This is a genomic window from Mesorhizobium sp. CNPSo 4688 (assembly GCF_057784295.1).
Genome location: NZ_JBWLUY010000003.1, coordinates 224,191 through 280,333, shown reverse-complemented (window position 1 = coordinate 280,333; position 56,143 = coordinate 224,191). Strand labels below are relative to the sequence as shown.

The 56,143-nt window shown below is 63.7% G+C and carries 58 protein-coding genes (2 of these 58 running past the window's edge); 28 read left to right on the top strand and 30 right to left on the bottom strand.

What is annotated here, in order from left to right; genetic code table 11:
- The 11 genes from addA to AC04SH_RS06915 all read right to left on the bottom strand — a co-directional run.
- Positions 1-214, bottom strand: partial view of a double-strand break repair helicase AddA gene (gene addA, locus AC04SH_RS06965; protein WP_488574459.1) — the beginning only. 3,308 nt of this gene lie to the left of the window's left edge; 214 of the gene's 3,522 nt are visible here — the first part of the coding sequence; the start codon lies at positions 212-214; its stop codon lies beyond the left edge, outside the window.
- A complete protein-coding gene (gene addB / locus AC04SH_RS06960; protein WP_488574458.1) occupies positions 211-3,348 on the bottom strand; it encodes a double-strand break repair protein AddB in 3,138 nt (1,045 codons plus the stop codon). Before addB ends, addA begins: the two co-directional genes overlap by 4 nt.
- Complete coding sequence (locus AC04SH_RS06955) at positions 3,345-4,049, bottom strand: nucleotidyltransferase family protein (protein WP_488574632.1); 705 nt, start codon at positions 4,047-4,049, stop codon at positions 3,345-3,347. Before AC04SH_RS06955 ends, addB begins: the two co-directional genes overlap by 4 nt.
- 14 nt (positions 4,050-4,063) lie before the next feature.
- On the bottom strand, positions 4,064-5,575 hold the full coding sequence (gene tsaE / locus AC04SH_RS06950; protein WP_488574457.1) for a tRNA (adenosine(37)-N6)-threonylcarbamoyltransferase complex ATPase subunit type 1 TsaE: 1,512 nt from the start codon (positions 5,573-5,575) through the stop codon (positions 4,064-4,066).
- Between the two features lie 8 nt (positions 5,576-5,583).
- Positions 5,584-8,148, bottom strand: coding sequence for a sensor histidine kinase (locus tag AC04SH_RS06945; RefSeq protein ID WP_488574456.1), 2,565 nt, complete (start codon positions 8,146-8,148; stop codon positions 5,584-5,586).
- Positions 8,149-8,437: 289 nt separating this feature from the next.
- The gene (ahcY, locus tag AC04SH_RS06940) at positions 8,438-9,838 is read right to left on the bottom strand and encodes an adenosylhomocysteinase (RefSeq protein WP_192255409.1); all 1,401 of its coding nucleotides are present in this window, start codon (positions 9,836-9,838) and stop codon (positions 8,438-8,440) included.
- A 251-nt stretch (positions 9,839-10,089) separates the two neighbouring features.
- A complete protein-coding gene (locus AC04SH_RS06935) occupies positions 10,090-10,386 on the bottom strand; it encodes an HPr family phosphocarrier protein (RefSeq protein ID WP_477232156.1) in 297 nt (98 codons plus the stop codon).
- Complete coding sequence (locus tag AC04SH_RS06930; RefSeq protein WP_477232155.1) at positions 10,383-10,784, bottom strand: PTS sugar transporter subunit IIA; 402 nt, start codon at positions 10,782-10,784, stop codon at positions 10,383-10,385. The genes AC04SH_RS06935 and AC04SH_RS06930 overlap by 4 nt, the downstream gene beginning before the upstream one ends.
- 164 nt (positions 10,785-10,948) lie before the next feature.
- Positions 10,949-11,410 carry an HPr kinase/phosphorylase gene (locus AC04SH_RS06925; protein ID WP_488574455.1) on the bottom strand — a complete coding sequence of 154 codons (462 nt, stop codon included), beginning with the start codon at positions 11,408-11,410 and terminating at the stop codon, positions 10,949-10,951.
- Between the two features lie 13 nt (positions 11,411-11,423).
- On the bottom strand, positions 11,424-13,208 hold the full coding sequence (locus tag AC04SH_RS06920; RefSeq protein WP_488574454.1) for a stimulus-sensing domain-containing protein: 1,785 nt from the start codon (positions 13,206-13,208) through the stop codon (positions 11,424-11,426).
- 24 nt (positions 13,209-13,232) lie between these two features.
- Positions 13,233-13,934, bottom strand: a complete 702-nt coding sequence (locus AC04SH_RS06915) for a response regulator transcription factor (protein WP_010912942.1) — start codon at positions 13,932-13,934, stop codon at positions 13,233-13,235.
- Between the two features lie 345 nt (positions 13,935-14,279).
- On the opposite strand from AC04SH_RS06915, the gene AC04SH_RS06910 reads away from it, so the two are divergent.
- The 3 genes from AC04SH_RS06910 to AC04SH_RS06900 all read left to right on the top strand — a co-directional run bounded on the left by AC04SH_RS06910 (position 14,280) and on the right by AC04SH_RS06900 (position 17,109).
- The gene (locus tag AC04SH_RS06910; protein ID WP_488574453.1) at positions 14,280-15,890 is read left to right on the top strand and encodes a phosphoenolpyruvate carboxykinase; all 1,611 of its coding nucleotides are present in this window, start codon (positions 14,280-14,282) and stop codon (positions 15,888-15,890) included.
- An 86-nt stretch (positions 15,891-15,976) separates the two neighbouring features.
- Positions 15,977-16,411 carry an alternative ribosome rescue aminoacyl-tRNA hydrolase ArfB gene (gene arfB / locus AC04SH_RS06905; protein WP_352582760.1) on the top strand — a complete coding sequence of 145 codons (435 nt, stop codon included), beginning with the start codon at positions 15,977-15,979 and terminating at the stop codon, positions 16,409-16,411.
- An 80-nt stretch (positions 16,412-16,491) separates the two neighbouring features.
- The gene (locus AC04SH_RS06900; protein WP_488574452.1) at positions 16,492-17,109 is read left to right on the top strand and encodes an alpha-ketoglutarate-dependent dioxygenase AlkB family protein; all 618 of its coding nucleotides are present in this window, start codon (positions 16,492-16,494) and stop codon (positions 17,107-17,109) included.
- Here AC04SH_RS06900 and AC04SH_RS06895 read toward each other — a convergent pair.
- From AC04SH_RS06895 to hisB, 13 genes are all read right to left on the bottom strand, one after another.
- Positions 17,072-18,634 carry a hypothetical protein gene (locus AC04SH_RS06895; protein ID WP_488574451.1) on the bottom strand — a complete coding sequence of 521 codons (1,563 nt, stop codon included), beginning with the start codon at positions 18,632-18,634 and terminating at the stop codon, positions 17,072-17,074. The genes AC04SH_RS06900 and AC04SH_RS06895 overlap by 38 nt on opposite strands.
- Entirely contained in the window at positions 18,631-19,029 is a 399-nt protein-coding gene (locus AC04SH_RS06890) for a GtrA family protein (RefSeq protein WP_488574450.1), read from the bottom strand. The genes AC04SH_RS06895 and AC04SH_RS06890 overlap by 4 nt, the downstream gene beginning before the upstream one ends.
- A 19-nt stretch (positions 19,030-19,048) precedes the next feature.
- Positions 19,049-19,807: a class I SAM-dependent methyltransferase gene (locus tag AC04SH_RS06885; RefSeq protein WP_488574449.1), complete on the bottom strand. Its 759-nt coding sequence runs from the start codon at positions 19,805-19,807 to the stop codon at positions 19,049-19,051.
- The gene (locus tag AC04SH_RS06880; RefSeq protein WP_488574448.1) at positions 19,807-20,757 is read right to left on the bottom strand and encodes a glycosyltransferase family 2 protein; all 951 of its coding nucleotides are present in this window, start codon (positions 20,755-20,757) and stop codon (positions 19,807-19,809) included. The genes AC04SH_RS06885 and AC04SH_RS06880 overlap by 1 nt, the downstream gene beginning before the upstream one ends.
- Before the next feature lie 146 nt (positions 20,758-20,903).
- Complete coding sequence (gene coaA / locus AC04SH_RS06875; protein WP_488574447.1) at positions 20,904-21,863, bottom strand: type I pantothenate kinase; 960 nt, start codon at positions 21,861-21,863, stop codon at positions 20,904-20,906.
- 132 nt (positions 21,864-21,995) lie between these two features.
- Positions 21,996-22,319 carry a phosphoribosyl-ATP diphosphatase gene (locus AC04SH_RS06870; RefSeq protein ID WP_436257580.1) on the bottom strand — a complete coding sequence of 108 codons (324 nt, stop codon included), beginning with the start codon at positions 22,317-22,319 and terminating at the stop codon, positions 21,996-21,998.
- 35 nt (positions 22,320-22,354) lie between these two features.
- Entirely contained in the window at positions 22,355-23,149 is a 795-nt protein-coding gene (gene hisF / locus AC04SH_RS06865; protein ID WP_436261860.1) for an imidazole glycerol phosphate synthase subunit HisF, read from the bottom strand.
- Positions 23,146-23,982 (bottom strand): arginase family protein, encoded by an 837-nt coding sequence (locus AC04SH_RS06860; RefSeq protein ID WP_488574446.1) that lies wholly within the window; start codon positions 23,980-23,982, stop codon positions 23,146-23,148. Before AC04SH_RS06860 ends, hisF begins: the two co-directional genes overlap by 4 nt.
- Positions 23,979-24,725 carry a 1-(5-phosphoribosyl)-5-[(5-phosphoribosylamino)methylideneamino]imidazole-4-carboxamide isomerase gene (gene hisA, locus AC04SH_RS06855; protein ID WP_488574445.1) on the bottom strand — a complete coding sequence of 249 codons (747 nt, stop codon included), beginning with the start codon at positions 24,723-24,725 and terminating at the stop codon, positions 23,979-23,981. The genes AC04SH_RS06860 and hisA overlap by 4 nt, the downstream gene beginning before the upstream one ends.
- A 2-nt stretch (positions 24,726-24,727) precedes the next feature.
- Complete coding sequence (locus tag AC04SH_RS06850) at positions 24,728-25,018, bottom strand: DUF1330 domain-containing protein (protein ID WP_142868705.1); 291 nt, start codon at positions 25,016-25,018, stop codon at positions 24,728-24,730.
- A complete protein-coding gene (gene hisH / locus AC04SH_RS06845; RefSeq protein WP_488574444.1) occupies positions 25,018-25,668 on the bottom strand; it encodes an imidazole glycerol phosphate synthase subunit HisH in 651 nt (216 codons plus the stop codon). The genes AC04SH_RS06850 and hisH overlap by 1 nt, the downstream gene beginning before the upstream one ends.
- Before the next feature lies 1 nt (position 25,669).
- Positions 25,670-26,146: a DUF2628 domain-containing protein gene (locus AC04SH_RS06840; protein ID WP_488574443.1), complete on the bottom strand. Its 477-nt coding sequence runs from the start codon at positions 26,144-26,146 to the stop codon at positions 25,670-25,672.
- 4 nt (positions 26,147-26,150) lie between these two features.
- The gene (gene hisB, locus AC04SH_RS06835) at positions 26,151-26,750 is read right to left on the bottom strand and encodes an imidazoleglycerol-phosphate dehydratase HisB (protein ID WP_477232146.1); all 600 of its coding nucleotides are present in this window, start codon (positions 26,748-26,750) and stop codon (positions 26,151-26,153) included.
- A 248-nt stretch (positions 26,751-26,998) separates the two neighbouring features.
- On the opposite strand from hisB, the gene hslV reads away from it, so the two are divergent.
- The 5 genes from hslV (at position 26,999) to AC04SH_RS06810 (ending at position 31,200) form a co-directional block, all read left to right on the top strand.
- A complete protein-coding gene (gene hslV, locus AC04SH_RS06830; RefSeq protein WP_112559910.1) occupies positions 26,999-27,550 on the top strand; it encodes an ATP-dependent protease subunit HslV in 552 nt (183 codons plus the stop codon).
- Positions 27,540-28,064, top strand: a complete 525-nt coding sequence (locus tag AC04SH_RS06825; RefSeq protein WP_488574442.1) for a GNAT family N-acetyltransferase — start codon at positions 27,540-27,542, stop codon at positions 28,062-28,064. The genes hslV and AC04SH_RS06825 overlap by 11 nt, the downstream gene beginning before the upstream one ends.
- A gap of 4 nt (positions 28,065-28,068) precedes the next feature.
- Positions 28,069-28,668, top strand: a complete 600-nt coding sequence (locus AC04SH_RS06820; protein WP_488574441.1) for a DUF2585 domain-containing protein — start codon at positions 28,069-28,071, stop codon at positions 28,666-28,668.
- Between the two features lie 4 nt (positions 28,669-28,672).
- Positions 28,673-29,986 (top strand): ATP-dependent protease ATPase subunit HslU, encoded by a 1,314-nt coding sequence (gene hslU, locus AC04SH_RS06815; protein WP_142868711.1) that lies wholly within the window; start codon positions 28,673-28,675, stop codon positions 29,984-29,986.
- A 257-nt stretch (positions 29,987-30,243) separates the two neighbouring features.
- Entirely contained in the window at positions 30,244-31,200 is a 957-nt protein-coding gene (locus AC04SH_RS06810; protein ID WP_488574440.1) for a DUF1402 family protein, read from the top strand.
- A gap of 112 nt (positions 31,201-31,312) precedes the next feature.
- Here the strand turns inward: AC04SH_RS06810 and AC04SH_RS06805 are convergent, their stop codons facing one another.
- The 3 genes from AC04SH_RS06805 to AC04SH_RS06795 are packed head-to-tail and all read right to left on the bottom strand — an operon-like array spanning position 31,313 to position 33,984.
- On the bottom strand, positions 31,313-32,551 hold the full coding sequence (locus AC04SH_RS06805; protein ID WP_488574439.1) for an NAD(P)/FAD-dependent oxidoreductase: 1,239 nt from the start codon (positions 32,549-32,551) through the stop codon (positions 31,313-31,315).
- On the bottom strand, positions 32,548-32,862 hold the full coding sequence (locus AC04SH_RS06800) for a MocE family 2Fe-2S type ferredoxin (RefSeq protein WP_023744927.1): 315 nt from the start codon (positions 32,860-32,862) through the stop codon (positions 32,548-32,550). Before AC04SH_RS06800 ends, AC04SH_RS06805 begins: the two co-directional genes overlap by 4 nt.
- A gap of 30 nt (positions 32,863-32,892) precedes the next feature.
- Positions 32,893-33,984 carry a fatty acid desaturase family protein gene (locus AC04SH_RS06795; protein ID WP_488574631.1) on the bottom strand — a complete coding sequence of 364 codons (1,092 nt, stop codon included), beginning with the start codon at positions 33,982-33,984 and terminating at the stop codon, positions 32,893-32,895.
- Positions 33,985-34,164: 180 nt separating this feature from the next.
- On the opposite strand from AC04SH_RS06795, the gene AC04SH_RS06790 reads away from it, so the two are divergent.
- The 9 genes from AC04SH_RS06790 (at position 34,165) to AC04SH_RS06750 (ending at position 42,475) form a co-directional block, all read left to right on the top strand.
- Positions 34,165-35,196 carry a LacI family DNA-binding transcriptional regulator gene (locus tag AC04SH_RS06790; protein WP_488574438.1) on the top strand — a complete coding sequence of 344 codons (1,032 nt, stop codon included), beginning with the start codon at positions 34,165-34,167 and terminating at the stop codon, positions 35,194-35,196.
- A 297-nt stretch (positions 35,197-35,493) separates the two neighbouring features.
- Positions 35,494-36,435: a sugar ABC transporter substrate-binding protein gene (locus AC04SH_RS06785; protein ID WP_477232139.1), complete on the top strand. Its 942-nt coding sequence runs from the start codon at positions 35,494-35,496 to the stop codon at positions 36,433-36,435.
- 112 nt (positions 36,436-36,547) lie between these two features.
- A complete protein-coding gene (locus AC04SH_RS06780) occupies positions 36,548-37,624 on the top strand; it encodes an ABC transporter permease (protein ID WP_488574437.1) in 1,077 nt (358 codons plus the stop codon).
- Between the two features lie 2 nt (positions 37,625-37,626).
- Entirely contained in the window at positions 37,627-38,394 is a 768-nt protein-coding gene (locus AC04SH_RS06775; protein WP_477282827.1) for an ATP-binding cassette domain-containing protein, read from the top strand.
- Between the two features lie 121 nt (positions 38,395-38,515).
- Complete coding sequence (gene iolG, locus AC04SH_RS06770; RefSeq protein WP_488574436.1) at positions 38,516-39,511, top strand: inositol 2-dehydrogenase; 996 nt, start codon at positions 38,516-38,518, stop codon at positions 39,509-39,511.
- A gap of 35 nt (positions 39,512-39,546) precedes the next feature.
- The gene (locus AC04SH_RS06765; RefSeq protein WP_488574435.1) at positions 39,547-40,341 is read left to right on the top strand and encodes an SDR family oxidoreductase; all 795 of its coding nucleotides are present in this window, start codon (positions 39,547-39,549) and stop codon (positions 40,339-40,341) included.
- Between the two features lie 72 nt (positions 40,342-40,413).
- On the top strand, positions 40,414-40,677 hold the full coding sequence (locus AC04SH_RS06760) for a type II toxin-antitoxin system Phd/YefM family antitoxin (RefSeq protein WP_352561257.1): 264 nt from the start codon (positions 40,414-40,416) through the stop codon (positions 40,675-40,677).
- Positions 40,674-41,096 (top strand): PIN domain-containing protein, encoded by a 423-nt coding sequence (locus tag AC04SH_RS06755; protein WP_488574434.1) that lies wholly within the window; start codon positions 40,674-40,676, stop codon positions 41,094-41,096. The genes AC04SH_RS06760 and AC04SH_RS06755 overlap by 4 nt, the downstream gene beginning before the upstream one ends.
- Before the next feature lie 287 nt (positions 41,097-41,383).
- The gene (locus AC04SH_RS06750) at positions 41,384-42,475 is read left to right on the top strand and encodes a 3-deoxy-7-phosphoheptulonate synthase (RefSeq protein WP_488574433.1); all 1,092 of its coding nucleotides are present in this window, start codon (positions 41,384-41,386) and stop codon (positions 42,473-42,475) included.
- A 47-nt stretch (positions 42,476-42,522) separates the two neighbouring features.
- On the opposite strand, the gene AC04SH_RS06745 is transcribed toward AC04SH_RS06750, so the two are convergent.
- Positions 42,523-43,158: a LysE family translocator gene (locus AC04SH_RS06745; protein ID WP_488574432.1), complete on the bottom strand. Its 636-nt coding sequence runs from the start codon at positions 43,156-43,158 to the stop codon at positions 42,523-42,525.
- Positions 43,159-43,285: 127 nt separating this feature from the next.
- On the opposite strand from AC04SH_RS06745, the gene AC04SH_RS06740 reads away from it, so the two are divergent.
- Entirely contained in the window at positions 43,286-43,987 is a 702-nt protein-coding gene (locus AC04SH_RS06740) for a helix-turn-helix transcriptional regulator (RefSeq protein ID WP_488574431.1), read from the top strand.
- Positions 43,988-43,998: 11 nt separating this feature from the next.
- Here the strand turns inward: AC04SH_RS06740 and AC04SH_RS06735 are convergent, their stop codons facing one another.
- A complete protein-coding gene (locus tag AC04SH_RS06735) occupies positions 43,999-45,108 on the bottom strand; it encodes a Gfo/Idh/MocA family protein (protein WP_488574630.1) in 1,110 nt (369 codons plus the stop codon).
- Positions 45,109-45,261: 153 nt separating this feature from the next.
- On the opposite strand from AC04SH_RS06735, the gene AC04SH_RS06730 reads away from it, so the two are divergent.
- Positions 45,262-46,107, top strand: a complete 846-nt coding sequence (locus AC04SH_RS06730) for a MurR/RpiR family transcriptional regulator (RefSeq protein WP_488574629.1) — start codon at positions 45,262-45,264, stop codon at positions 46,105-46,107.
- On the opposite strand, the gene AC04SH_RS06725 is transcribed toward AC04SH_RS06730, so the two are convergent.
- A complete protein-coding gene (locus AC04SH_RS06725; RefSeq protein WP_488574430.1) occupies positions 46,104-46,994 on the bottom strand; it encodes an AraC family transcriptional regulator in 891 nt (296 codons plus the stop codon). The genes AC04SH_RS06730 and AC04SH_RS06725 overlap by 4 nt on opposite strands.
- A 139-nt stretch (positions 46,995-47,133) precedes the next feature.
- Here AC04SH_RS06725 and AC04SH_RS06720 point away from each other — a divergent pair, with 139 nt between their 5' ends.
- From AC04SH_RS06720 to phnN, 9 genes are all read left to right on the top strand, one after another.
- Positions 47,134-47,862, top strand: a complete 729-nt coding sequence (locus AC04SH_RS06720; RefSeq protein WP_488574628.1) for an SDR family oxidoreductase — start codon at positions 47,134-47,136, stop codon at positions 47,860-47,862.
- Between the two features lie 273 nt (positions 47,863-48,135).
- A complete protein-coding gene (locus AC04SH_RS06715) occupies positions 48,136-50,070 on the top strand; it encodes a bifunctional 5-dehydro-2-deoxygluconokinase/5-dehydro-2-deoxyphosphogluconate aldolase (protein WP_488574429.1) in 1,935 nt (644 codons plus the stop codon).
- Between the two features lie 34 nt (positions 50,071-50,104).
- The gene (iolD, locus tag AC04SH_RS06710; protein WP_488574428.1) at positions 50,105-51,955 is read left to right on the top strand and encodes a 3D-(3,5/4)-trihydroxycyclohexane-1,2-dione acylhydrolase (decyclizing); all 1,851 of its coding nucleotides are present in this window, start codon (positions 50,105-50,107) and stop codon (positions 51,953-51,955) included.
- Positions 51,956-52,098: 143 nt separating this feature from the next.
- Entirely contained in the window at positions 52,099-53,016 is a 918-nt protein-coding gene (iolE, locus tag AC04SH_RS06705) for a myo-inosose-2 dehydratase (protein WP_477232130.1), read from the top strand.
- A 43-nt stretch (positions 53,017-53,059) separates the two neighbouring features.
- Positions 53,060-53,290: a DUF3329 domain-containing protein gene (locus AC04SH_RS06700; protein ID WP_112559931.1), complete on the top strand. Its 231-nt coding sequence runs from the start codon at positions 53,060-53,062 to the stop codon at positions 53,288-53,290.
- Between the two features lie 5 nt (positions 53,291-53,295).
- A complete protein-coding gene (gene iolB / locus AC04SH_RS06695; protein ID WP_477232129.1) occupies positions 53,296-54,108 on the top strand; it encodes a 5-deoxy-glucuronate isomerase in 813 nt (270 codons plus the stop codon).
- Positions 54,109-54,258: 150 nt separating this feature from the next.
- The gene (locus tag AC04SH_RS06690) at positions 54,259-54,966 is read left to right on the top strand and encodes a DUF1045 domain-containing protein (RefSeq protein WP_488574427.1); all 708 of its coding nucleotides are present in this window, start codon (positions 54,259-54,261) and stop codon (positions 54,964-54,966) included.
- A 33-nt stretch (positions 54,967-54,999) separates the two neighbouring features.
- Positions 55,000-56,139, top strand: coding sequence for an alpha-D-ribose 1-methylphosphonate 5-triphosphate diphosphatase (locus AC04SH_RS06685; RefSeq protein ID WP_488574426.1), 1,140 nt, complete (start codon positions 55,000-55,002; stop codon positions 56,137-56,139).
- Positions 56,136-56,143: the beginning of a phosphonate metabolism protein/1,5-bisphosphokinase (PRPP-forming) PhnN gene (phnN, locus tag AC04SH_RS06680; protein WP_192255467.1), read on the top strand. Its footprint extends 622 nt past the window's final position; the window shows 8 of its 630 coding nt (coding positions 1-8); its start codon is at positions 56,136-56,138; the stop codon falls past the right edge of the window. The genes AC04SH_RS06685 and phnN overlap by 4 nt, the downstream gene beginning before the upstream one ends.

Here is a 56,143-nt window from a genome sequence, read left to right as displayed (position 1 = left end):
GGTTCGACATGTTGGCGGCGGCGGCCCGCGTATAGGTCAGGCACAGGATCTTCGACGGATCGGTGCCGTTGAGCAGCAGCCGGATGACGCGCTGCGCCAGCACATGCGTCTTGCCCGAGCCGGCATTGGCCGACACCCAGGCCGAGTTCTTCGGGTCGGAGGCGCGCGCTTGGCTCGCGGCGGTTTCTGAGGGGATGGGGTAGGCCTTCTTCATGCCTCCCCGCCCTCATCGTCGCTGTCACCGCCGGCCGACCATTCGAGCACGCGCGCCAGATGGTCGTAATCGCCATCGCTCTCGCCTTCGCGGAACGGCAGCGCCCGCGACAGATAGCCGGTCGTCGGATCGGCATAGTGGACCAGCAGCTTTTCCAGCCGCGCCCAGGCCTCTTCGGCAAGGTCTTCGGCGGTTCGGATTTTGCGACTGTATTCGAGGATGGATTCGGGTTCGACGTCCCCATTCGATTTCAGTCGAACGAAGGCGAGGTCTGACGGTTCACGTGCACCAAGGGTTCTGAAAGCGCCGCGTCGGAGCAGCGCGCCCTCAAGTGCCAGTTGTGGCGCCAGCAGCGTGTGTGCCTGCGCCTTGGATGGCGAGGAACCGGTTTTGTAGTCGAGAATGTCGGCCATGCCGCCGGCCAGCAGGTCGACGCGGTCTGCATAGCCGGACAGCGTCACGCCGGTGCGGCCGACAGCCGTCTTCTCGGCCCGCTCCTCGGCATGCCGCCGGATCACCGCGTCAGCACGCTTGCGTTCCCAGTCTATGATGTTGGCGGCAAGCTTTTCGAAGCGCGGCCACCATACCGCCTCGACATCGGCAGGAAGGGCTATCTCGGCAAAGCATGTCCGGCCGGCGGCGATAAGGCGTTCCAGGGCTTCCGGCGCGCGCGGATCGGCAACCTCTGTCGAGAACAGGTGCAGTATGTTGTGAAACAGCGTGCCACGCTCGGCCGCTCCGGGGTCGCGGATCACCGGTTCGAGCGGCAACAGGCCAAGAATGCGCCTTGCATAGACCGCATAGGGGTCGCGGCGCAGCGTTTCGATCTCGGTGACAGAGAAATGCTGCGGCCGCACGCCCAGCGGCGGCTTCGGCTGCGGCCGTGGCGCGAAACGCTTGCGCTCGCCGGCATCGAGGGTTCGCGCCCAGACCAGCAATTCATCTCCGCGACCGCGCAGTGCGGTGGCAGGATCCTTGCCGATGAAGGTCAGGATGCGCTGCAGCCAGCGCGACGGCACGGCCGGCGCGTCGCCGGCGCGGGCGGAGCGCGTCAGCACCACCTTGTTCGCTCCCATCGCCATCTGGAAATCGTGGGCGGCAAGGCCGATGCGGCGTTCGGGCGGCTCAAGGTCGATGCCGGTCTTCATCAGCCGCGACATGAAGCGGTCGCTCTCAGGCTTGCGCGGCCACACGCCCTCGTTCAACCCGCCGATGACCAGCGTGTCGACATTCTGCAGCCGCGCTTCCAGTGCGCCCCAGATGGCGATGTTGCGGTCTGTGCCTTGTCCCGGCTTCACCGTCTCGGGCGCGATCAGCGCGTCCATGACATCGGGCCATTCGTCGGCCGGGAAGTCGAAGGAGGCCGAGGCCGCGACCACGCCCCGCAGCAGCTCGGCGAGCTTCTCGCCGGCATCGCCGGCATAAAGTTCGGCGAGACTGCCATCCGCCGTGCGGCCGAGATTTTCCAGCGCGGCGACGCTCGCCTCGGCCAGCGCGACGAGATCGGCATTCTCTTCGCCGCGAAAAGTGGTCAGCGGCGCCAGCGCCGTCGCAAGCCGGCCCAGCAGGTCGCGAGCCTCCTCGATACCGCGCATGCTCAGGCGCGAAAACCAGAAGGGCTGGCGCCTGTCGCTGCTCAGGCCGGCAAGCCGCTCCTCGAACAGCGTCGCCAGTGAGGCGATATCGGGACGCCCGGTGCCGCCGCGCAGCGCCACCAGTTCGATGAGCTCAGCGGCATGGCGCACGCCGGCCCGCTCCAGTCCGAGCCCGAGCAGCGGATGCTTGAGCAGTGACAGCAGGCCGACCGGGTCGCCGGGCCGGAACACGGCCTGCAGCGTCAACCGGAGCAAGCTGGCCGCAGGTGTGTTGGCTAGCGGCGTCCCACCGGAATCGTCGGCGACGACGCCGAAGCGCAGAAGTTCGGCCGAGACGCGTCGCGCCAGCGCCCGGTCGCCGGTGACGAGCGCCGCCCGCTGTCCCGGCTGCTCGACGGCTGTCTTCAGTGCAATGGCGATTGCCACCGCCTCGTCGCGTTCGCTGGCGGCTTCGACCAGCGTCACACCGGCGAAGGCCTCGGCGATGTCGCCGGCATTGAAGGCAATGCGCGTCTCGGCCCACAATTCGGTGGTTTCTGCGGGCCGCAGCGCCTCGCCGACAAGCGCGGCACGAAGGGCCTGCGCCGGCTCGGCGGATACGACCTCCTCGACGTCGCCGCGCAGCACGCCGATCTTGCCGATCAGCTTGGCCATGCCGTATTGCGGATGACCGAGCAGAGCCGGCCGAGCGCCGGGTGCTGCAATCGCGGCAAAGGACGGCTCGTCCAGCATCCGGTCGAGACCGGGCAGCACGACGGCGCCGTTGGGCAGACCGGCGACCGCGGCAAGCAGTTCGGCCGTGGCCGGGATCGAGCCGGTGGAGCCGGCGGCGATCACCGGGCCTTTCGGCGGATTGCGTTCCAGCCGCTTCGCCTCACGCCGGATCAGCGCATTGCGGTGCGCGGCCGGGTTGGAGCGGTCGCGCTCCTCCAGCAACTTCGGCCAGGCGTCGGTGACGATGCGGAGGAAGTCGAGCGTCACCAGCCACCAGCCGGCAAGATTGCCGGTCACCAGATCGGCAAGCCTGGTCCAGTCCGTGCCTTCGGTTTCGATCTCGTCCATCAGCCGGGCAAGGTCGCGCGCCAGCCAGATCGCATCGGCGGCTGAGGCCGGCACGACGATCTCTTCGTCGAACATGGCCAGGACATGCGCCGGCAAGGTGCGCTTCCAAGCCCGCACCAGCGGCGCCAAAAGGAGCAGGCGTTCGATCGCGGCGATCGGCGGCGCCATTTCAAGCTCGGTCGACGCGCCTGCGTCGAAGGCGGCCTCGTCCTCGTCGAACTCGCCGAGCGGGCGGATGACCGGCAGGATCGCCGAACGGCGGCTCGCTCCCGGTCCGGAAAGCGCGTCGACAAAGGCACCGCGCAACGCCCGGGCCGCGCGGCGTGTCGGCACATAGATGGTGACGTCGGCCAGCGCCAGCGGATCGCCGTCGAAACGAAAGCCAGGCACCAGCCGTCCGGCCAGCAAGGCCTCGGCCAGAGTCGGCAGGAATGGCGCTCCGGGCGGGATCGAGAGAACGCGGCGCGAGCCGCTCATACCGCTCCTGCGAGGGCGGCGGCGACCGCCGCTTCCGCTTGCGGAATAGCATCGGGCGTACCGACGGTGATCCAGCGGCCGCGCATCTGCATGCCGAACAGGCGGCCAGAGGCGATCGCCTTGTCGAAATAAGCATTGAGCGAATGCGCGCCGGCTGGCGCGTCCTTGAAGATGGCGGGATCAACGATCGCCGCCCCCGCATAGATCAGCCCGGCCGGATCGCCTTTCGAGCGCCGCAGGCCGCCATCCGGCGCCATCAGGAAATCCGTGCCGACGCAATGTCCGGTCGCCGAGTCGAGATCGGTAAGCATCAGCAGAATATCCATTTTCGCGCCGTCCCATGCAAGGGAAAGGCGCTCCAGGCTGGGCTGGCCGCTGTCGATCCAGAACGTGTCGGCATTGATGATGTAGAAGGGTTCGGCACCCAGCTGCGGCAATGCCTTGACGATGCCTCCGGCCGAATTCAGCAGCGCATCGCGCTCGTCGGAAATGACAATTTTCGGCACCTGCCTGTGGGCGACATGAGCAACGATCTGGTCCGGCAGATAGTGCACGTTGACGACGGCTTTCTCGACGCCAGCCGCCGCCAGGCTGTCCAGCCCCCAGTCGAGCAAGGTCTTGCCGGCGATCCTCACCAGCGGCTTAGGCATGGTGTCGGTGATCGGCCGCATGCGTTTGCCGAGACCAGCTGCCAGCACCATCGCGGTGGTCAGGGTCACGGTGCGCGTTCCTCCAGCAGGCCATGCGCCATATAGAACTCCTTCAGCCCGGCCAGCGCCGGGTGCGCCAGCGCCCGCCTGAGATAGTCGCGGATGCGCGGCAGGTGTTTCAGATAATAGGGCTTGCCGTCGCGCTTTTCGAGCCGCACGAAAATGCCGAGGATTTTCGAATTGCGCTGCGCCGCCATGATTGCATAGGCCTCGCGGAAAGCGGACTCGTCGAAGCCGCCGGCGGCTTGACGCGCCGCGACATAGGCATCGACGGTGTGTTGCTCGATGTCGGGCGAGACGGTGACGCGGGCATCCATGGCCAGCGATGCCACGTCATAGGCCGCCGGACCGATCAGCGCGTCCTGGACGTCCACGATGCCGAGACGATCGTGGCCGGTGCGCTCGCCGCGCCAGATGATGTTGGGCGAATGGAAGTCGCGCAGCATCAGCGTGTAGTCGCGTTCGTTCAACCGGTCGAGAACCGCGTTCCATTCCTTGTGATAGCCGGCGCGCAAGGCCTCGCTTGCCGGACCGCCGGTCACCATCGGCACATACCAGTCGACCAGAAGGTCAGCTTCGATCAGCATGGCGTCGCGATCGAAGGGCGGCACCTCGTGGAAAACGCCGGGCACTGCCTCCATGCGCTGCGGCCAGGTCTTGCCATGCATCATCGCCAGCAATTCGGCCGCGGCCGAATAGCGCTCCGCCACCGGCTCGCCTTGGCCGTCGAGAAAGCCTTCCGAGCCCAGATGCTCCAGCAGCAGAAACCCTTGCTCGAGATCCTCGGCATGGATTTTTGGAACGCTGACGCCTCGCGCCAGCAGCGCCTTGTCGATGGCGACGAAGGCCGTCACCGACTGCGCGGTGTGGGCGATTACCGCATAGGGTTTGCCGTCGCGCACCGGCGGTCCGAGCACCAGCCGCGGCGAGTTCATCAGCACGCGCGGCTCGAGGCCCGTGAGCGAGACGATCTCGTAAGAGCGCGCCGAGGCGTCGCCGACGAAATGGCGCCGCGCGGCCTCGCCCCAGCCGGCCGTTTCGAGGAAGTCGCGCATCGCCAGCGATCGCGTCACGCGTTCGAAGGCTGCACCTTCGCCCGACAAGTTCGCTAATCGGCCTTCGCCATGATGGACGAGTTCGATCCAGATCGACGTCTTGGGTAAGGCGGCCTCGGCCCGCTCCGGCCATTCAACCAGGGCAGCGCCTTGCAGCAGCGCTTCGTCGAAACCCAGCTCGTCGATCTCGCCGGCTGAGGACAGCCGATAGAGGTCGAAATGATGGACGGGAATGCGCGTCTCGTAGCTTTGCACCAAAGTGAAGGTCGGGCTCGGCACGTCGAGGCCGGCATCGTCGGCCAGCGCCCGGATCAGAGCACGCGCCAGCGTCGACTTGCCGGCACCGAGATCGCCCTTGAGCGCCAGCACATCGCCCGGTCGCAGCGCCATGGCCAGGTCCTCGCCGAGCCTTGCGGTCGCAGCCTCGTCGGCGAGAAAACGCTCCAGCACAGCAACAGTCATCGAGCGCGCTACTCGGCCGCGGCGCGGACGCCCGACGGTGCATCGGGGAAGGTGCAGATGACGGTGGTGCCCTGGTCCTTGCCGGTCTCGATGCGCACGCTGCCGCCATGCAGCTCGACAAAGCTCTTGACGATCGACAGGCCGAGCCCGGCGCCGCGCCTGCGTCCGCCATTGGTACGCGGCTCGAAGCGGCGGAACACCGAATCGAGCAGGTCCGGCGGCATGCCGGGACCGTCATCGTGGACGGAGAATTCGACACCTTGTTCCAAATGGCGGCAGGCCAGCGTGATCGTGCTCGCTTCCGGCGCGTAATTGGCCGCGTTGCTCAACAGATTGTAGAGGATCTGGCGGACCCGGGTCTCGTCGCCATGGAAACTCTTCGGCGCGGCCGCGGCGTCTATCCTAAGCTTGATTGCATGCTCTTCCAGCCGGTCGGCGACCAGTTCGGCGGCGGCCTGGATGGTGCGATCGACGCTCACCTCCGAAATGTCGAGCTGCATGATGCCGGCGTCGACGGTGGCGAGGTCGAGTATGTCGTTGACGATGGTGAGCAGCACCGAAGACGACGAGCCGACATGCTCGACATATTCGCGTTGCTTGGGGCTAAGCGGCCCGGTCGTTGGCAGCGACAACAACTCGGTGAAGCCGATGATGTTGGTCAGCGGCGAGCGCAGCTCGTAGGAAACGTGCTGCACGAACTCGTTCTTCAGCTGGTCGGATTTCTGCAGCGCCTCGTTCTTGTCCTTCAGGGCGCGCTCGACATTGACGCTGTCGGTGACGTCAACGAAGGTCATCATCACCTGGCCGTTGGGCAGCGGGATGACGGCGTAGCTTAGCACGGTGCCGTTCCTTAGCTCGGTCTGGCCGTGGCGCTCGCGGCGCTCGTCGTCGAAACCGGTGATGGCGGCGACGAACCCGCCCCACGGGCTGTCAACGGCGCGCTGGTCGCTGAGGTCTCGGATGGCCGAGACATGGACGTTGGGCTTGACCACATCCTGGCTCAGCCCCCACAGCGCGACAAAGGCCGGGTTGGACAGACGCAGCCGCCCATCGGGGCCGAACACCGCGACGCCCTCGGCCAGATTGTCGAGCGTCTCCCCCTGGACCCGCACGGCGGTCTGGTAACGGCTTTCCAGGTCCATCTTCTCGGTCAGGTTCTCGAACACCCAGGTCACGCCGCCCTTGGGCTGCGGGTTGGCGACCACGCGGATGGTCTTGCCGTCGGGCAGATGCCACCAGTGCTCCTGCGATTCGACCGCGCGGTAGGCGCCAAGCAGGCCTTCCTTCCAGCGCCGCCATTCCGGCTGCTCGGCGATCTTGCCTTCGCTGCGCAGCCGATCGAGCAAAAGCGCATTATCCGGCGCGCTGTGCAGGAAGCCAGAGTCCAGCCCCCACAGCTTCTGGAAAGCCTGGTTGAAAAAGCGCAGCTTCTCATCGGTATCGAAGATCGCCACCGCCGTGTTGAGCTGGTCGAGCGTGTCGGCATGGCTGCGCACCGTTCGCTCATATTCGCCGCGGATGGTTTCTGTGGCGCTTGTGTCGCAGGCAAGGCCCGCCGAGCCGTCGCTGCCGGCGAAATCGGTGACGGCGAAGACGCGGCGGTCACCCTCGATCACCGTCGACAGCGTCTGTTCGAACACCGGCCGTGACTTGTGTTGTTCGGCGATCTGTTCGCGCGCCTGGCCGCCGAGGAATTCCTTGGCTTCGCGCACGGCAGTTTCGGCGTTCGGGGCCTCGACCGCGCCAGCATAGGCGCGGTTGACCCATTTCAGCCGCCCATCGGTGGCGCGCAGCCATGCCGGCATCGGCAAGGCGTCAAGCAGGCCGATCATGGTGTCGTAGTCGGCGGCCAGCCGCTGGTTCTCGATCTTCAGCCTGGCCTGGCTTCGCTGTGTTTCCGACAGCGAGACGAAGCGCACCAGCACATGGGCGGCACTCTTGCGGCCATGCACTTCGAGCGGCGCCCCGGCCTGCGATTCGATGACCAGATCGAACGGCTTGGCTTTCTCGCGCAGGCCCGCGACGGCATTTTCGAGCGCCGCCGCAGAGCGCGGCATCAGCCAGCGGCCGAAGGCCAGGAACGCCGCGCGGTCTTCCGGTGCGCCGCTTTCGAGCGGCAAAGTTCCGATCAGCTCGGGCTTCTTGTTCTCCGAAGCCCAGACGATGATGCGCTGGTCGCGCAGATTGAGCAGCGCTTCCGAACGCTGCAGCGCCGCGTTGACGTCGGCGATGCGGGCCCTGAGCTCGACATTCTGCGCCGAGGTGCGGGCTCTTTCGCGGATCAGGAAGATGGCCGAGACCAGAGCGGCGCCCATGACGCCAACGAACATGGCGAGCTGGATGACCTCCACCGCGCTGACCGACAGCCCGGCCTTCTGCGCCATGGACGGCTCGGCATGCGCGGCAAACGAAGTGAGCGGACCGGCAAGCGCGGACGTGGCGAGAAAGCCCGCGACGCGGGCGCCGACGCGCTTCTTTCGGCCGCCGCCTGTCTTGGCGGAGCCAGTGATATCGGAATCGTCATGGCCGCCGGAAACGGCCCATCCCGCGCGAGGCGGGTTTTCCCCCGGCATGTCTTGGTCCTCTTCGCCGCCTGAATGCAAGACCGCCTAGATCAGGATGACGTTGGTAGAACGCCCTCCCGATCTAACTCCTTTTTTGAAGAGCATGATCTTTTCCGAAAACCGGTTCCCACTTTTCGGGATCATGCTCTCTATGCGTGCGCCGGCCCTCGTCCCCGGCCCGCGAATCACCACAATAGCGCGTGCTGGAATCGGCGTGAAGAATCATTCCGCGCAAAAAAGAAGCCGGGCGAAATGTCAATCGCCCGGCTTCAATATCTAGTGGTAATTTGCGCTATGCTTAATAGCGGTAGTGTTCCGGCTTGAACGGACCCTGCGGGGTCACGCCGATATAGGCGGCCTGTTCGCCGGACAGTTCGGTCAGGCGGGCGCCAAGCTTGTCGAGATGCAGGCGCGCCACCTTCTCGTCGAGATGCTTGGGCAGCACATAGACCTGGTTCTGGTACTGGCCGGGCTTTGTGTAGAGTTCGATCTGCGCCAGCACCTGGTTGGTGAACGAGGCCGACATCACGAAGCTCGGATGGCCGGTGGCGTTGCCGAGGTTGAGCAGGCGTCCCTCGGACAGAAGGATCATGCGCTTGCCGTCCGGGAAAGTGATCATGTCGACCTGCGGCTTGACGTTGGTCCATTTCAGGTTGCGCAGCGACGCCACCTGAATCTCATTGTCGAAGTGGCCGATGTTGCCGACGATCACCATGTCCTTCATCGAGCGCATGTGGTCGAGGGTGACGACATCCTTGTTGCCGGTCGTGGTGATGACGATGTCGGCGGTCGGGGCCGCATCTTCCAGCGTGACCACCTCAAAGCCATCCATTGCCGCCTGCAGCGCGCAGATCGGATCGACCTCGGTGACCTTGACGCGGGCGCCGGCGCCCTTGAGCGAGGCCGACGACCCCTTGCCGACGTCGCCATAACCGCAGACGACCGCGACCTTGCCGGCCATCATGGTGTCGGTGCCGCGGCGAATGCCGTCGACGAGCGATTCCTTGCAGCCATATTTGTTGTCGAACTTCGACTTGGTGACCGAGTCGTTGACGTTGATCGCCGGGAAGGGCAGCAGGCCCTTCTTCTGCAACTGGTAGAGGCGGTTGACGCCCGTCGTCGTCTCTTCGGTGACGCCGCGGATCGCTTCCTTCTGCTTGGTGAAGAAGCCGGGCGAAGCCTTCAGGCGCTTCTTCACCTGGGCGTAGAAGTACTCCTCTTCCTCGCTGTGCGGGTTGGACAGCACGTCCTCGCCGGCTTCGGCGCGGGCGCCGACCAGGATGTACATGGTGGCGTCGCCGCCATCGTCGAGGATCATGTTGGAGAGGCCACCATCGGCCCACTGGAAGATCTTGTCGGTGTAGTCCCAGTACTCTTCGAGGCTCTCACCCTTGACGGCAAAAACCGGGATACCGGCTTCGGCGATGGCTGCGGCGGCATGGTCCTGGGTCGAGAAGATGTTGCACGAGGCCCAGCGGATGTCGGCGCCGAGCGCCTTCAGCGTCTCGATCAGCACGGCCGTCTGGATAGTCATGTGCAGCGAGCCGGTGATGCGCGCGCCCTTCAGCGGCTTCTTGGCGCCGAATTCCTCGCGGCAGGCCATCAGGCCCGGCATTTCGGTTTCGGCGATATCGAGTTCCTTGCGGCCCCAGCCGGCAAGCGAGATGTCGGCGACCACATAGTCCTTGCTACCTGTCATGGCAGTGCTCCGGTGTGATTTGTCTTCAGATGCGCCTGCGCCACACGGCGCGTCCAAGGGCGCGGGAATGCCGGCCTGACTAGCAGATCGCCGCTCAGACGACAATGGGATATAAAGAAATCTTTATGCGCGTATGTGTTTGCGGAGCGTGATCCGAACCGAAGGGCCGCGTCAGCGAAAAGTGGAAGCCGGTTTTCTCAGACAAAACGGGAACCGTTTTGTCTGGAGATCATGCTCAAACAAAAAGAGCTTCAGCACTCTTCGCCGAAGCGCGAGGCGACCAGCTGCTCCAGCGCATCCATCACCGCGACGGCCTCAGCGCCGCTGGCGGTGACGCGGATCGAATAGCCGGGGCTCGCCGCCAGCATCATCAGGCCCATGATCGAGGTGCCGCCGACCTTGACGCCGTCCTTCTCGACATGGACGATGGCGTCGAAGCCGCTGGCGACCTGGACGAACTTGGCCGAGGCGCGCGCATGCAGGCCGCGCTGGTTGACGATCGGGAACTCGCGCACGACCTTCTCTTGCTCCGGCGACAACGCGTTCATTTGCTGCTCAAGAGCTGGCTGGCGACGTTGATGTATTTGCGCCCGGCGGCCTGTGCCTCGTCGAGCGCGGCCGCCATGTTGTCACCCTTGCGGATCGACGACAGCTTGATCAGCATCGGCAGGTTCATGCCGGCGATGACCTCGGTGCGGCCGGATTCCATCACCGAAATGGCAAGGTTGGACGGCGTGCCGCCGAACATGTCGGTCAGAACAATGACGCCGGCCCCGGTGTCGACGCGGCCGACAGCGTCGACGATATCGCTCCGCCGCTGCTCCATATCGTCATCGGCGCCGATCGCCACGGTTTCGAAATTGTCTTGTGGCCCCACGACATGTTCCACGGCATGGCGGAACTCGGCGGCCAGTTGACCGTGCGTTACAAGCACGAGTCCGATCATTCTATGGTGGCTCCCGTCATCGCCGCTTCACAGGCGCTTTTTATGCTCGCCGGCCATCCCAGGCGGCGGGAGCGCTATCTTGTCGACGCGCGGCGCGTTGACAAGCCCAAAATTGCGCCTGCCATGGCCATTTTGACGCATTGCAGCAAAAAACCGGGGGCGGATCATACGAAAGGCGCAATCGCCAGCCGCGCCATGACCGCCGGCAAAGCCGCACTGACGTTGCGTTCGGCAAGGTCGATGCGCGGCACATTGCAGCCCGCGATCATCTCGCTCAACTCGTCCTGGAAACGCACCATTTCCTCGGCGGCAACCAGTTGGATCGCGAGGTCGATCACCGCGCCGGGTTCGAACAAAAGCAGCTTCGGCCCAAGCCCGGGCACCTCGGTGAGGCCGGCGATGCTGGTCGGCGCACGGCAGACCAGCCGCCCGAAATGCGCCGCGACAAACAGCTGGTCGTCGCCGATCAACCGCGCAAACAGTCCGCGCCGGCCGAAATGATCGATCAGCGCCAGCGCCAGCGTCGTCTTGCCTGAGCCGGACGGCCCGGTGATGAGAATGCCGCGCTCGCCGATCAGGATCGCGGTGGCGTGGATATTTTCGGGCTTCACGGCGGGATCGGGCATTGCGTGGCTGCGATCAGCCTTCGGCCGGCAGCGTGACGACGAAGCGTGCGCCCTTGATGTCGCCCGGCTTGGTGCCGGGGATGTTCTCGGCTGTCAGCGTGCCGCCATGGGCTTCGACGATCTGCCTAGATATCGACAGGCCAAGGCCGGAATTCTGGCCGAACGCCTCGCCGGCCGGCCGATCGGTGTAGAAGCGCTCGAAGATGCGGTCGATGGCGTCGGCGCGGATGCCGGGGCCGTTGTCGTCGACGGTGACGATGTTGACCTTGCCCGAGCGTGCCAGGGAAATGGCAATGTGGCCGTGGTCCTCCGGGACGAAGGAGCGGGCATTCTCGATCAGATTGGTGATGACCTGGCCGATCCTCAGATCATGGCCGGTGACGAAATAGCCTTTGACGCCTTGCGGCAGCTTGGCGGCCTTGAACTCGATCTCGACCGCCTTCTTGTTGCGCGTCGCCTCGCGCGACACGGCGACGAGGTCGGTGATGAATTTCTTCAAATCGACGATTGCCGCGTCTTCGCGCGCCAGCTCGGCGTCGAGGCGCGAGGCATCGGAAATGTCGGTGATCAACCGGTCCAGCCGCCGGACATCGTGCTGGATGATCTCCATCAGACGCGCGCGAGAATTATCATTCTTCGCCAAGGGCAGCGTCTCCACCGCGCTGCGCAGCGAGGTCAGCGGGTTCTTCAACTCGTGCGAAACGTCGGCGGCAAAGCTTTCGATCGCCTCGATGCGGGCATAGAGCGCATTGGTCATGTCGCGCACCGCGATCGACAGATTGCCGATCTCGTCCTGGCGGTCGGAAAAGTCGGGGATTTCCTCGCGACTCTTGACGCCGCGCCGCACGCGCACCGCCGCCGCCGACAGCCGCCGCAGTGGATTGGCGATGGTGGACGCCAGCAGCATCGACAGGATGGCGGTGACCAGTGCCGCGATGCCGAACACGCGCAGGATCGCTTTGCGCTCGGCGGCGACGATCTTGTCGATGTCGCCGCCTTCGGTCGAAAGCATCAGCACGCCGAGCACGGCGCGGAAGCGCTGGATCGGCACCGCGACCGAGACGATCTGCTCGCCTTGTTCGCTCACCCGCACGATCGTCGACGGGCTGCCGGTCAGCGCCTTGACCACTTCCGGGAAGGCGGCGCCGTTGCCGCCGGGCTGCTCGTGGTAGACGGGCAGGTCCTTGTTGCGGAAGAAATCGAAGACGAATTTCTGCACCCGCTCCAGCATGTCCGGCTGCTCGTCCTCGACCGGCGGCAGGTCGTAGCGCAGGATCTGGCCGCGCGAGTAGAGATGGCGTGAATCGAGCAGCAAATTGGCGTCGCGGTCATAGATGCGGGCGCGCGTGCGCGTCGGCGAAATCAGCCGCCGCAAGACCGGCGCGACGCGCTCGGGATTGATCGGGAAATCGAGATTGTCGAGCTGGTCAGAACCCGGCCCCAGGCTCTCGCCGGCCTGCAGTTCGAGCAGTTTTTCCGGATCGATGCTGATCGAATCCGTCTCGACCGTCGCCGACGCAGCGATCGCGCCGGCGATGATCTCGCCCTGCGTCATCAGGCTTTCGACGCGGGCATCGATCAGCCCGTCGCGGAAAGTGTTGAGATAGAGGATGCCGGTAACCAGCACGGCCAGGCCGGCCAGGTTGAGGAACAGGATGCGCCGGGTCAGGCTGGAAAAGATGTGATGGCCGAGGAAGCGGCGCATCGGCACCGTGATCCTCGACAGGAATGCGGGCATAATCCTGGACGACCGCCTGCCGGCGCCCGCCCGTCTGCCTCGCTCTACGTCAACTGCCATCGAATAGCAGCTCCCGGTCCGGTCTTAAGCTTCGCGGAACCGGTACCCGACTCCGTAAAGCGTTTCGATCATTTCGAAGTCATCGTCGACGGCCTTGAACTTCTTGCGCAGCCGCTTGATGTGGCTGTCGATGGTGCGGTCGTCGACATAGACCTGCTCATCATAGGCCGAATCCATCAACGCATCACGGCTTTTTACCACGCCGGGGCGCTGCGCCAACGAGTGCAGGATGAGAAATTCGGTGACCGTCAGCGTCACCGGCTCGCCCTTCCAGGTGCAGGTGTGGCGTTCCTGGTCCATGACGAGCTGGCCGCGTTCGAGCGAGCGAGCCTGCTGGCTGGGCGCCTTTGCCGCAGCCTCGCGGGCACTGGCACGGCGCAGCACGGCGCGCACCCGCTCAACCAGCAGGCGCTGCGAGAACGGTTTGCGGATGAAATCGTCGGCGCCCATCTTGAGGCCGAAAAGCTCATCGATCTCGTCGTCCTTCGAGGTCAGGAAGATCACCGGCAGGTCGGACTTCTGCCGCATCCGGCGCAGCAGCTCCATGCCGTCCATGCGTGGCATCTTGATGTCGAGGATGGCGAGATTCGGCGGACGCGCCGCCAGGCCTTCCAGCGCCGACGCTCCATCCGTGTAGGTCTCGACGCGATACCCCTCGGATTCGAGGGCGATCGAGACCGACGTCAGAATGTTGCGATCGTCATCGACAAGCGCGATTGTTGCCATTTCAAGCGGCTCCCTCATGAGCTGTCCCTTCTGTCTTAGAGAAGGGGCTTTTGCAGGACAAATTAGGTACAAAATGTGGCACAGGCTCCATCCGCTGTCGCGGACGGCTTTCCAGCGGCCCCATCGGAACCTCTACACGGATTGGACGAACACTGTGTGCCAATCCTTTGGGCAACCACTGTGATTTTTTGCACATATAAACGATTTAAACAACTTTCAAATTTTTTAAATCGATTAATGATTTGATATCATTCGGGTTTTCTGGTTCTGACCGTCTCAGCCACCTCGCGGGCATGCCGGAAATACGCCGGCAAACTGCGGCGAATCCAGAAGAAGGGACCCTTGATGTCGGAAGTCGGCAAACGCAATTCCGCCTGCGCGATCGATCGTATCGGCCTGAAAACCACCGGCACGGTTCATTATAATTTTGGTGCGGCCGCCCTTTACGAGGACGCGATCCGCCGTGGCGAGGCCAGGTTGACCGCCGGCGGCGCCCTGCTTGCCGAGACCGGCCAGCACACCGGCCGCTCGCCCAAGGACAAGTTTGTCGTGCGCGACGGCGCCACCGAGGCCCATATCTGGTGGGACAACAACAAGGCGATTTCGCCGGCCCAGTTCGAGACGCTGTTCGCCGATTTCCTTGTCCACGCCGCGGACAAGGATCTTTATGTGCAGGATCTCGTCGGCGGCGCCGACGCCGATCTGAAGCTGCCGACGCGGGTCATCACCGAATTCGCCTGGCACTCGCTGTTCATCCGCAACCTGCTCATTCGCCCCGATGCGGCCGAGCTCGAGCAGTTCGTGCCGGAGATGACGATCATCGACCTGCCGTCCTTCCGCGCCGATCCGGCCCGCCACGGCAGCCGCACCGAAACGGTGATTGCGGTCGACCTGATCCGCAAGATCGTGCTGATCGGCGGCACCTCCTATGCCGGCGAAATGAAGAAGTCGGTGTTCACCATGCTGAACTACCTCTTGCCGGCCAAGGGCGTCATGCCGATGCACTGCTCGGCCAATGAGGGACCGGCCGGCGACGCGGCGATCTTCTTCGGGCTTTCCGGCACCGGCAAGACGACGCTGTCGGCCGATCCGTCACGTACGCTCATCGGTGACGACGAGCATGGCTGGGGGCCGCACGGCATCTTCAATTTCGAAGGCGGCTGCTACGCCAAGACGATCCGGCTGTCGGCCGAAGCCGAGCCGGAGATCTTTGCCACCACGCAGCGTTTCGGCACGGTGCTGGAAAATGTCGTGCTTGACGCAAACCGCGTGCCGGACTTCAATGACGGAAGGCTGACCGAAAACACGCGCTGCGCCTATCCGCTCGACTTCATCCCCAACGCCTCGAAGACCGGGCGCGCCAGCCACCCCAGGAACATCATCATGCTGACCGCCGATGCTTTCGGCGTCATGCCGCCGATCGCACGGCTGACCCCGGCGCAGGCGATGTATCATTTCCTCTCCGGCTACACGGCCAAGGTGGCCGGCACCGAAAAGGGCGTGACCGAGCCTGAAGCAACGTTCTCGACCTGTTTCGGCGCGCCGTTCATGCCGCGCCATCCCAAGGAATACGGCAATCTGCTGCGCGAGTTGATCGCTCGCCACGACGCCGATTGCTGGCTGGTCAACACCGGCTGGACCGGTGGCGCCTATGGCACCGGCAAGCGCATGCCGATCAAAGCGACGCGCGCCTTGCTGGCCGCCGCGCTCGACGGTTCGCTGAAGGCGGCCGGCTTCCGCACCGATGCCAATTTCGGCTTCGAGGTGCCGGTGGCCGTTCCGGGCGTCGACAGCGCCATTCTCGACCCGCGTTCGAACTGGGCCGACAAGGCTGCCTATGACCGCCAGGCAGCAAGGCTGGTCGGCATGTTCGCCGTCAACTTCGAGAAATTCGAAAGCCACGTTGATGCCGTCGTGCTCGGCGCCGCGCCGCGTCTGCAGGAGGCTGCGGAGTAATCGCGACGTCGCTCTCGGTATATCGTTGAAAGGCCCGGTCCCGATCGGGCCTTTTCTTTTTCGGTCCGCCGCGCCATGACTGCGGCATGCCGATCGACGACATCATCATTGCCGACGAAGCCGTGATCCACCAGGGCGACCTGCACGAGGATTTCATCCGCTCGTCCGGCCCCGGCGGCCAGAACGTCAACAAGGTGGCCACCGCCGTGCAGCTGCGCTTCGACGCGGCCAATGCCACCGGCCTGTCGGAGCGCGTGCGCGCACGCACCATCAAGCTTGCCGGTCAGCGCGCTACCAAGGACGGCGTCATCGTCATCGAGGCCGGGCGCTTCCGCACCCAGGAGCAGAACCGGGCCGATGCCCGGGCAAGGCTGACGGCACTGGTCGCCAAGGCCGCCGAACCACCGCCGCCGCCGCGCAAGAAGACCAGGCCGTCGAAAGGGGCGGTGGAGCGGCGGCTGAAGAGCAAGGCCGGGCGCGGCACGATCAAGAAGCTGCGCGGCCGGGTCGAGAACGATTAGGTTGAAGAGTGTTGGCGGCTTTCGGGTCGCCGTTTTTGTTTGGCGGTGGCATTGTTGACTGGATCAACCCGGGTCCACTCATGCTCGTTCTGCCCAAAGGCGTCCGCCATATGCCTGGCTACTTGCCCCGCGCGGCGCAGGAAGCGCTGGTCGAAGACGTACGCAAGGTGGTGCAGCAGGCGCCGCTGTTCGTGCCGTCGATGCCGCGCACCGGCAAGGAGATGAGCGTGCGCATGACCAATTGCGGCTCGCTCGGCTGGGTCACCGACAAGGAACTGGGATATCGCTACCAGCCGACGCATCCGCTGACCGGGGAGCCATGGCCGCCGATCCCCGACTCGTTGATGCAATTATGGCAGGAGGTCGCCGCCCATCCGCATCCGCCGGAGGCCTGCCTGGTCAATTTCTATACGCAGGAGGCCAAAATGGGCCTGCACCAGGACCGCGACGAAGCCGATTTCTCGGCGCCCGTGGTTTCCGTTTCGCTCGGCGACGATTGTCTGTTCCGGGTCGGCCAGACGACGCGCGACGGCGGCACCAAATCGTTCAGACTGAAAAGCGGCGATGTCGTCGTGCTCGGCGGCGAAGGCCGGCTCTGCTTCCACGGCGTCGACCGCATCTACCCGTCGACCTCGGCGCTGCTGAAGAATGGCGGCCGCATCAATCTGACGCTGCGGCGGGTGACGAAGGCCGGCTAGCGTCGTTGCGAAGAAGGACCCTCAACGTATCGTCCTCGGCGATCTGCCGATAACCTTGCATGAAGCGGGTGAAATCCTGTCGGCCGGAAAGCTCGGTTAACCACAAGATGTCCGCTTTCTGTACAATCACCAGCGATGGCCGCTTGCTTTCGAGTTGGGCAAGCTTGTCGTCGATGTAGCGATCGGTGATCTGCCGGTAGTGTTCGGCCGCCGCCTGGTTGCCGCTTTGCGCCTCGACCTGCGCGAAATAGGTGGCGAACCCGCCAAGCCAATCGCTGCAGTAGATCGAGATCCAGCTGCCGCCGACCATCCGCGTCAGCGGATGGCCCGCGGCAATGTCCGACCCTATGAGTGCGACCGTCGGATGGTCCACCGCGGCCTTTATCGTGGCGACGAAATCGGCGCCGGGTTTCTGGCTGGGCCAGAAGGGAACGGCATTGGCCAGAATGGTGGTGGCAAGCAAAAGCACGCGCGCCGACCCCATGCTCGCGCCCGATGGCGATTGCCTCGCGGGGTCGATCTGGACGGCTCTGAGCAGCAACGCCGCGGCCATCAGGCTGATCGCCGGGAATGCATGATAGGGCCAGCCCTTGGCCTGGTAGACGAGAGGCACGGTGGCCGCCAATGACGCCAGGACGAACACCATGATCAGCGGCGACAAGACGAGGCCCGGCCGAAGCAAACGCAGCATGTAGAGTGCGACGAGATAGGCCGGTGCATACTTGACCACCAGCGCTTGCACGACCCCCAGGCGCATATAGGTGTCGGCCAGCACAGGGTAGATGGCGTTGAGGAACTCTGGATAGAAGTACAGCACGGCGACCAGATAGGCGACGCAGACCAAACCGATGACCCAGTATTCGATGCAGAAGAGCGACCAGACCGACCGGCGCCGCCAGGCCACGTAAAGCGCTGGAACCAGCACCATCAGCGCATAATAGGGTTTCACAAGCACCAGTACGCTGCCGCAAAGGCCGGCCAGTACCGCTATCGGCAAGCTCGGCGTGCGCCCGTCCGTCGGCGCGGCGCGCCAGGCCATCAACACCAGCAACGGCAGAAACAGGGCGACGCCCAGATGCTCCCGCTCGCTGAAAGCATTGCCGGGAAACAGCACCAGCAAGGCCAGGAACATTGGCGCCAGCCGGTAAAGAGCCGGATTCTCGGCAAGGCGGGCGCAGTGCGCGATAAAGCCGGCAAACACCAGGCCGAACACACATAGCCCATAGCTGTAGACATGTACGGCAATTTCCGGCGCCACACCGAGCCGATTGGCGGCATAGACCGCCGGCATATACAGCCACACGCTGAATGGCGGATTGGTCTCGATCAAATCGACATAGAGCCGATCTCCGGCAAGCATGCGCTCGCAGAGCGCGATCACCCAGCTGGTGTCGGGAACGACGCCCCAGCGCGCCTGCCAAGGCACGGCAACGACAAGCACAGCCGCCGCAAGGACAAGCGGCCACAGCCGCTCAGCTTGGCCTATGACGCCGTGAGCGAGGGGCTGGTCCTGAATTGCGCTCATTTCAAATCGTTCCGCAGGCTGGCATCGGTGCCCGCGAACACCCAGTGGCGAAGCACGACATAGTTGACGAGGGGGATGAGGATGCATGTCGCCACGATCGGGACCAGCGCCGGCAGGCCGAGCAGTCCAGACAGCAGCGCCGGCAGGAGCAGGGAAACCGCCAGGCCGACGAGAGTGAGAGCGACAAAGCGCGGCGCCTCGAAACGGTGCGCCCCGTCAGAGACGAAGGTGAAATATTTGTGCCCCGCATAGGAGAACAGCGCCGCCGTGAGATAGGCGGCAAACGATGCGAGCGTGACTCGCAACCCGGCAAACGACAGGCAGAGCGCGACGGCGGCATAGAGGCCTGTCGCCATGCCGCCGATCACGGCAAAGCGGGAAACGGAATGGTTCACGACTGCCGAAATCATCGCATCAGGCGGCGAGGCTGTCATAGGCGGCATCGGGCTGTTTGCCGAACACGGCCAGCAGCGAGACGCCGAACGGCAAGGCAGCGCTGGGCACGATGCGGCGCTCGGCCGAAAACATCGCCCGCATCACCGCGTTGATCGGCCCGGGCGGTGTCGCATGGCCGGACGGTCGCGCCGGTTTGCGCATCCGGTCCGCCAGCCGCGCCAGCGCCGCGACCGGAAAGAGCGCTGTATTGGTGTAGGTCAGCCGGTCTATCCTGTAACCCGCGGCTTCGATGCGCCCGCGCAGCAGGCTGCGCGAATAGCGGCGCATGTGATGCAGGCCGACGTCATGCGTGCTCCACAGCCACTGATGCGCCGGAACCGTCAGCACCACCCGGCCGCCCGGTTTCAGCATGTGGCGGATCGCCTCCAGGGAGGCCTCGTCCTCGGCGACATGTTCCAGCACGTCGAATAGGCAGATGAGGTCGAAGCTTGCCGGTGCGACCGGGATGTTGTCGGGCAGGTGGCCAGGCAGAAAGTCGCGGCCGGTCTTTTCGCGCGCGATCTGCCGCGCCAGATCGCTCATTTCGACCGCGCAGACCTTGCCGAACTGTTCCAGCATGGCAATGTTGCCACCGGTGCCGGCGCCGATTTCAAGGATTTTCGCGCCCTCCGGCATGCCGAGGCTGCGAATGACGGCTTCGGCGATGGCCCGGCGTCCACAGAACCACCAGTGTTTGTCTTCGGTTGCCGCCATGTAGCGATAGGCGTCGAGTTCCATCAGTCGGTGCCCCCGAATGTGCGTCGTACGATGTAGATCGGCCGCTGCTTGATCTCGGCATAGACCCTGCCGAGATACTGGCCGACAATGCCGATGCCGAGCAGCTGGATGCCGCCGAGGAAGAGCACGCTGACCAGCAGCGAGGCATAGCCGGGCACATCGACGCCGAAGATCATGGTCTTGGCGACGATCACTAGCCCATAGAGGAACGACAAAGCCGAGATGACAGCGCCGACATAGGTCCAGATTTCGAGCGGCGCCGTGGAGAAGCTGGTGATGCCCTCGAGGGCGAAGTTCCACAGCTTCCAGCCGGAGAATTTCGACTGGCCGGCGATGCGCTGGTCGCGGACATAGTCGACGGTCGCGGTGCGGAAGCCGACCCAGGCGAACAGGCCCTTCATGAAGCGGCGGCGCTCCGGCAAGGAGCGCAGCGCCTCGATCACCTGGCGATCGATCAGGCGAAAGTCGCCGACATCGTGCGGGATCTTCTGCTGCGCGATCCAGTTGTGGACGCGGTAGAACATCGAAGCGGAGCGCTGCTTGACAAAACTGTCGCTCGACCTGTCCGTGCGCTTGGCCAGGACCACCTCGAAGCCTTCGCGCCATTTTTCGATCAGCAGCGGAATGACATGCGGCGGATCCTGCAGGTCGACGTCGATCGGGATGGCGGCGTCGGCGTCGCAGCAATCGAGCCCGGCGGTCATCGCGGCTTCCTTGCCGAAATTCCGCGACAGGTCGATCACCTGGATGCGCGGATCGGCGCGCTGCGCCTCGATCAGCCGCTCGAGTGTGGCGTCGGTGCTGCCGTCATTGACGAAGATGAGCTCGAACGTTTCCTTCAACGGGTCGATGCTTGCGCACACCGCCTTGAGGAAAGGTGCGATTGCGGCTTCCTCATTGTGCACCGGTACGATCAGCGCAACGGTCGCCGTCCCGTCCTGCGGACGCACGGTGGGGCCTGCTGCTGGCCGATCGATATGAAGGAATGGCGCGTTCATTGCCTGCCCAAGCCCGCGGATCAGGCGCAACAATAGGCAAGTCTGGGTTAAGATGACTTTAAGTTATAGTCCTTGATTTCAACCAATAGGGTGGGATTTCACAGTTTCCTGAGCGCCACTTCCTCGACCAGGTGATTGGCGCCCTTGCGCAGGATGAGGTCGGCGCGCGCCCTCGTCGGGACGATGTTCTCGCGCAAATTTTTCAGGTTGATGTTGTTCCACAAGCCTTCCGCAATGGCGCGCGCGGCGTCTTCGGAAAGCTGCGAATAGCGGTGGAAGAAGGAGTCCGGATTGCGGAAGGCCGTCTCGCGCAGCCGCATGAAGCGGGCGATGTACCATTGATGAATCAGCTTTTCGTCGGCATCGATATAGATGGCGAAATCGAAGAAATCGGACAGGAACGGCACGATCTTGCCGTCCTTCGGCAATTTGCCGGGCTGCAGCACATTGATGCCTTCGAAGATCAATATGTCGGGCCGGTCGATGGTGACAAACTCGCCGGGAATGACGTCATAGGTCAAATGCGAATAGACCGGCGCGCGGACATTGCGCTGCGCCGATTTGATGCCCGAGAGGAAACGCAGCAGCGCACCGACATCATAGCTGTCGGGAAAGCCCTTGCGCTCCATCAGATTGTCGCGCCGCAACACCTCGTTGGGTAGAAGAAAACCGTCGGTGGTGATGAGATCGACCTTGGGGCTCGACGGCCAGCGCGCCAGAAGCTCCTTCAGCACGCGCGCCGTGGTCGACTTGCCGACCGCGACCGAACCGGCAATGCCGATGATGAACGGCGTCTTGACCACATCCAGCGCGTTGAAAAAGGCCTGGCGTTGCCGAAACAGCAGCTGGCTGGCCTCGACATGGGCCGACAGCAGGCGCGACAGCGACAGATAGATGCGCTTGACCTCTTCGAGGTCGACCGGGTCGTTGAGCGAGCGCAGACGGTTGATCTCGTCTTCGCTCAGCGTCATCGGCGTGTCGGCGCGGAAGTTCGACCATTGCTCGGCCGAGAAGAAACGGTAGGGGGAATATTTCTCGGTCGGAGCGAGCTGGTCCATCGAGTTTCCTGCCCTCTAGAGCATGATGCCGAAAAGTGTGAAGCGGTTTTCGGACGACATCATGCTCCTTCTTTAATTTTAGAGACGGATTCAGATTTCAGGCCTTGGCCTGAAATCATCCGGCTCTAGCGGTCAACCCTTCGACCGCGAAGCCTTTTCGGCGACGCCCGAGCGGCCGGTACGGCTCTCGAGCTCGCGCAGTACGTCGTCCAGCGGAACCTCCGCAATCCCAAGCACGACAAGCCAATGATATATAAGATCGGCACTTTCGGAAACGAGGGCTTTTTTGTCGCCTTTGACGGCGGCAATGACGGTCTCGACCGCCTCCTCGCCAAGCTTTTGCGCGGCCTTGTCCATGCCCTTGGCAAACAGTTTCGCCGTCCACGAGTCCGGGTCGCCGGACTGGGCGCGTTGGGCGATGATTGTCTCCAGCTCGGAGAGCGAGAATTCAGCCATGGCGCGGTAGCAAGCCTTTCTTAGCCGGAAACGCTCTAGGGCCGATCGACGGATGAGTCCAGCCGCATCGGCAGGCCGGCCTTGGCCATATGCGCCTTGGCTTCTGCAATCGTGTAGGTGCCGAAATGGAAGATCGATGCCGCCAGCACGGCTCCCGCGTGGCCGTCGCGAATGCCCTCGACCAGGTGATCAAGCGTGCCGACGCCGCCCGACGCGATCACCGGCGCGCGCACCGCATCCGCGATCGCACGGGTCAGCGCAATGTCGTAGCCGGCCTTGGTGCCGTCACGGTCCATCGAGGTCAACAGGATCTCACCGGCGCCACGATCGACCATTTTTCGCGCAAACTCGACCGCATCGATGCCGGTCTTTTCGCGGCCGCCATGGGTGAAGATCTCCCAGCGGTCGCTCTCGCCCGCGGCGGAAACCTTCTTGGCGTCGATGGCCACGACGATGCACTGATTGCCGAATTTGTCCGCTGCCTCGGCGACAAAATCCGGATTCTTCACCGCCGCCGTGTTGATCGACACCTTGTCGGCGCCGGCCAGCAGCAGTTTTCTGATATCGGCGACCTGGCGCACGCCGCCGCCGACCGTCAGCGGCATGAAGCACTGTTCGGCGGTGCGGGCGACGACATCGAAGATGGTTTCCCGGTTGTCGGACGACGCGGTGATGTCGAGAAAGCAGAGCTCGTCGGCGCCGGCCGCGTCATAGGCTTTTGCCGCCTCGACCGGGTCGCCGGCATCGATGAGGTCGACGAAATTGACGCCCTTGACGACGCGGCCGTTCTTGACATCGAGGCAAGGGATGACGCGGGCTTTCAGCATCAGCGCTTCTCCATCGTCGCCAGCAACTCGCTGAGCAACTCCCCGACCAGCGGTGGAACCTCGGCCTGCGCGTCGAAGGCCGGATCGTAGGCCGAGATGGTGATGCCGGAAATCGGCAGCAGCCCGGCCATGCCGCACACCGCCTGGCGCAGCTGTTTCGGCTCCGGGCCACCCGGCGTGGTGTAACGGTTGGCCTGCAACGCCTCGGGATCGTGCACGTCGAGATCGAGATGCAGGTGCACCCGCTTTGCCTCCGGCGCCTTTAGTCTGCCACAGGCCATTGACCAGTCGGGGCATTCGGTACGGATCACCGGCAGCGTCTTCAACAGCTCCTGTTCGGCGGGGTCGAGGTCGCGCGCATTGACCAGCACGCAGCGGGCCGGATCGATCGGTTTGAAGCCGGGGATGGCCGAGGCCATCGGCTTCCAGCACAGGCCGAGGACCGTGGCCAGCGCCATGCCGTCGAGAAAGCCGTAGACGGAGGTTTCGGGCGTGTTGAGGTCGCCATGCTGGTCGGCCCAGATGATCGCATCGGCGTCTTCGCCGGCGACCGTACCCGCCGATGTCAGACAGTTACCGGCCAGCACGATCGGAAAGCGGCCGCGGTCGATGGCGATGCGGACCTCGCCGCAGACGGCATTGCAGACCGCAAAGCCGGTTGCGATCTCGCGCTCCTGCTCGTCGCCTACCCTGCCGATGTCGGTAACGACGACGTCATGCCCGGCCAGCGTCAGCGCATCGACGAGCCCGCCGGCGACGATCGCGTCCGGTCCCTGGCCCATGCCGCCGTGATAGTGGCCGCTGTCATAGGAGGCCAGGATGATGGAGATTTTCACGTGCGGGTCTCCATTGCCTTGCCTTGCAGCACCGCCAGCGCCTCGGCCGGATCGATGCGCCCGTCATAGAGCGCGCGGCCGGAGATCGCGCCTTCGAGTTTTTTCGCGTCGGGCATGGTCATGCGCACAATGTCGGCGATCGAGGCCAGTCCGCCCGAGGCGATGACCGGAATCGACACGGCCTCGGCGAGGTCGATCGTGGCATCCCAGTTGATGCCGGTCAGAACCCCGTCGCGGTCGATGTCGGTGTAGATGATGGCGGCCACGCCGGCGCCTTCGAATTTCTGCGCCAGTTCGATGACGCCGAGGCTTGAGGCCTCGGCCCAGCCTTCGACCGCCACCTTGCCACCCTTGGCGTCGATGCCGACGGCAATCTTGCCCGGGAATTCCTTGCAGGCCTGCTTCACCAGGTCGGGGTCGCGAACCGCCACGGTGCCGAGAATGACGCGCGCCAGCCCGCGGTCGAGCCAGTCTTCGATCTGCTCTAGCGTCCGGATGCCGCCGCCGAGCTGCACCGGGTTCTTCGTCGCCTTGAGAATGGCGCCGACCGCCGCGCTGTTGACGCTTTGGCCCTTGAAGGCGCCGTTGAGGTCGACGACGTGCAGCCACTCAAAACCTTGGTCCTCGAAGGCCCTGGCCTGGGCCGCCGGGTCGTCATTGTAGATCGTCGCGGTCGCCATATCGCCGTGCTTCAACCGCACGCATTTGCCGTCCTTGAGATCGATGGCGGGAAACAGGATCACGGTCAGGCACCCTCGACGATGACGAAATGGCCGGTCGAGGCGGCGAGCCTGTATTTTGACGCCTCCTGATACTCCGGCGAGTGATAGCAGGCGACGGCCACATCGTAGGATTCGAACTCGACCACGACATGACGATTGCCGGTCAACGTTTCCGGGTTTTCATAGCGCCCGGCCCGGACGATGAACTTCGCGCCATATTTGGCGAAGGCTTTGGCGTTGGCTTCGATGTACTGCTTGTAGATCTCGGGATCGCGGACATCGACCAGCGCGATCCAATAGCCCTTCTTGCTCATCAGGGTCTCCAGCGCAGGAAATTGGTGATCAGCGCCAGGCCGAGCGCCTGGCTTTTTTCGGGATGGAACTGCGTACCGGCAAGATTGCCGCGCGCGACCGCAGCCGTTACCGGGCCGCCATAGTCGGCAACGGCCAGCACCTCGTCCGGCTTGGTCGCGTCAAGATGATAGGAATGGACGAAATAGGCATGCAGCCCCTTGGGCCCGGTCGCAATGCCGGAAAACAATGGGTGCTTGCGCTCCAGATCGATCGTGTTCCAGCCGATCTGGGGGATTTTCAGCGCCGGATCGGTCGGCGTGATCTCCTTGACGTCGCCGGCAATCCAGCCGAAGCCGTTGGTCACGGTCTTTTCCAGGCCGCGCTGCGACATCAGCTGCATGCCGACGCAGATGCCGAGAAACGGCCGCGCCTTGGCGATCGCCACCTCCTCCACCGCTTCCCACATGCCGGTCACGCCGCGCAGGCCTGCCGCGCAGTCGGCATAGGCGCCGACGCCGGGCAGCACGATGCGATCGGCGCTGCGCACCCGCTCGGCATCGGCGGTCAGCTCGATCGCCGCCGCGATGCCGGCTTCATGCGCGGCGCGCTCGAAGGCCTTGGTGGCCGAGCGCAGATTGCCCGACCCGTAATCGATGATCGCAACCCGCATGTCAGCCTTTTCCCGGCGTATGGGTCAGCCCGAGCGTCAGGCCGGTCTGCGCCGGCCGGGCAAGACTGGCATCGGGCACGATGCGTGGCAGCGGCGCCTGTTCCTCCGCCTTCGCCTCCGCGTCCAGCGCCTGGCGGATGTCGGCACCGTCAGGATTGTCGGCTTCGATCACGCCCCATTCATGCCAGCCGCGGCGGCGCAGGGCCGCGATCCGCAGCCCTTGGCCCTCCAGGCCGATATAGAGCGAGACCAGCAGCGACAGCGCCGAGCCTGCCCAATCCAGTCCCAGCCTTTGGCCGAGCCCCGAGATGAGGCCCATGGCGACGAAGGCGAGCGCGGCCTCGACCCACAGCCGGTGCCAGGCGAGCCACAGCGGCGCAAGCAGGAAAGCCAGCCAGGAAAAGCCGTCGCGAACAAAAATGGTTGCGTCGGCCGCCTCGGTGCGGCCCGGCGGTTCCATCACGACATAGATGGCCATCAGCCTACCCTTTCAGAGATCCCTTGGTGGAGGGAACCGCGTCTGGCTGGCGCGGGTCGCGCTCCAGCGCTGCACGCAGCGCACGCGCCACCGCCTTGAAGCAGGTCTCGGCAATATGGTGGTTGTTGGCGCCATAGTGATTGGTGACATGCAGCGTGATGCCGGCATTCTGCGCCAGCGCCTGGAAGAATTCGCGCACCAGTTCGGTGTCGAACGTGCCGATCTTCGGCGACGAGAAAGCGACGTTCCAGACCAGGAACGGACGGCCCGACACGTCGATCGCCGCGCGCGTCAGCGTCTCGTCCATGGCAAGGTCGATCGAGGCATAGCGCATGATGCCGCGCCGTTCGCCCAGCGCCTTGGCCAGCGCCTGGCCGATTGCAATGCCGGTGTCCTCGACAGTGTGATGGTCATCAATGTGCAGGTCGCCTTTGGCCTTGACCGTGATGTCGATCAGCGAATGGCGCGACAGCTGGTCGAGCATATGGTCGAAGAAGCCGACGCCCGTCGACATGTCGGAGATACCGGTGCCGTCGAGATGGACCGAAACCGCGATCTCGGTTTCCTTGGTCTTGCGGCTGACTTCGGCGGAACGGGACGCCATGACCTTATCCTTGTCTTTGGGCAAACGACTGGGGGCGAAACGGAAAGACAATGCCTCCAAGCGCTCATTTGCTTGAAAACGAAAGCCTTCTAGCAGCATGATCCGGCGATTGCCAGTTGCGATGCGGATCGCTATCGCCGGTAGCGGAGGCGGTTTGCAATCACCCGCCCCATGCATACATATGGCCGATCGAAATCACTCGTACCGCGCCAATCGCCTTATCGGGATCGCGCGAATCGGAGCTATAAATGTCGAATGAACTGACCATGCACGCCACGACCATCGTGACGGTGCGCAAGGGCAACAAGGTGGTGATCGCCGGCGATGGCCAGGTCAGCCTTGGCCAGACCATCATGAAAGGCAATGCCAAAAAGGTGCGCCGCATCGGCAAGGGCGGCAATGTCATTGCCGGTTTCGCCGGCGCCACGGCGGATGCCTTCACCTTGCTGGAGCGGCTGGAAGCCAAGCTCGAACAATATCCCGACCAGCTGACGCGCGCCTGCGTCGAGCTCGCCAAGGACTGGCGCACCGACCGCTATCTGCGCCGGCTGGAAGCGATGATGCTGGTGGCCGACAAGTCGGTGTCACTGGCGCTGACCGGCACCGGTGACGTGCTGGAGCCTGAATTCGGCGTCATGGCCATCGGCTCCGGCGGCAATTATGCGCTGGCGGCTGCCCGTGCGCTGATGGACACCGACAAGGATGCCGAGGAGATCGCCCGCAAGGCGATGCAGATCGCCTCCGACATCTGCGTCTACACCAACAATAATTTCGTCATCGAAACACTCGATGCCGCCTGAGCCGCCGGTGCTCTACGATTTTCGGCCGGTTGTGGAAAAAGACCTGCCGATTATCGCCGGCTGGCTGGCCGAGCCGCATGTCGCCGAGTGGTGGGACGATCCGGATACGGAAATCGCCGGAATCCGCGAGCATATCGACTCGATTTCCGTCGAGCCGCTGATCGTCGAACTCGACGGCAAACCGATTGCCTATCTGCAGAGCTACGACCCGCATCTGGAGGACGGTCATCCCTATGCCGACCAGCCGTTCGGCACGCTCGGCATCGACCTGTCGATCGGCGTGCCGGACCTTATCGGCAAAGGTCATGGCTCGGCCATCGTCAGGCAGTTCGTGGAACAGCTGTTCGAAGAAGGCGCGCCGCGCGTCATCATCGATCCGCATCCCGACAATGGCCGCGCCATCCGCGCCTATGAAAAGGCGGGCTTCAGGGCTATCGATCGCAGGCACTCGGAATATGGGGACGTCGTGCTGATGGCCGTCGATGCCGAAGGCGACGCGCAAGAGGGGGAATAAGCTGATGACGACACCGGGTGGGGACAAGAATTACTCGGCCTACGAAGACAGCTGGCGGATGGGGCTTCTGCTCGTGCTCGCTCTGCTCATCTTCCAGGCGGGGGCGCTGTACGGCATGGGCCGCACGCCGATCTGCACCTGCGGCTACGTCAAACTCTGGCACGGGGTGGTGAACAGTTCGGAGAATTCCCAGCACATTTCCGACTGGTACACCTTCTCGCATATCATCCACGGCTTCCTGTTCTACGCCCTGGCCTGGTTCCTGTTTCCGCGCTCGCCGATCGGCCTGCGCCTGGCTTTTGCGGTCGTCATCGAGGGCGGCTGGGAGCTCCTGGAAAACAGCCCGTTCATCATCGAGCGCTACCGCGCCGGCACCATTTCGCTGGATTACTATGGCGACTCGATCATCAATTCGGTGTCCGACACACTGGCCATGGTGCTGGGATTTGTGATGGCACGAAAGCTACCTATATCAGTCGTCGTCGGCCTCGCCCTCATCTTCGAACTGGGCGTCGGCTATCTCATCCGGGACAATCTGACGCTCAACGTGATCATGCTGCTGCATCCGTTCGAGCCCATCAAGCAGTGGCAAAGTGGAATTTAGTGATATGACCACCTTCTCTCCCCGTGAAATCGTTTCGGAACTCGACCGCTTCATCATCGGCCAGAAGGACGCCAAGCGCGCCGTGGCCATCGCCTTGCGCAACCGCTGGCGCCGCCAGCAGCTGGAAGGCCAGATGCGCGAAGAGGTGATGCCGAAGAACATCCTGATGATCGGCCCCACCGGCGTCGGCAAGACCGAGATATCGCGCCGCCTGGCGCGTCTCGCCGGCGCGCCCTTCGTCAAGGTCGAGGCCACCAAGTTCACCGAGGTCGGCTATGTCGGCCGTGATGTCGAGCAGATCATCCGCGACCTCGTCGAGATCGCCATCGGCCTGGTGCGCGAGAAGATGCGCGAGGACGTCAAGGCGCGTGCCCACATCAACGCCGAGGAACGCGTGCTGGAAGCCCTCGTCGGCAAGACGGCGAGCCCGGCGACGCGCGACAGCTTCCGCAAGAAGCTGCGGGACGGCGAGCTCGACGACAAGGAGATCGAGGTCGAGGTGGCCGACACTGGCAATGGCGGCATGCCCGGCTTCGAGATTCCCGGCATGCCCGGCGGCAATATCGGCGTACTCAACATCAACGACATGCTGTCGAAGGCGATGGGCGGCAAGAAGACCAAGAGCCGCAAGACCACGGTCAAGGAATCCTATGCGCTGTTGATCAGCGACGAATCCGACAAGCTGCTCGACCAGGACGAGGTGGTGCGCAGAGCGCTCGAATCGACCGAAAACGACGGCATCGTCTTCCTCGACGAGATCGACAAGATCGCCTCGCGCGAGGGGGGCATCGGTGCCGGCGTGTCGCGCGAGGGCGTGCAGCGCGACCTGCTGCCGCTGGTTGAGGGCACGACGGTGGCGACCAAATACGGACCGGTGAAGACCGACCACATATTGTTCATCGCCTCGGGTGCGTTCCACGTTGCCAAGCCGTCCGACCTTTTGCCGGAGCTGCAGGGCCGCCTGCCTATCCGCGTCGAACTGCGCGCGCTGGAGAAGGACGATTTCGTCCGCATCCTCACCGAGACGGAAGCCAGCCTGATCAAGCAGTATATTGCGCTGATGAAGACCGAGGGGGTCGACCTGACCTTCACCGACGACGCCATCGATTCGCTCGCCGGCATCGCCGTCGACCTCAACGCCAGCGTCGAAAACATCGGCGCAAGGCGGCTGCAGACGGTCATGGAGCGCGTGCTGGACGAGATCTCCTACGATGCGCCGGACCGCAACGGCACCAGCGTCACCATCGACGCCGCCTATGTGGAAAAGCATGTCGGCGACCTCTCCAGAAACACAGATTTGTCGCGATTCATCCTTTAAACAACGGCGCCGGTAGAGCGCCGCGCGTCCTTCGGGCGCAAAGGTCGCTCTAACAGTATTGAATCGACGCATCGGACTTTCCAAAAATCGGTTCCGATTTTTGGGCCGATGCTTCGGCAACAATTTCCGGCGAACAGCATTATGTGTGGCCGGATGGTATCATGCGGCCACCTTTCGTCTTGCCGTGTGACGGGGCGCTCTCGACTCAACCCGGAGCACTACCCTAGTTTGCGCGGCATTATTGCAGGCGGCGGCGCATGAAGAAACTGATCCTGATCATTCTCGGCTTGACGCTGGCGGCGACGCTGTTCGCCGCCGACGCGGCAACATTGGTGCCGGCCGGCAACCGCAACGTCGTGCAGCCCGACATACCCGGCGCCTCCAGCCGCCGCACCCAGGCCACCAACACTACCTTCCAGGCCAAATACCGCAAGGTCTACGCCTTGCTGCAGAGTGACGCCGAACTGCGCGCCAAGATCAAGAAGGCGGCCGCCGCTTACGGCATCGACCCCTTGCACATCGTCGGCGCCATCGTCGGCGAGCACACCTACAATGTCGACGCCTACGACCGGCTGCAGACCTATTACGTCAAGGCGATCTCCTACCTCTCCAGCAAGCTCTCCTTCGCTTATGACGGCGAGGACATCACCGATTTCGTGCAGCGGCCGGAATTCAAGAAATGCACGATGTCCGACAGCTACGATCTGTGGGAATGTCGCGAGCAGGTGTGGAACCACTCTTTCCGCAGCAAGACCGTCGGCGGCACAAGCTTTCCCAACGACCGCTTCGGCGCCACGTTCTTCCAGCCCTATTATGCCGGCCAGACCTTTGGCCTCGGCCAGCTCAACCCGCTGACCGCGCTGCAGATGAGCGATCTCGTCCACAAGGTTTCGGGGTTGCCCGAGCTCGATGTCGGCGATCCGAATGGGGTCTACAAGACGATTATGGATCCAGATCTGACGCTGCCCTATGTGGCGGCGACGATCAAGAAATCGATCGATGCCTACAAAAATATTGCCGGCTTCGACATCTCGGGCAATCCGGGGCTCACCGCCACGCTCTACAATGTCGGCAATCCCGAGCAGCGCGCCTATGCGCTGAAGGCCGAAAACGACAAGCGCCGCGGCGCCGGCGAACCGGTGAAACTGCCGGAAGAGAATTATTATGGCTGGCTGGTCAACGACAAGCTGGACGAGCTGAAGGTGCTGTTTTAGGGGCCTTCTACCTCCCCCTTGTGGGGAGGTCGGACCGAAGGTCCGGGTGGGGTCGGTGCCGCACCCCCCACTCCGCTGCTTTCGCAGCGACCCACAAGGGGGGAGGGTAAGCCTAGGCCGCCAGCAGCGACTTCAGCTTCACATCCTGCGATCCCAGCGCTTCCGGCGCCGGCTTTGCCCGCTTGGCGATCAGCATCTCTGCCAGCCTGATGTCGCGCGCCACCGCATTGCCGGGACCGATACCACTCGCCGCCACCAGCCGGCCATCGTCGGCCAGATGAAACAGGATGAACGCGCCATCGTCGAGGTCGCGGCGCACCGTGCTTTTGCCCTCGTCGGAAAGTCCGGCAATCTGCAGGCTGAGCCCATACTGATCCGACCAGAACCACGGCACCGCTGCATGCGCCTCGCCGGCGCCCAGCATGTTCCTCGCGGCCAGCGCGCCCTGTTCCTGGGCGTTGCGCCAGGCCTCCAGCCGCACCCGGCGGCCAGCATAGATAGCTAGCGGAAACGAACAGCAATCACCCGCGGCGAAGATGTCCGGATCGTCGGTGCGCAGTTCGGCGTTGACGACAATGCCGTTATCGACGGACAGGCCCGCCTCAGTGGCAAGTCCGGTGACCGGCACGGCGCCGATGCCGATGACGACGAGATCGGCGACGACTTCCTGCCCATCGGCGAGCGTGATGCGGGTCTTCGTTCCGTCATCGGCGATGGAGGTGATGCCCTGGCCGGTGAGCACCGTTACGCCTTCGGCCTCATGCGCCTGATGGACGATCTCAGCGATCTCGGCCGGCACACCGCGCATCAGGATGCGCGGCTGCGCCTCGATGACGGTGACCGCAACCCCGAGCTTGCGCGCCGAGGCCGCGAGTTCGAGGCCGATAAAGCCGCCACCAATGATGGCGATACGGTTTGCGGGGCTGAGGTGACTGCGAATGGCGAGTGCGTCGGCAAAGGTGCGGAGGTAGACGCAGCGCGCACCCAACCCCGGCATGGGCAGCTTGCGCGGTGTCGAACCGGTCGCCAGCAGCAGTTTGTCGTAGGCGAGCACCGAACTGTCAGACAGCCGCACCAGATGCGCCGCGCGGTCGATAGCCACGGCTTGCACGGAATGGATATGGCGTATGGACCGTTCCGCCAGAATTTCGTCGCTGGCGATCGCCTTGATTTCAGGCGCATCGCTGACCATCGCGTCTTTCGACAAAGGAGGCCGCTCATAGGGCAGGTGCGGTTCGTCACCGACCAGCGTCACCGGGCCGTCATAGCCGAGCTCGCGCAGTGTCAGCGCTGCCCGCCCGCCACATTCGCCGGCGCCGATGATGACCATCCCCGCTTGCATCGCCATCATCCGATCTGGATCAGCACTTTGCCCGCCTCGACCTTGACCGGATAAGTCGCGAGGTTGACGCAGACCGGTGCGCCGCGTGCGGCGCCCGTCTTGTAATTGAAGCGGCCATTATGCTTGGGGCATTCGATGATGTCGTCCATCACCAGCCCGTCGGCCAGATGCACCTTTTCATGTGTGCACAGGCCATCGGTGGCGAAATAGTCATCGTCCGGGCTGCGATAGATGGCGAAGGTGCGGCCGCCATGATCGAAGCGCATGACATCCTCTTCGTCGATATCGCCGGCCGCACAGGCCTCGACCCAGTCACTCATTTTCTCTCTCCAAAAATCGGATCGCCGCGATCATTCCGCCGCGGCGGCGACGGCATCGTTGTGGAATTCCTCGCGGTACGGCCGCGCCGTCGGCGGTAGTTCGCGCTTGAGGAAATAATCCTCGTTGCGCAGCTGGCGCAGGAAGGCCGGGATCATCTCGCGATAGCCGGCCAGGATCGACGGCGTCGGCGCCGGCAGATCGTGCTTAATCAGCGCATGCAGCTTCGGCAGCGCGTGATAGGGCACCATCGGGAACATGTGGTGTTCGACGTGATAATTCATGTTCCAGTAGATGAAGCGGCTGATCGGGTTGATGTAGACGGTGCGGCTGTTCAGCCGGTGGTCGACGACATTGTCGGCGAGCCCACCATGCTGCAGCAGGCCGACCATGACGTGATGCCAGGCGCCGTAGAGCCGGGGCAGGCCGACCAGCATGAGCGGCAGCCATGAGCCGAAATAGATCGCCAGCGCGATGGTCACGGCATAGATCGCCGTCCAGATGCGAGCGACATGGATCGCCCTGGGCTGTTCCTGTTCCGGGATAAAAGTCTTTTCCGCCGCGCTGATGTTGCCGGCGGCGTTGCGCAGCATGTCTGACATCGCACGCCAGGCATCGAGCACGCCGACGAAGGCGAGGACGACACGCAGCAGGTCCGGCGGCCGCATCACCGATATCTCAGGATCGCGGCCGACGATGATGGTGTCGGTGTGGTGGCGGGTGTGGCTCCAGCGCCAGGTCACCGGATTGCGCATGATCATGAAGCAGGCGATCTGGTAGACCGCGTCGTTCATCCACTGCGTGCGGAAGGCGGTGCCGTGGCCGCATTCGTGCCAGCGCGAATCGGTCGAGGAGCCGTAGAGCACGCCATAGACGAAGAAGAATGGCACGCACCACCAGGTGCCCCAGAACCAGGCGCCGCCTGCCGCGCTAAGGATGAGCGCGCCGAGCCAGATGATGGTGTCGCGGATCGCCGGCTGGTCCGAGCGCTGCATCAGCTCTTTCATCTGCTTGCGCGAGACATCGGTGTGATACCACTCGGCCGCCGACAGCCCGGTCTCGACGGCGAGCCTGGCGTCGCGGCCGATCAGGCTGTAGTCGCGCCGGGACGGTGCTGCGTCCATCACTGCCGTCATCGAGGTTCCTCCATCAGCGCCTTGCGATCAGCCCACAATGGAAGCTCGGGCGCAATAGCTGGGAATTCAAAATAGCGCCAAGCCATGATAGTCTCAATATCATAAAGATAGTTTCTATCATTTCATATCAGAATGAGGTAATCTCAGTTCGCAAGCAGCGGAGGATCCATGGCAAAGCGGCCAACCATCACCGATCTGGCGCGCATCTCCGGCGTTAGCGTCGCCACCGTCGACCGGGTGCTGAACAACCGGCTGCCGGTGCGCGAGGAAACCGCGCGCCGTGTCTATGAGGCCGCGACCGGTATCGGCTATCACGCCGCCGGGCTGATCAAACAGCGCATGCGCCAGGAATTGCCGGAATACCGACTCGGCTTTCTGCTGCTGCGCGGCAATGATGTCTTCTACGGCGATTTCGCGCGGGAACTGGAAGTGGCGGTCTCGCAATCGCAGCGCTTTCGCGGCGTCGCCACCATCGACTTCGCCAGTTCGCTCGCCGCCGACGAGATCGCCGCCCAGATGCGCAGACTGGCGGCGAAATCCAGGGCCATCGCCGTTGTCGGCCCGGACCATCCAACGTTGACGGCGGCGGTGGAGGCGCTGAAGGCGAGGGGGCAACCGGTCTTCTCGCTGCTGTCGGACTTTGCCGCCGGCATCCGAGAGGGCTATGTCGGCCTCGACAACCGCAAGGTCGGTCGCACCGCGGCCTGGATGATCGCCAAGGCGGCGCCGAAGCCCGGCAAGGTCGCCCTTTTCGTCGGCAGCCATCGCTTCCACGGCCATGAGCTGCGCGAGATCGGCTTTCGCTCCTTCTTCCGCGAACACGCGCCGGAGTTTACCGTGATGGAAACGCTGGTCAATCTGGAAGCCAACCGGGTGACCCACGATGCGATGATCGATCTCCTGGCGCGCTATCCGGATCTTGCCGGCTGCTACGTCGCCGGCGGCGGCATGGAAGGCGCGGTCTCGGCGCTGCGGGCGGCGAAGCCGGCAAACATGCCGGTGGTCGTCTGCAACGAGATCAACGCCGAATCGCGCGCAGCACTCGCCGACAACATCCTGACCATGGTGATCTCGACACCGCTCGCCGCTCTGTGCCGCGAGCTCGTCGGGCTGATGGCGCATGCCATCGAGGCCGGCGCCGCCAATGCGCCGGGCCAGACCTTTCTGCCCTTCGACATCTACGTGCCGGAAAACATTTGACCCTCGCCGGCGAGAGTCGGCCCGGAAATGATAGAATCTATCAGAGCGAGCCGAAAATCCGCCATCCGACCGCGGAATCACCCTTGACGTCGCGGCGGAAAATGGAATAAATATTTCACCAACTAGGTATTTTGGTTCTTTCGTTCCGGAACATCTGTTTCAAACAGGGAGCCTGGCGTTCCAATCCTTGGGAAAACGCCGTCCGGAACAGAGACGACATAGGGAGAGATTCCTCGGGCGATCGGGGATTCCGGGTAGATCGGTGCAGCCGGACACCAAATGTGGAGGAGAAACACAATGAAGAAACTGATTTTGGGCGTCGCCTTTGCGGCGCTGATGAGTTCGTCCGCTTTTGCCGCCAAGATCGGCGTGTCGATGGCCAAGTTCGACGACAACTTCCTGACCGTGCTGCGCAACGGCATGATCGAGCAGGCCAAGGGCATGAGCGGCGTCGAGTTGCAGGTCGAAGACGCACAGAACGACGTCGCCAAGCAGCTCGACCAGATCAAGAACTTCGCCGCCTCGGGCGTCGACGCCATCATCGTCAACCCCGTCGACACCTCGGCCACGCAGGCGATGTCGGACGCTGCCGCCGCTGCCAAGATCCCGCTCGTCTATGTCAACCGCGAGCCGGTCAACGTCGACTCGCTGCCCGACAACCAGGCCTTCGTCGCCTCGAACGAGGCCGATTCCGGCACGCTCGAGACCAAGGAAGTCTGCCGCCTGTTCACGGAAGCCGGCAAGAAGGAAGCCAATGTCTATGTCATCATGGGCGAGCTTTCCAACCAGGCCGCCGTGCAGCGCACCAAGGACATCGACGATGTCATCGCCACGCCTGAGTGCAGCTTCATCAAGATCATCGACAAGCAGACCTCGAACTGGAACCGCGACGAAGCGCAGAACCTGATGACTAACTGGCTGTCGACCGGCAAGCCGTTCGACGGCGTCATCGCCAACAATGACGAAAGCGCCATCGGCGCCATCCAAGCGATGAAGGCCGCCAACGTCGACATGAAGTCGGTGGTCGTCGGCGGTGTCGACGCCACGCAGGACGCGCTTGCCGCCATGCAGGCGGGCGACCTCGACGCAACGGTGTTCCAGGACGCGGCTGGCCAGGGCGCTGGTGCTCTGGACGCAGCCCTGAAGCTCGCCAAGGGCGAGAAGGTTGAGCACAAGGTCTACGTGCCCTTCCAACTGGTGACGCCTGCCAACATTGACAAGTTCCTTAAGAAGAACTGAGGCAAGCGCTTCGCTCGACCAACGGAGCGGCGCATCAACATCCGCGCCGCTCTTGTCTCCCTCACCGCCCGGACGGGCGGGAGGGCAGGTGTGGCCTCACGGAGGACAAGACATGTCACAGACATCGCATGGCGTCGGCGGGGTCAGCTATGACGCGAAGAAGCGGACATGGCCGGCCGAATTCAACGTCTTCCTGGCGCTCATCATTCTCGTCATCGTCTTCGAACTGATCGGCCGCATCTTTCTTGGCGACTCCTTCCTGTTCAACACCCGCGACAATGTCGCAGGGATCTTCAACGAGGCCCGCCTGCAGATTATCATCCTGCAGGTGTCGATCGTCGGCATCATCGCCATCGGCGTCACGCAAGTAATCATTTGCGGCGGCATCGATCTGTCCTCGGGCTCGATCGTCGGCGCCACTGCAATGATCGCCATGAGCTTCGCCCAGGTGGCGACGGTCAACGGCAATCCCAACCCCAAGGCGATGTTCCTGGCGCAAGGCTGGACCGACCTGCCGGTCATCGTGCCGGTGCTGGTCGCGATCGGTTGCGGCATGCTCGCCGGCCTGATCAACGGCTCGTTGATCGCCTACACGCGCATCCCGCCCTTCATCGCCACCCTCGGCATGATGATCACCGCGCGCGGCATCGCCAAATGGTGGTCCAAGGGCCAGCCGATCTCGTTTCCCACCGACAGTTTTGCCGCCATCAGCACCGGCTCGAGGCCCGTTATCATCTTCCTGGCGCTGGCGGTGCTGTTTCAGCTGATCCTGACCTATACGCGCTACGGCAAGCATTGTTATGCGATCGGATCCAACGAGGATGCCGCGCGCATGTCCGGCATCAAGATCGCCAATCACAAGATCCTCGTTTACACGATCGCAGGCATTCTTGCCTCGCTCGCCGCGGTCGTGTTGTGCTCCAAGAACCTGACCGCACAGTCCGGCATGGGCGTGATGTACGAGCTCGACGCCATCGCCATGGCGGTCATCGGCGGCGTCTCGCTGTCGGGCGGCCGTGGCTCGATCATCGGCACGGTGATCGGCGCGCTGATCTTCGGCGTCATCATTTCCGGCTTCACCTTCCTGCGCCTCGACGCCTACTATCAGGAGATGGTCAAGGGCGTGATTATCGTCGGCGCGGTCGTTCTCGACCAGTGGCGCCAACGCATGCGGGCATTGAGGGCTTGACCATGTCAGACATCGTCCTGAAGACCGAAAACCTCACCAAGCGCTATGGCGGCGTGCATGCGCTCGAAGGCGCGAATTTCGAACTGCGCAAGGGCGAGCATGTCGCCATCATGGGCGACAACGGCGCCGGCAAATCGACCTTCGTGCGCCAGATCACCGCTGTCGAGCAACGCACCAGCGGCCAGATCTGGTTCGACGGCAAGGAAGTGAATTTTGCCGGGCCGATCGAGGCCCGCACGGCGGGCATCGAGACCGTGTTCCAGAACCTGGCGCTGGCCGACGATCTCGACGTGCCGTCGAACCTGTTCCTCGGCCGCGAAAAGGTGCTGTTCAATCTCGGCCCGTTCTCGATCCTCGACCGCAAATACATGCGCAAGGCGACGGAAGCCGCACTGGTGCGCACCGCGGTGAAGATCCCCAATCTGTCGAACACCATCCGCCATATGTCAGGCGGCCAGCGGCAATGCGTGGCGATCGCCCGGACCGCAACCTTCGCCTCCAAGCTGATCATCATGGATGAGCCGACGGCAGCGCTCGGCGTGCAGGAGACGGCGCAGGTCGAAAACATCATCCGCACGCTGAAGGCCAATGGCGAGCCACTGATCCTGATCAGCCACAACATGCGCCAGGTATTCGACCTGTGCGACCGCATCGTCGTCTTCCGGCGCGGCCGCATCGTCGCCAATTTGCGCAAGGAGAACACCGACGGCAACGACATCGTCTCCTACATCACCGGCGCCAAGACCGGGGAGGCGGAACTAGCGGCTTGAACACGGCGGGCACCCGGTTTTCCGGGACGATCTGCCGCGCTCAGAAATCACGTTGCCACCTTTCCCTGACGGGAAGGTGGAGACACAACTCTCTCGAACCCATCCCCCTAGAGGAAATACCATGACTGTTCGTTTCGCCCTCCTCGGTGCCGGCCGCATCGGCAAGGTCCACGCCCGCGCCGTTGGCTCCAACCCCGACGCAAAGCTGGTAGCTGTGGCTGACGCCTTCGAGAAGGCGGCGACCGAGCTGGCAACTGCCTATGGCGCCGAGGTGCGCACCATCGACGCGATTGAAAAATCAAAAGACATCGACGCCGTCGTCATCTGCACGCCGACCGACACCCATGCCGATCTGATCGAGCGCTTCGCCAAGGCCGGCAAGGCGATCTTCTGTGAGAAGCCGATCGACCTCAACGTCAAGCGCGTGGAAAAATGCCTGGCCGTGGTCGACAAGGCCAAGGCGACGCTGATGGTCGGCTTCAACCGCCGCTTCGATCCGCATTTCGCCGCCGTGCGCAAGGCGATCGACGACGGCGCCATCGGCGCTGTCGAAATGGTCACCATCACCTCGCGCGATCCCGGCGCTCCGCCGGTCGACTACATCAAGCGCTCGGGTGGCATTTTTCGCGACATGACCATCCATGATTTCGACATGGCCCGCTTCCTGCTCGGCGAAGAGGTGGTAGCGGTCAGTGCCCATGCCTCGGTGCTGGTGGACAAGAAGATCGGCGAGGCCGGCGATTTCGATTCGGTCAGCGTCATCCTCGAGACCGCGTCCGGCAAGCAGGCCGTCATCTCCAACTCGCGCCGCGCCACCTATGGCTACGACCAGCGCATCGAGGTGCATGGCTCCAAGGGCATGGTCGCCGCCGAAAACCAGCGGCCGGTGTCGATCGAGGTCGCCAACGAGAAGGGCTATACGCGCCCGCCGCTGCACGACTTCTTCATGACCCGCTATCTCGACGCCTACGCCATCGAGATTGCCGCCTTCATCGCCGCCGCGACCTCGGGCAAGAAGGCATCGCCGAGCGGCGCCGACGGCCTCGTGGCGCTCAAGCTGGCGGACGCGGCGCTGAAATCGGCGACGACAGGCAAGACCGTCCGCCTCGACAAGTAAGAACCCAAGGGAAGAAGACCCACAGGAGCAGAGCGATGAGCACATCAGCCGATCGCAATTCGAAGACGCGCGCCATCGTCACCGGCGGCGCGCAAGGCATCGGCTTTGCCGTCGGCGAGGCATTGGCCGACGAAGGCTGCCGGGCGCTGGCGCTCATCGGCCGCTCGCAGGAGAAGGGCGACAAGGCCGTCGCCCATTTCAAGAAGGCCGGCGTCGACGCCATCTTCATCAGCGCCGACGTCTCGAAAGTGGCCGACTGCAAGCGTGCGGTCGCGACCGCCATTTCGCATTTCGGCACCATCAACGCGCTGGTCAACGCCGCCGCCACCTCCGCACGCGGCTCGCTGGTCGAAACCTCCGAGGAGACCTTCGACCAGATCTTTCAAACCAATGTGCGCGGCCCCTTCTTCCTGATGCAGGGCGTGGTGGCGCATCTGCTGGAGAAAAAAGCGCCTGGTTCCATTGTCAATGTGCTGTCGATGTCGGCACATTGCGGCCAGTCCTTCCTGGCCCCCTATTCCTCCAGCAAGGGCGCGCTGGCGACACTGACCAAGAACGTCGCCAACGCCTATCGCTTCAACCGCATCCGCTGCAACGCCGTGCTGCCCGGCTGGATGGACACGGAAGGCGAGGATATCGTGCAGAAGAAATGGCACGGCGCTTCCGACAACTGGCTGGAAAAGGCCGAAGCCGGCCAGCCGATGGGCCAGCTGGTGAAGCCGGACCAGCTGGCACGGCTGATCAGCTACATGGCCAGCCCGCAATCCGGCGTCATGACCGGATCGCTGGTCGACTACGACCAGAGTGTTGCGGGGTCGTCACCGGAGTAATCTCACCACCTGTTGCACCAGCATCGCCGCTCCCATATAGTCATGATAGTCAAACTGGTCATGAAGGATGCGATGCTAACGTCACCCAAAGACACCAACTGGACGGTCGCCGGGGCAAAAGCCAGGCTCTCCGAGGTTATCGAGCGCGCGCAGTCCTCGCCGCAGACGATCACCAAGAACGGCAAACCGAGCGTGGTTGTCGTCTCGGCCGAGGAATGGCAGCGCAAGACCGCGCGCAAAGGGACGCTCGCCGAGTTCCTGCTGGACTCTCCGCTGCGGGGCGCCGATCTCGACCTTGAGCGTCAGCGCGACGAACCGCGCGATCTGCCGCTGTGAGACTGCTGCTCGATACGAATGTCCTGTCCGAGGTGACAAGGCCGGCGCCGGATGCACGCGTTCTGGAATGGCTGGACGGGCTTGATGAGGACCGCTCCTTCATCAGTGTCGTGTCGATCGCCGAGATCCGGCGCGGCGTCTCTCTGATGGATGAGGGCCGCAAACGCGAGGCGCTGGCCGAATGGCTCGCTCAAGACCTGCCGCGGCGTTTCGAGCAGAGGGTTTTGCCGGTGAACGAACCCGTTGCCTTGGCCTGGGGCGACCTGATGGGCCTTGCGAAGCGCCGTGGTCGCGGCCTGTCGTCGATGGATGGCCTGATCGCAGCCACAGCGATTGCGCAACAGCTCATCTTGGCAACACGCAATACGAAAGATTTCGAAGGCTTTGGACTTGAACTCTTCGATCCCTGGGGCGCATGAGCGGTCGGCGCTGCATACCTGGCGATTAGCCGAAACGCCCATCGAAATCGCGAGGGTTCGGCCCACCTCGATTGGCTGTCATCAGGCACGTGACAAACACCTCGGCTTCGATTATATGAGCCTCATGATCAACCTGTCCGCCACGTATTGGTACTTTAGCAGCTCGCTGGCGGCGGGAGGATTGCGCTCGATCTGAAGATTGCAGCAACAAAGTCCGAACAGCCGCCAGACCTGGCGGCTTTTTTGTTTCAGCCGGCAGGTCTCCTAAAAAACAGGAGCAGAAAGCCGTGTTGAGCACCACAGACGACCTTCGGGTCACCGAAATCAGGGCATTGAGCACACCGGACGAGGTGATGCGCGAGGTACCGCGCACACTGACGGCGACGCGCACTGTCGCCACGTCACGCAACGCCATCCATTCCATCCTTACGGGGGCCGACGATCGACTGCTTGTCATCGTTGGCCCTTGTTCCATTCACGATCCGGTCGCGGCCGTTGACTATGCCAGCCGTCTGGCGGCGCTGCGCGAGACCCTGTCCGACCGGCTCGAGATCGTCATGCGCGTCTATTTCGAGAAGCCGCGCACCACCGTCGGCTGGAAGGGCCTGATCAACGATCCCGATCTGGACGGCAGTTTCAACATCGAGAAGGGGTTGCGCATGGCGCGCAACGTCTTGTCGGCCGTCAACAATCTCGGCCTGCCGGCAGCGACCGAGTTCCTCGATATGACCATCCCGCAATACATTGCCGACCTCGTCGCCTGGGGCGCCATCGGCGCGCGCACCACCGAAAGCCAGATCCACCGCGAGCTGGCGTCGGGCTTGTCCTGCCCCGTCGGCTTCAAGAACGGCACCGACGGCAATCTCAGGATCGCCGCCGAGGCGGTGAAATCGGCTGCTCAGCCGCATCATTTCATGGCGGTGACCAAGGGCGGGCGCAGCGCCATTGCCGCAACCACCGGCAATGAGGACTGCCATGTCATCCTGCGCGGCGGCGTTCAGCCGAATTATGACGCCGCGAGCGTCGAGGCGGCCTCGACCGAACTCACCCGCATCGGTGTCGCACCGCGGCTGATGATCGATGTCAGCCATGCCAACTCGGCGAAGAAGCCGGAGAACCAGCCCAAGGTGGCGGCCGACGTGGCCGGCCAGGTGGCGGCGGGCGACGAGCGCATCATCGGCGTCATGATCGAGAGCAATCTCGTCGCCGGCCGGCAGGACGTGGTTCCCGGCAAGCCGCTGGTCTATGGCCAGAGCATCACCGATGGCTGCATCGACTGGGCGACCACCGAGACCGTGCTGCACGGCCTCGCCGGCGCCGTCGAATGGCGCCGCTCAACCCGCCGCGCCATGATGGAGAACAGGCAAGGAGCGGCTTGATAGGTCCGCGGGGACAAGGCGGCGGTTTCCAGGATCAAGACTGGACTTCACGCCGCCTTCAAACCGTGCCAGGCGGTCAGAACCGAAACCACAATCAGAAGCAGTCCGGCCGCCCGGCCGGCAAATATGGTCGCCCGCGGATTGGCGACCAGCAGATTGCGGCTGCGCCCGGCTGACACTGCGAGCCCGCCATAGACGGCAAATTGCGTGGCGACCGTCATCAATCCCATGATGGCCGCCTGAATCCAGATCGGGCCATAGGCCGGCTTCAGGAATTGCGGATAGACGGCGAAGACGAAGAGATAGGCTTTGGGATTGATCAGGCAGATCACCAGCCCCTGGCGAAACGCCTTCCATGCGGAGCGGCTGCCGGCCGGCCCGTCTTGGCCGACCTTGATCGAGCTGCGTATCAGCGTCAGGCCGATATAGGCCATGTAGGCGGCGCCCGCGATGAGCAGCGGGTTGTAGAGGATCGGCACGAAATGCATCAGCAGGCCGACGCCGACCGCGCCGTTCAGCGTATGCACCATGCCGCCCGTCATGATGCCGCCGGTCGCGGCAAGCCCTCTGTTACCGCCGCCGGTCAGCGCATTGGCAAGCACGAACAGCATATCCATGCCGGGCACGATGATGATGCCGAACAGCAGGATAAAGAACAGCCAGAGATTCTCTGCATAACTCATGTCAGTTGCCTGTCGCTTGCTCACGGTGTGCCGTTGAGGAATTTGTTGATTTTCAAGCCGATAGGCAGTCCAATAGACCATCCCAACTGACGGGGATGTGTCAGTAGCGTTTTGATCGGGAGAGGAAATGCGCAAGGCGTCGCGCCTGTTCGAGATCATCCAGATCCTGCGGCTGGCAAGGCAGCCGGTAACGGCGGCCATGATTGCCGAGCAGCTGGAAGTGACGGTCCGCTCGATCTATCGCGACATCGCCGCCCTGCAGGCGATGCGCGTGCCGATCGAGGGCGGGCGCGGCATCGGTTATATCCTGCGCCCCGGCTTCGATCTGCCGCCGCTGATGTTTTCGATCGAGGAAATGGAGGCGATCGTGCTGTCGCTGGCGCTGCTGGAGCGCACGGGCGACAGCGAACTCAAGCAGGCGGCCAAGCGCGTCAGCGCCAAAATTGCAGGTGCTGTGCCGCCGCCCTTGCGCCAGGCGTTCGACGCCAATGCGTTGCATGTCTGGGGCTTCGCCGCGCCCGCAATCGGCACCATCGATCTGGCGCTGGTGCGCCGCGCCATCCGCGACGAGGAGAAGCTCGATCTCTCCTATCGCGACGAAATGGGCCGCGCTTCCGAGCGGCTGATCCGCCCGATCGCACTGATCTACTATGCCGAGACCGCCAACATCGTCGCCTGGTGCGAACTGCGCCAGGCCATTCGCAATTTCCGCAGCGACCGCATCGAGGATTGCCGGGCGACCGGCCTGCGCTTCAAGGGCGAAGGCGATCGTTTGCGGCAGGTCTGGGTCGACGGTTGGGAGACGAACGCTGTGTCCGTGACCGGCTGAAGCGGCGGGTCCTACCGCACATCCACCCAGCGCTTTTCCTCGAACGAGCGCGCCATTGCGTGCACGGTGCGCTCGATCTCCAGCCCTTCGGCGAATTCGATCACCCGCGCCGGCTTGCCGGCGAGCCGGGTCAGCAATTCGTGGCATTCGATGATTTTGAGGTCGTTGAAGCCGAGGCCGTGGCCGGGCGCCGGCAGGAAGGCGTCGTAGGGCTTGTGGTGCGGCGCCACCAATATGGTGCGATAGCCCTGTTCGGTCGGGCGGTCCGCGGTGACGTAGAGCTGAATTTCGTTCATCCGCTCCTGGTCGAACAGGATCGACCCTTTCGAGCCAAAGATCTGGATGGCGATGCGGCCCTTGCGGCCCCAGGCCGAGCGGTTGACCAGCAGCGTGCCGGCAATGCCGTTGTCCAGATGCATCAGCACACTGGCGATGTCGTAGGTCTCGACCGTGCGGCGCCCGCCGCTGGCCAGCTTGCGGTCGGCATAGGGTTTGGCCATGTCGCAGATGACTTTTGCCACGCGGCCGAACAGCGCCGAGACCAGCGACAGCGGGTGCACGGCGAAATCGTCGAGCGCGCCATAGCCGGAGGAGGCTTCGTTCTTCCAGAAGAACAGCGCTTCGGGATCGGCCATGAAATCCTCGTCCATCTCGATGCGCAGATGGTTGACCTCGCCGATGATTTTTTCCTCCAGCAGCGCGCCGATGTGGCGGATCGCCGGGCTCTGTATGTAGTTGTAGCCGAGTGCGGCGACCTTGCCGGACTTCTTCGCCGCGGCTGCCATCGCCTCGGCCTCGGCAAAGCTCGGCGCCATCGGCTTTTCGCACCACAAATGCTTGCCGGCTTCGAGGATGGCGATGGCCATTTCCGGATGGAACTGGTTGGGTGTGGTCAAGGAGACGATATCGACCTCCGGATCGTTGACGACGGCGCGCCAGTCGCCCGAAGCCTTGGCGAAGCCGAACTCGCCGGCCTTGCGTTTGGCCAGGTCCTCATTGACCTCGCCGAGATGAACAAGTTTGGGCTTGGCGACATCCGGAAAGACGGCGCCGACGGCGCTCCACGCTATGGCGTGGCATTTGCCCATGAACCCCGTGCCGATAAGACCGACGCCGACCATCTTCTTCTCCACTCGCCTAAATTCCTCGGTGGATGAATTAGTCCATTTTCTCCAGAAATGGAATGTCTGCCTCATTTTTTATGGCGTTCTTGCGCTGGCTGGCTATGATGGGGCACAGAGGACGTTTCACGGATGAGCTTGGACGGGCCGACGATGGACGAACGGGTACCTCGCGACTTCGAGACGCTGCGCGCCACGATCCTCGATCGCCGCGAAACCTTGCCCAAGCGCATTGCCCAGATTGCCGCCTACGCGCTCGACAATCCTGATGACATCGCCTTCGGCACCGCCGCCAGCATCGCCGCTTCGGCCGGCGTACAACCCTCGACCCTGATCCGCTTTGCCCAGCAGCTTGGCTTCGACGGCTTTACCAGCCTGCAGCAGGTGTTTCGCGAGCGGCTGCGCGAACGCAACTCCTCCTATGACGAGCGCTTGCAGGCGCTGCGCGCCAAGGCCGATGCGGGTGCGGGCCACCGCGCCATTTTCGACGGCTTCGTCGCCGCCGCCAGCACCTCGCTCAACGACATTTCACGCACCCTGGACGAAGCGCATCTCGAAGACGCGATCTCGCTGCTGGCCAAGGCGGAGACCATCTACGTGCTCGCCAAGCGCCGCTCCTATCCGGTGGCGAGCTACATCGCCTATGCTTTGGGCAAATTGAAGATCCGCAACCAGCTGATCGAATCCGCCGCCGGCCTCAACGCCGAAATGGTCGCCTTCGCTACGCCGGCGGACGCCGTCATCGCCATCAGCTTCTCGCCCTACGCGCCAGCCACCATCGAGGAAGCCCGCACCATTTCCGAACAGGGCGTTCCGATCGTCGCCATCACCGACAGCTCGTTTTCGCCGCTGGCGCAGTTCGCCAGCGTCTGGTTCGAAGTCGCCGAGGCCGATTTCGCAGGCTTCCGCTCGCTGTCGGCAACCATGGCGCTGGCCATGGCGTTGACCGTCGGCGTCGGCGAGAAGCGGCGCGGCTCGAGCCGCAAGCGCAAGGCCTAGATCACCTCTACGGCAGCCTCGCCTGCCGCCGAAAGCCGGGCCGCGTCACGCGCCGGCGGCGACCCGAACTGGCGGGCATATTCCCGGCTGAACTGGGAAGCGCTCTCGTACCCGACGGCAAAGGCGACGCTGGCAACATTGCCTGGCTGGGCAAGCAGCATATGGCGGGCCTCCAGCAGCCTTATCTGTTTTTGATACTGGATCGGACTCATCGCGGTCGCCGCCTTGAAGTGACGGTAAAAGGCAGCCTCGCTCATATGGGCGATCTGGGCGAGATCGCTGACCCGGATCGGCTGATGGCAATGCGTCCGGATCCAGGCGATCGCCTGGCCGATGCGAGACAGATGGCCATCGGCGCGCGCCAGCTGGCGAAGCTTCCCACCCTGGGGTCCTTGCAGCAGCCGAAACAGCATCTCGCGTTCGAGCATGCTGGCCAGCACGGGAATCTCGGCCGGCCGGCCGAGCAGCCGCATGATGCGACGCAATGCATCGAGCAAATCGTCATTGACGGGCGAGGTGGCGAAACTGTCGCCGCCAAGCGCCGGCTCGTGCTCGACAAGCAGGGCGGCGACGGCCTGCAGATCAAGGGTGAAGCCGATGGCGAGGTAGGGACGCTCGGCACTCGCTTCGACGATCTGGCTGATGGTGGGCGTTTCCACCGTGTAGATGAAATAGCTGGCGGGATCGTAGCGCAGAGCCCTGTCGCCGATCAGAACCGTCTTCGCGCCCTGCAGCACGAACAGAATCCCGGACCCCCACACACCCGCCACCGGTGCTGTGGTGGTTTCGCTGCGGCCGATCGAAACATGCGGGATCGCCGTTCTCACCCGCCGTCCGTCTGCGTGACGGCCGGCAATATCGATCAGTTCCCGCAAGGCCTCGCTCATGGCGCCAGCATGGCGCATCCGAACCGACCGGGCAAGCCGGATGAGAGGATCAGGCAAGAGGAAGAGAGGTTTCGGCGCGCGGCATTGGCGGCGAAGCGCCATCTCTGTGTCTCCGATATGGAGAAATGGAGATATCAAAATGACGACGACAAAAACCGCTGTGGTGACCGGCGCCAACAAGGGTATCGGCCGCGAAATCGCCCGACGGCTGGCGACGATGGGCTTCAAGGTGTGGCTCGGCGCCAGGGATGCCGGGCGCGGCATGGCGGCAGAACAAGAATTGCGCGCCGAAGGCCTGGACGTTCAATGGCTTGCGCTTGACGTCACGCAGGACGACAGCGTGGCGGCCGCCGCCAAAACCGTAGGCGCTGAAAACCCCCGTCTCGACGTGTTGGTGAACAATGCCGGCATCGCCATCAATTATGAGCTGCCGCCAAGCGAGCAGCATCTGGCCGATATCAGGGCCACCTACGAGGTCAACGTGTTCGGCCCGATCCGCGTCACCCAGGCCTTCCTGCCGCTGCTGCTGGCAGCGCCGGCCGCGCGCATTGTCATGGTCAGCAGTTCGACCGGATCCATCGGTCGCGCGCTCGATTCGGGCACGCCGAACCATGCGGTCAACCTGTTGGGCTATGGCAGCTCCAAGACGGCGCTGAACGCCATCACCGTGGCCTTTGCCCGGGAGCTCGGGCCTAGTGGTATCAAAATGAACGCCGCGGCGCCCGGTTATACCGCCACCGATCTGAACGGCTTTAAAGGCCACCGCACCGTGCAGCAGGCGGCCGAGATCGTGATACACTTGGCGACCCTGGATGCAGATGGCCCGAACGCCGGCTATTTCAACGACGATGGCCCGCTCCCCTGGTGAAAGGAGCTGGACGCGAAAGTCCTCCGACGCCATCATCTGCAGCACTTTTCCGAGAAGGAATGCTCATTCCATATTGACTATGGATTGGAATTATTATTTCATATTGGCGGCGTCACGCTGCCGCTCGCGCGTGTCCCCCAACTAGGTTGCAAAAGCAATTCCAGCGAAAGTGTGAGCGGTTTCGCGTCCGGAATTGCGTGAAACAAGAGTTAGAGTGGTTCGCCGTGAAACGGCTAGCCGCTCTAACGACAACACGACTGACGGGAGGTTCCAATGAGCGAAGCCGTGGACGCGAGATACGCTCCGCTCGATGTCATCACCATCGGTCGCGCTTCCGTCGACCTTTATGGCCAGCAGATCGGCTCGCGGCTGGAGGACATCACCTCCTTCGCCAAGTCGGTCGGCGGCTGCCCGGCCAACATCTCTGTGGGAACGGCGAGGCTCGGCTTGCGCTCGGCGCTGCTCACCCGCGTCGGCGACGAGCAGATGGGCCGCTTCATCCGCGAACAGCTGCGGCGCGAAGGCGTCAATGTCGATGGTCTCAAGACCGACAAGGAGCGGCTGACGGCGCTGGTGCTGCTCTCGGTCGAGAGCGAAGGCGTTTCGCCGATGATCTTTTACCGCTCGGACTGCGCCGACATGGCGCTGGCGCCGGAAGACATTGACGAGGCCTTCATCGCCTCGGCGCGTTCCATCGTCGTCACCGGCACGCACTTTTCCCGACCCAACAGCGACGCCGCCCAGCGCAAGGCGATCCACATCATCAAGGCCAAGGGCGGCAAGGTGGTGTTCGACATCGACTACCGCCCCAACCTCTGGGGGCTCGCCGGCCATGCCGAAGGCTTTGAGCGCTATGTGAAATCCGACCGCGTCTCGTCGCAGCTGAAGACGGTGCTGCCCGATTGCGACCTCATCGTCGGTACCGAGGAAGAGATCATGATCGCCTCGGGCGCCGACGACTGCCTGAGCGCGCTGAAGACGATCCGCTCATTGTCCTCGGCCACCATCGTTTTGAAGCGCGGCGCCATGGGCTGCATCGTCTATGACGGGCCGATCAGCGACGATCTCGAAGACGGTATCGTCGGCAAGGGCTTCCCGATCGAGATCTACAATGTGCTCGGCGCCGGCGATGCCTTCATGTCCGGCTTCCTGCGCGGCTGGCTGGGTGGTGAAAACCATGCGACGTCGGCGACCTGGGCCAATGCCTGCGGCGCCTTTGCCGTGTCCCGGCTGCTCTGCGCGCCGGAATACCCGACTTTCGAGGAGCTGCAGTTCTTCCTCAAGAACGGCAGCAAGCACTTGGCCTTGCGCAAGGACGAAGCGATCAACCACATCCATTGGGCGACGACACGTCGTCGCGACATCCCCTCGATGATGGCGCTCGCTTGCGACCACCGTGTGCAGCTCGAGGATGTGGCGGCCAAGACCGGCGCCGATCCGGCCCGCATCCGCGATTTCAAGGTGCTGGCGGTCAAGGCAGCGGCGAAGGTTGCCGCCGGCCGTGATGGCTACGGCATGCTGATCGACGAGAAGCATGGCCGCGAGGCGATGTTCGAATTCGCGCGCCATCCTTTTGCCTGGCTCGGCCGCCCGGTCGAACTGCCAGGCTCGCGGCCGCTGCGCTTCGAATTCTCGCAGGACATCGGCTCGCAGCTGGTGGAATGGCCGGTCGACCACTGCATCAAATGCCTGTGCTTCTACCATCCCGACGATCCGGCAGAACTCAAGGAAGAACAGCAGCAGAAACTGCGCGCGCTGTTCGAGGCGGCGCGAAAGGTCGGCCGAGAACTGCTGGTCGAGATCATTGCCGGCAAGCATGGCAAGCTCGACGACACCACGATCCCGCGCGCGCTAGAAGAACTCTATGCGCTCGGCATCAAGCCGGATTGGTGGAAGCTCGAGCCGCAGGCCTCGGCCGGCGCCTGGGCCAAGATAGAGGCCGTCATCCTCAAGCACGATCCGTGGTGCCGTGGCGTCGTGCTGCTTGGGCGGGAAGCGCCGCAGGACGAGCTGGAAGCTGCCTTCGCCGCGACCGCCAAGGCGCCGATCGTCAAGGGCTTCGCCGTCGGCCGCACCATCTTTGTCCACGCCGCCGAACAATGGTTGGCCGGCAAGATGTCGGATGACGAGGCGATCGCCGACATGGCCGCGCGCTTCGAACAGTTGACCGAAGCGTGGCTTGCCGCGCGTGGCCGTAAAGCAGCATAAGAAGACGCGACGCAGGACTGCGGAGGAAAATACCATGAGCAAGACAATCCGCCTGACGATGGCGCAGGCGCTGACCCGCTTTCTCAGCAAGCAGATGACCGAGATCGACGGCAAAAAAGTGCCGATCTTCGGCGGCGTCTGGGCGATTTTCGGCCACGGCAATGTCGCAGGGATCGGCGAGGCGCTCTATCAGGTGCGCGATGAACTGCCGACCTTCCGCGCCCACAATGAACAGGCGATGGCGCATGCGGCGATCGCCTATGGCAAGGCTAATTTCCGCCGCCGCTTCATGGCCGCGACCTCGTCGATCGGCCCCGGCGCGCTCAACATGGTGACGGCGGCGGCGCTTGCGCATGTAAACAGGTTGCCCGTCCTGTTTTTGCCGGGCGATGTCTTCGCCAACCGCATCCCCGATCCGGTGCTGCAGCAGGCAGAGGATTTTTCCGACGGTACGGCGACGGTCAATGACTGCTTCCGTCCGGTGTCGCGCTATTTCGATCGCATCACCCGGCCGGAGCAGATCATTCCGGCGCTGAGCCGGGCCATGCAGGTGCTGACCGATCCGGCCGATTGCGGCCCGGTAACACTGTCGCTGTGTCAGGACGTGCAGGCCGAAGCCTATGACTATCCCGAAAGCTTCTTTGCCGAGCGGGTCTGGCACCAGCGTCGGCCGCGTCCGGACCGCCATGAATTGGCGGCCGCAGTCACGGCGCTCAAGGGCGCCAAGAAGCCGCTGATCATCGCCGGCGGCGGCGTGCTCTATTCGCAGGCATCGGACGAACTGGCAAAATTCGCCGAAACCACAGGCATTCCGGTCTGCGAGACGCAAGGCGGCAAATCCTCGCTGCCCGACAATCATCGGCTCAACATGGCGGCGGTCGGCGTCACCGGCACATCCGCCGCCAACCGGCTGGCGGAAGAGGCCGATGTCGTGCTGGCCATCGGCACCCGCCTGCAGGATTTCACCACCGGCTCGTGGGCGCTGTTCAAGAATTCCGGCAAGACCATCATCGGGCTGAATGTGCAGCCTTTCGATGCCGGCAAGCACCGGGCTTTGCCGCTCGTCGCCGATGCGGCCGAAGGGCTCGCCGAACTCGGTGCTGGGCTCAAGGGCTGGAAGGCGCCTTCCGCCTGGACGGACAATTCGGCCACCGGCAAGAAAGCCTGGCAGGCCGATGCCGGCAAGGTAACGGCCTCGACCAATGCCGCCTATCCTTCGGATGCGCAGGTGATCGGCGCCGTGCAGCGCGCCCTGGGCTCCGGCGTGACCTTGCTGCATGCCGCCGGCGGTCTGCCCGGCGAATTGCACAAGCTTTGGCAGGCCGGCGCGCCCGGCTCCTACCACGCCGAATATGGCTTCTCGACCATGGGCTACGAGATTGCCGGCGGCCTCGGGGCGAAGATGGCCAAGCCCGATGAAGAGGTCGTCGTCATGATCGGCGACGGCTCCTACCTGATGCTGAATTCCGAGATCGCCACATCGGTGATGCTCGGTCTCAAGCTCACCATCGTGCTGCTCGACAACAGGGGCTATGGCTGTATCAACCGGCTGCAAATGGCCACCGGCGGCGCCAACTTCAACAATCTCCTGAAGGACTCGCGCCACGAAATCCTGCCCGACATCGACTTTGCCGCGCATGCGGCGAGCATGGGCGCAATCGCCGAAAAAGTGCCATCAATCGCCGGCCTGGAAAACGCGCTGCAGAAGTCGAAAAAGAACGACCGCACCACCGTTCTGGTCATCGACACCGATCCGCTTGTCTCAACCGACGCCGGCGGCCATTGGTGGGATGTGGCGGTGCCGGAAGTCTCGGCGCGCAGCCAGGTCAACGCGGCACGCAAGGCCTATGACGAAAAGCGGCAGATGCAGACCATCGGCGATTGATGGACATGCACCCGGCCCCTACCTCCCCCTTGTGGGGAGGTCGGACCGAAGGTCCGGGTGGGGTCTGTGCCGCACCCCCACCCCGCTGCTTCGCAGCGACCCTCCCCACAGTGGGAGGGTGAACAAGAAACCGGAGTGACGACTTGAAAGCCAAACTGGGCATGTCCCCCATTGCGTGGTGGAACGACGATCTTGCCGAACTCAGCGACGACGTCTCGCTGGAAGAATGTCTGCGCCAGTCGCGTTCGGCGGGCTTCACCGGCATGGAAATGGGCCGGCGTTTTCCCAACGATCCCGCTGTCATGCTGCCGATCCTGAAAAAGGCCGATGTCACGCTGTGCGGCGGCTGGTTCTCCGGCACGCTGGTCGACGAGGACATGGGCAAGAACAAGGACCGCATCCAGCCGATGATCGACCTGTTCAAGGCGGTCAACGCGCCTTGCATCGTCTATGGCGAGGTCGGCCGTTCGATCCAGGGCGACCGCTCCAAACCGCTCGCCACCAAGCCGAAATTGTCGGGCGACGAGATGAAGGCCTATGCCAGACGCCTGACCGAGTTCGGCGAATGGTGCGCCGAGCAAGGCATGCCACTGTCCTATCACCACCACATGGCGGCGGTGGTCGAGACCGAGCCGGAACTCGATGCCTTCATGCGCCATTCCGGCGACGGCATTCCGCTGCTGCTCGATGCGGGTCACCTGGCCTTTGCCGGCGGCGACGTGCTGCGCGCCATCGACAACCACCACAAGCGCATCAACCATGTCCATGTGAAGGATGTGCGTATGGCTGTCATCGACGGGCTCGACCGCACGAAACAGTCCTTCCTCGATGCCGTGGCGCTTGGCGCCTTCACTGTGCCGGGCGATGGCTCGCTGGATTTCGGCGCCATCGTGCAGCGTTTCGCCGACCATGGCTATGAAGGCTGGTTCGTCGTCGAGGCCGAGCAGGACCCGAAGAAGAATCCGCCGCTGAAGATGGCGCAGGTAGGTCACAAGGAGCTGATGCGGGTGATGACCGCTGCCGGCTACACCGTCGAGACGCAAGGCTTTCCCAATGTCTGATGCGACGGGTTACCGCCGAGCCAGCTTGCTGTAGATTGGCCCGATGAAAGATTACGAGCACCCATTCTTCCGGCCGCTGTGGCGGCGCGTTGCCGTCGTCGCCGTCTGCGTAATCTGGGCGATCATTGAATTCGCCTCCGGCACACCGTTCTGGGGCGTCATCGCGCTCGGCTTTGCCGCCTACGCCGTCTGGCAGTTCTTCTATCTCTACAAGCCGGTCGACGGGGCGAAGCCTCCGGTCGAGCCGAAGACTGGCGCCGAACCGAAGGAATGACCGCAATGTCGAAACTGCTCGTCAAAGCCGACAAGGGCCATGGCCGCGTCGCCCATGTCACGCCCAAAAGCGCCGGCTGGACCTATGTCGGCTTCGACCTGCACCGGCTGAAGCCGGGCGAAAACGCCTCGGGAAAGACCGGTGATCGCGAAGTCTGCCTGGTGTTCGTCACCGGCAAGGGTACGGCAAAGGCCGGTGGTCAGGAACTCGGCCTGCTCGGCGAGCGCATGTCGCCCTTCGAGGGCAAGCCATGGTCGGTCTACATCCCTGAGGGGTCGGACTGGTCGGTCACCGCCGACACCGATCTCGAGCTTGCTGTCTGTTCGGCACCGGGCCTGGGCGGCGGCCTGTCGGTTCGCGTCATCGCGCCCGACGATCTCGGCCAGGAAGTGCGCGGCAAGGGCACCAACACGCGCTACGTCACCAACATCCTGCCGGAAGGCAAGCCGGCCGACTCGCTGCTGGTGGTCGAGGTCATCACGCCTGGCGGCCATACATCGAGCTATCCCCCGCACAAGCACGACCAGGACAATCTGCCGGCCGAATCCTATCTCGAGGAAACCTACTATCACCGCCTCAACCCGCCGCAGGGTTTTGCCTTCCAGCGCGTCTATACCGACGCCGACCAGAATGGCGCCCGCGAGCTCGACGAGGCCATGGCGATCGAGGACGGCGATGTCGTGCTGGTGCCCAAGGGCTACCACCCCTGCGCCGCCTGCCATGGCTACGACCTCTACTATCTCAACGTCATGGCCGGCCCGAAGCGGACGTGGAAATTCCACAACGCGCCCGAGCACGAATGGCTGATGAAGGCCTGACCACCCTGTCTTTCAGGGGAAGCTGTTGGCCCAGTTCGGAAAAATCGTCGGCTAACGACCCATGGGGTCGATTTGCCATCGAAAACCCTTCAAAGCTTCGTCAATCCGTCATGGAAATCACCTATGGCAGCGGGCTGACGAGGATTTTCGATGCGCTACGCCATCTATTTCACCCCGAGGCAGGACGAGCCACTGGCGCGGATCGCCGCCAACTGGCTGGGACGTGACCCTTTCGGCGCCGCCACAAGGCCGAGCGAAGCGGTGGGCGACCTGTCGGCGGCCGAAGTCGCCTTCCACACCGCCTCGGCGCGGCGCTACGGCTTTCATGCGACGCTGAAGGCCCCCTTCCGGCTGGCCCCGAACGAGACGGAAGCCTCGCTGCGTGCTGCCCTGGACGTCTTTGCCGAAGCGACGCCGACGGTCACCATCCCGCGTCTCATCGTCAGCCAGATCGACGGCTTCTTTGCCTTGGTGCCCGAAGGCCCGCTGCCGCCGCTCAACCGTTTTGCCGATGATGTCGTGCTTGGTTTCGACCGTTTTCGCGCGCCGCTCACCGAGGCGGAAATCGAGCGGCGCAGCCCGGATTCGCTTAAACCCGCCGAGTTCCGCAATCTCTGCCAGTGGGGCTACCCCTATGTTTTCGAGACGTTTCGCTTCCACATGACCCTGTCCGGCCGGGCCGGGCCACAGGAAAGCCTACGTCTGCGCGCAGCAATTGACAGCCTGTTCGCCGAGGTGCTGCAGCAGCCGGTGCTGGTGGATGCGCTGGCGCTGTTTGTCGAAACCGAACCGGGCGCCCCGTTCATGGTGCTCTCCCATCATGCGCTCGGCCGCCGTGCGGCCCGGAAAACTGCCTGACCACGTCGCCTTAAAACCTAAGGACTGCCTGAGATGACCGCCGAGACCGTTTTGACCAATGCCCGCATCGTGCTTGCCGACGAGATCGTCGAAGGATCGCTGCTGCTGCGCGACGGCCTTATCGCCGGCATCGACGCAGGCACCGGGCGGACCGGCGAGGATATGAGCGGCGACTACATCATCCCCGGCCTGGTCGAACTGCACACCGACCATCTCGAAGGCCATTATGCGCCGCGGCCGAAGGTGCGCTGGAACCCGATCGCCGCCGTGCTCGCCCATGATGCGCAGGTGGCGACCGCAGGGATCACCACCGTGCTCGACGCCTTGCGCGTCGGCATGGATGAGGATGCGGATCTCACCTCCGACGACATCCGCAAGCTCGCGGACGCCATCGAGGACAGCGTGGCGCAGGATCGCCTTCGGGCCGACCACTTCCTGCATCTGCGCTGCGAGGTTTCGGCGCCGGACTGCCTGCAGGCCTTCGCCAATTTCGACGGCGACGAGCGCGTGCGGCTGGCGTCGCTGATGGACCATGCGCCGGGGCAGCGCCAGTTCGTCAACCTCGAGACCTACGCCTATTACTACCAGCGCAAGCTGAAGCTGACCGATCGCGACTTCAAGCTGTTCTGCGAAAAGCGGATGTCGGAATCGGCGAAGAATTCGGGACCGAACCGGGTGGCGATATCAGCCGCCTGCAACGAGCGCGGCATTGTGCTGGCAAGCCATGACGACGCCACATCAGGCCATGTCGACGAGGCGATTGAACAAGGCGTGCGCGTTGCCGAGTTTCCGACCACGCTGGAAGCCGCTAAAGCGTCAAAGGAGGCCGGGCTCGGCGTGCTGATGGGCGCGCCCAATGTCATGCGCGGCGCCTCGCACTCCGGCAATGTTTCGGCCCGCGCGCTGGCCGGCGACGGCCTGCTCGACATCTTGTCGTCCGATTACATCCCCTTCAGCCTGATCCAGTCGGCCTTCTTCCTCGGCGACGTCGTCGAAGGCATTTCCCTGCCGCAGGCGGTCGCCATGGTGTCGAAGAACCCGGCCGAGGCCATCGGCCTCAGCGACCGCGGCGTCATCGAACCGGGCCGCCGTGCCGACCTGGTGCGCGTGCGCGTCGACGACCATGTGCCGGTCGTGCGCACCGTCTGTCGCCAGGGACGCCGGGTCGCCTGATGGT

Coding starts and splice junctions, on each gene's coding strand:
- arfB (WP_352582760.1), top strand. CDS start 15,977: ATGCCGATCGACGACATCATCATTGCCGACGAAGCCGTGATCCACCAG.
- AC04SH_RS06840 (WP_488574443.1), bottom strand. CDS start 26,146: ATGGCCATCTATGTCGTGATGGAACCGCCGGGCCGCACCGAGGCGGCC.
- AC04SH_RS06765 (WP_488574435.1), top strand. CDS start 39,547: ATGAGCACATCAGCCGATCGCAATTCGAAGACGCGCGCCATCGTCACC.
- iolD (WP_488574428.1), top strand. CDS start 50,105: ATGAGCAAGACAATCCGCCTGACGATGGCGCAGGCGCTGACCCGCTTT.
- AC04SH_RS06700 (WP_112559931.1), top strand. CDS start 53,060: ATGAAAGATTACGAGCACCCATTCTTCCGGCCGCTGTGGCGGCGCGTT.
- AC04SH_RS06790 (WP_488574438.1), top strand. CDS start 34,165: ATGGCAAAGCGGCCAACCATCACCGATCTGGCGCGCATCTCCGGCGTT.
- AC04SH_RS06715 (WP_488574429.1), top strand. CDS start 48,136: ATGAGCGAAGCCGTGGACGCGAGATACGCTCCGCTCGATGTCATCACC.
- AC04SH_RS06780 (WP_488574437.1), top strand. CDS start 36,548: ATGTCACAGACATCGCATGGCGTCGGCGGGGTCAGCTATGACGCGAAG.
- AC04SH_RS06925 (WP_488574455.1), bottom strand. CDS start 11,410: ATGCCCGATCCCGCCGTGAAGCCCGAAAATATCCACGCCACCGCGATC.
- AC04SH_RS06760 (WP_352561257.1), top strand. CDS start 40,414: ATGCTAACGTCACCCAAAGACACCAACTGGACGGTCGCCGGGGCAAAA.
- AC04SH_RS06920 (WP_488574454.1), bottom strand. CDS start 13,208: ATGGCAGTTGACGTAGAGCGAGGCAGACGGGCGGGCGCCGGCAGGCGG.
- AC04SH_RS06805 (WP_488574439.1), bottom strand. CDS start 32,551: ATGATGGCGATGCAAGCGGGGATGGTCATCATCGGCGCCGGCGAATGT.
- AC04SH_RS06885 (WP_488574449.1), bottom strand. CDS start 19,807: ATGGAACTCGACGCCTATCGCTACATGGCGGCAACCGAAGACAAACAC.
- AC04SH_RS06785 (WP_477232139.1), top strand. CDS start 35,494: ATGAAGAAACTGATTTTGGGCGTCGCCTTTGCGGCGCTGATGAGTTCG.
- AC04SH_RS06900 (WP_488574452.1), top strand. CDS start 16,492: ATGCTCGTTCTGCCCAAAGGCGTCCGCCATATGCCTGGCTACTTGCCC.
- AC04SH_RS06935 (WP_477232156.1), bottom strand. CDS start 10,386: ATGAACGCGTTGTCGCCGGAGCAAGAGAAGGTCGTGCGCGAGTTCCCG.
- AC04SH_RS06930 (WP_477232155.1), bottom strand. CDS start 10,784: ATGATCGGACTCGTGCTTGTAACGCACGGTCAACTGGCCGCCGAGTTC.
- AC04SH_RS06825 (WP_488574442.1), top strand. CDS start 27,540: ATGCCGCCTGAGCCGCCGGTGCTCTACGATTTTCGGCCGGTTGTGGAA.
- AC04SH_RS06800 (WP_023744927.1), bottom strand. CDS start 32,862: ATGAGTGACTGGGTCGAGGCCTGTGCGGCCGGCGATATCGACGAAGAG.
- AC04SH_RS06725 (WP_488574430.1), bottom strand. CDS start 46,994: ATGAGCGAGGCCTTGCGGGAACTGATCGATATTGCCGGCCGTCACGCA.
- iolB (WP_477232129.1), top strand. CDS start 53,296: ATGTCGAAACTGCTCGTCAAAGCCGACAAGGGCCATGGCCGCGTCGCC.
- AC04SH_RS06795 (WP_488574631.1), bottom strand. CDS start 33,984: ATGGACGCAGCACCGTCCCGGCGCGACTACAGCCTGATCGGCCGCGAC.
- tsaE (WP_488574457.1), bottom strand. CDS start 5,575: ATGACTGTTGCTGTGCTGGAGCGTTTTCTCGCCGACGAGGCTGCGACC.
- AC04SH_RS06720 (WP_488574628.1), top strand. CDS start 47,134: ATGACGACGACAAAAACCGCTGTGGTGACCGGCGCCAACAAGGGTATC.
- AC04SH_RS06730 (WP_488574629.1), top strand. CDS start 45,262: ATGGACGAACGGGTACCTCGCGACTTCGAGACGCTGCGCGCCACGATC.
- AC04SH_RS06745 (WP_488574432.1), bottom strand. CDS start 43,158: ATGAGTTATGCAGAGAATCTCTGGCTGTTCTTTATCCTGCTGTTCGGC.
- AC04SH_RS06870 (WP_436257580.1), bottom strand. CDS start 22,319: ATGGCTGAATTCTCGCTCTCCGAGCTGGAGACAATCATCGCCCAACGC.
- AC04SH_RS06735 (WP_488574630.1), bottom strand. CDS start 45,108: ATGGTCGGCGTCGGTCTTATCGGCACGGGGTTCATGGGCAAATGCCAC.
- AC04SH_RS06685 (WP_488574426.1), top strand. CDS start 55,000: ATGACCGCCGAGACCGTTTTGACCAATGCCCGCATCGTGCTTGCCGAC.
- AC04SH_RS06740 (WP_488574431.1), top strand. CDS start 43,286: ATGCGCAAGGCGTCGCGCCTGTTCGAGATCATCCAGATCCTGCGGCTG.
- AC04SH_RS06810 (WP_488574440.1), top strand. CDS start 30,244: ATGAAGAAACTGATCCTGATCATTCTCGGCTTGACGCTGGCGGCGACG.
- AC04SH_RS06895 (WP_488574451.1), bottom strand. CDS start 18,634: ATGAGCGCAATTCAGGACCAGCCCCTCGCTCACGGCGTCATAGGCCAA.
- AC04SH_RS06820 (WP_488574441.1), top strand. CDS start 28,069: ATGACGACACCGGGTGGGGACAAGAATTACTCGGCCTACGAAGACAGC.
- iolG (WP_488574436.1), top strand. CDS start 38,516: ATGACTGTTCGTTTCGCCCTCCTCGGTGCCGGCCGCATCGGCAAGGTC.
- AC04SH_RS06910 (WP_488574453.1), top strand. CDS start 14,280: ATGTCGGAAGTCGGCAAACGCAATTCCGCCTGCGCGATCGATCGTATC.
- ahcY (WP_192255409.1), bottom strand. CDS start 9,838: ATGACAGGTAGCAAGGACTATGTGGTCGCCGACATCTCGCTTGCCGGC.
- hslV (WP_112559910.1), top strand. CDS start 26,999: ATGTCGAATGAACTGACCATGCACGCCACGACCATCGTGACGGTGCGC.
- coaA (WP_488574447.1), bottom strand. CDS start 21,863: ATGGACCAGCTCGCTCCGACCGAGAAATATTCCCCCTACCGTTTCTTC.
- hisH (WP_488574444.1), bottom strand. CDS start 25,668: ATGCGGGTTGCGATCATCGATTACGGGTCGGGCAATCTGCGCTCGGCC.
- addB (WP_488574458.1), bottom strand. CDS start 3,348: ATGAGCGGCTCGCGCCGCGTTCTCTCGATCCCGCCCGGAGCGCCATTC.
- hslU (WP_142868711.1), top strand. CDS start 28,673: ATGACCACCTTCTCTCCCCGTGAAATCGTTTCGGAACTCGACCGCTTC.
- AC04SH_RS06915 (WP_010912942.1), bottom strand. CDS start 13,934: ATGGCAACAATCGCGCTTGTCGATGACGATCGCAACATTCTGACGTCG.
- AC04SH_RS06955 (WP_488574632.1), bottom strand. CDS start 4,049: ATGGTGCTGGCAGCTGGTCTCGGCAAACGCATGCGGCCGATCACCGAC.
- AC04SH_RS06945 (WP_488574456.1), bottom strand. CDS start 8,148: ATGCCGGGGGAAAACCCGCCTCGCGCGGGATGGGCCGTTTCCGGCGGC.
- AC04SH_RS06775 (WP_477282827.1), top strand. CDS start 37,627: ATGTCAGACATCGTCCTGAAGACCGAAAACCTCACCAAGCGCTATGGC.
- AC04SH_RS06850 (WP_142868705.1), bottom strand. CDS start 25,018: ATGAGCAAGAAGGGCTATTGGATCGCGCTGGTCGATGTCCGCGATCCC.
- AC04SH_RS06690 (WP_488574427.1), top strand. CDS start 54,259: ATGCGCTACGCCATCTATTTCACCCCGAGGCAGGACGAGCCACTGGCG.
- hisB (WP_477232146.1), bottom strand. CDS start 26,750: ATGGCGTCCCGTTCCGCCGAAGTCAGCCGCAAGACCAAGGAAACCGAG.